The following is a 57671-nucleotide window of genomic DNA, read 5'->3' as shown; positions in this document are numbered from 1 at the left end:
TGTCTCCTAGCCTATAGTTGCATTCTGCTAGGATATAGTAAATTTCCGCCAGGCGAATAGCTGGAAGATCTGCCCCCCATCGCAATTCATTATTGGCAAGATTGGGTATTGGTACTTTCACAAGACGTATTCCTGTATTCTCTTCCCCTTCGGACATTTTAGACGGAAGCTTATCAATAGCGCTGTACTTTTTCCCTGGTCCAACATCCGAAAAGCGGGCTACCTGGTCTACAAAATTCAATGGCAGCCCCTTATATTCTTCACCCCCAACAATGGTCTTGCCATCAGGCGTCTTATGTGGACCAACGATAAACATACCCTCATACTGATCCGCACTGTGATAAATATAGGGTGCTTTGCGCAGATCATCCTTGTCAAATGTTTCATACGGAGAGCCTAATTTAAAATTGCTATATAATGAACCATCGGGTTTTCGCGATGGCGTCAGATGCGTACCGTTATTTCCGCCCATATCCTGATCAAAAAATTGCCGCGAGTTATAATGATAAAAATCGCCATAAAACCAGTTGTATTCCAATTTTTTAAATTCAGAGGGCATGGACCATATAATTTCTGGTGATAAATTGTTCTTAAAACCGTGAACTCCATTCCATTTGCTATCCAAAGAATAATCACCATATACCTTGTCTACGATATCTTGAGCAATTTTTCGGCTTTGCTCATACATTGACTTCCCGATATAAGACTCCGCATTAAAGTAAAGCTGGGCCAGCATGGCAGCTGCGGCAGCTTTTCGGATAGCGCCCTCTTCCTTATCGTCCCCCTTTTTTGCGGGGAGGTTTTCGATTGCTGCCTTCAACAGCTTTTCGATGTGGTCAAACAGTTCCTGATCCGAGTTCCGAGGTAAAGACTCCTGGTCGAGAGAATCAAATATGGGCATTCCACCAAAATAGTCAAGGCCACGCAAATAAAAATAGGCTATCAAGACATCAAGTTGCGCCAGATCTGCAGATTTACGTTCTTCTGTCAAAGCAAATTTGGTATAATCCAATTTGCTGAGATCGCTTTTTGTATCAAGTGCCAAAGCCACTCCCATTAATGTACCGCGCCAGGTTTCCCAGATCCAATTGTCGTCCGGTGTCCAGCGATGATAATGAAAACGTTCATTTTCTCCACCATTGTACCAATGTCGGCCTTTGGTCGTTATGGCAAAGTTGTCTGCGGTATATTCCTGCAGCCGCCAGCGGTCTTCGCCCAGGTACCATTTAGCATGCGTAAAAGGCCTGAATAGAGCTGCTTTAATATCTTTTTCACTTTTAAAGAAGGTATCCGGTGTGACCGAACTATAAAATTCCTGATCTAATTTGGTACAGCCTGACACCAATAGCGCCAGCGATAATGCTGCTATAGAAATGTATTTTTTCATTTTGCTAACAATTAAAAGTTTACTTGGAGTCCCATCATAAAAGTCCTTGTCTTGGGATAGACATTACGTTCTTCAAAGCCCGGTTCAAGTCCATTGATATTCACTTCCGGATCCAGTCCGCTGTAGTTTGTGAAGACGAAAAGATCGCGTGCCGTCGCATATATCCGCATCGATTTAAGCGGTTTGATCCAGTGCTGAGAGAAGCGATAGCCAATATTTAGCGCATCCACCTTGAGAAAGGTCCCTTTTTCCAGCCAATAGTCGCTCAGTTCCTTTTCTCCTTTTATATTTTTATGCTTGTCATAAGCCTCCTCTAGCACGTTCTGTCCTTTCACATTGGGAAGGCTGTAATACATATTGATCATATTAAAAACATCATGTCCGATCCAGCTACGCATATAGATACTGGCGTCCCAGTTTTTATAGGTAAACTGGTTATTCCAGGAAAGCTGAAGCGTAGGTATCGCATTACCCACAAAAGCCTTGTCTTCAATGGTTTTACTACGATCCCTCACATCAAACGCATTTCCCTCTTTGTCGTAGAGTTTCCAATAGCCATCATCAGTGAATCCAGCGAATTTCCAGATAAAAAATTGACCGATATCCTGACCGGGATACAATCTAACAGCCGAGCCCGGCGAACCCGGCGCTGGAAAATCTTTGCGGTCGGTAAATGTCTGGCTGCCCCATAAGGTATTTAGCCTACTTTTATTATGCGATCCAACGATGCTGGTGGTATAACTAAAATTGTCATTTTCGACAGCTTTGAAATTAAGTTCAAACTCATACCCTGTATTCTGCATACTCCCCACATTCATCGTCGTTTTATCATGGATAGCAGGCGGCTGCGAAACACTGATATCATAAATAAGATCATCTATCTTTCGTTTATAGACATCAAAGCGACCACTCAGACGGTTGTTCAGTACAGCAAAGTCCAATCCGATGTTATATTCTTTTTTTACTTCCCATTTGATGTCGGGATTTTGATTGTGCATCACACCATAGGTTTTGAACCATTTACCATCCTGGAGAAACCAGGTGTCAGCGCTATACATCCGCGTAGCTACTTTGGCATCAAAGCCCTCATTTCCTGTCTCGCCATAACCTGCACGTAATTTAAGGTCATTGATAAATTGGACATCCTTGAGGAAAGGCTCCTGCGATACGCGCCATCCCGCAGATAATCCGGGGAAAAATCCCCATCTATTTTTAGGAGCAAACTTACTCGAACCTTCGTAACGTGCCGTCGCTGTCAGGATATAGCGGTCGAGATAGGAATAGTTGACACGGCCAAAAAAGGCAGCAAGTTTGACCCATGGATTTTTCCATGACCCCAGCCCAGCACGTCCGTCAGAAAGGTAAGTTCCGCTATTCATATCGTGTTCATTAATACCATCGACAGGGAAGTCTGAATTCTCAGCCGAAAAACCCTGTCCATTAAAGTCCTGATAGCTATAGCCGATAACAGCATTAAGGGAATGCCTATCCCAACGGTTGGTATAGTTGGCTGTCCATTCAAAAACACGGTCATTAAATCTGCTGTAATATTGTTTGGCAAACCCATCCACATTATTCTCTCTCGAGATGCGGTGCTGTGCCGAGCGATAATAATTACCATGCTCCGTATTATTTTTTATGCCGATTGTCGCACTTGTAATCAGGTGTTCTGTCAGGTTCAATTTTAAGGTTGTATTGGCTAGCAGGTATTTAAACTGTTTTTGATCCGACCGCAAGCGTGCTTCGGCAACAGGGTTCCAGCTATCATAACCACCTTCCAGCACATTGTATCCGCTGACGTCATTGGCATCATAAGGTGTTTCGGTCGGGTTCATGACCAATGCCATATTGAAGATATCGTTGTTGTTAAAGATATCACCATTAGAACCGAAGGCTTTGACCTCATTATAACTTACATTGGTATTTAATTCGGCAAAGCCATCAAAAAATTTGAATGCACTATTGATACGGCCACCGATCTCATCTCTTTTGGATGTGATCGCCATACCCTTGGCGCCCCTTTTTGTAAATGTAGTATACACATTGGCATTCTCTGAGCCACCGCTGATATTGACCACCTGCCGATTGCTAAATGGATTATTGTTGGTCACCTCATCATACCAGTCTGTACGGTGCCCTAGGTCTTCTCCGAGACCATATTCGACAAATTTCTCTGCAGAAAGTACTTCTGGTCTTTTTCGTATGCTTTCGATAAAATATTCAGACGTAAAATTGACCTGAGCTTTACCGACCTGAGGACGTTTTGTGGTGATCAGGATGACCCCACCAGAGGCTCTTGTACCGTAGATGGCAGCAGCTGAGGCGTCGCGTAGCACGTTGATCGATTCGATATCTTCTTTGGCGACCGAATTGATATCCCCGCCCGGCACACCGTCAATAACGACCAATGGCCCTTGTGAAGCATTGACTGAATTGACCCCACGCAATTGCAGAGAAACGCCGGCATTGGGATCGGTGCCATTGGTAGAGACAACGCTCAGCCCAGGGACTTTGCCCTGAATGGCAAGCAGTGGCGAGACCGCTCCGGCTACCATGTCCTTTTGCTTGATGCTGGTGACCACACTGGTAACCTCCCTTTTCTCAAGCGAGCCATAACCGACTACGACAGCCTCGTCCAGACTCTGTGTATCAGCGTTTACCTGTATTGCCATCGTAGTACCGCCACTGTAGACAACTTCCTTGCTGGCGAATCCGATCATACGTACTACGAGGATATCGTTTTTTTTAACATTGGGCAGCGTAAATGCGCCATTGGCATCTGTGGATGTACTGACTGAAGCGCCCTTGACGGCAATCGTAGCGCCAGCAACAGGCTTCCCCTGTTCATCTTTGACAGTACCTTTTAGATTAGACTGTGCTTCCTGCGCATAAAGTGCAGTAGGCATAGCAAAAGTGGCTCCAGCAGCTAGACTACTACTGAATAACAATAATTTAGTAGCCACTTTAAAACTGTTGATTTTAAAATTCATGAACTAATGTTTATTAAAGGATATTGGTTTTATAAGAAGGCTTAGTAAAAAAGTACCTGTGGAGGTATTAGCGAATGCCCGTGGTGTCCCCAAAAACTGAAATAGTAATTCTCCCGATACTGCATATAATTGGTGTGATTGATTTTGCTAAAATTAAAATATTATGTCGCTTAAAATCAACTCTGAGACAATTTGATGCTATTTTGAGACAGATTGAAACGAACAGCCGGGTAGCCCCGATTGCAATTACATCTCACGGTCTGCCAAGCCCTGCGAAATAAAGGAAAATACCCACGGATGGTAAAGGTTTATAATTACCTTAAATTACGAATTTTTCTGCTCTATTTCAGCATTGGCAATGCTATACTGATAAAAAGAGACTGACACCATAAATACGGATGTATTATTAGACACCGTAAGGACGGCATGCTCCGGATCCAGTAACCGCAGCTGGCGCTCAATTCGCTGTAGCGTTGTATTGTGGCTGACCTTACCAGCAACCGCTATTGCTGCGATCCGGTTGGAAACCAGAACGGTCACCATATTATCTTGTGATTTGGTGGCCACTATTCGTATGGGATACTTCTTTATGGATGTCTCACCGTATTGCAATGCATTTTCGACCAGATTGAACAGGAGCATTTTGGGAATCCTATAAGCTCCGTCCGATATATCCTCCACTTGTAGCGAAATTGCATGTCCCTTTATAAATTCATACATACTTACCAATTTATTGACCATTTCCATTTCCCTCCTTAAGTCTAACCATGTATCATGATTATTCATATATACCTTTGCTATTTTACCTAGTATACCTACAGCGAGCAATGCATTTGCTGGTGATTTGCGGATCAAAGCCCGGATCGTAGCCATACTATTTGTTATAAAATGAGGATTGAGATCTTTTGTCAGGGCAATTAATTCCCAATTTATGGCTATATGTTCGATTTCATTCAGCCGCTGCTGCGCTTCTCGGTAGGCTAACCACTTATCAACACCAAACTGCCAGCTATACATAAAGAAAGCTACCAGTACGGGCGGAATGATTAAAAATATCACGGGCCAGAAATTTTCAATCTCCCATTTTCCCGGTGTCCATTTCAATGCACCCGTAGACAGGCTAATCAAGATTGGAATAGAACAAAAAAACAGAAAAAGCAGCATGACGAAAGTCATCAGCAGCCAGGCATTATACCTGGACCATATAAATAGTCTAGGGAGTATCAGATGCCTAACCACCACATATATAATACCGATAAGGCCCATGGCAGTCAATTGATCCCGCCAATCCTGAAATGCTGCCGGTATGATCAGGAAGATATAAGCCAGCGAAAAGACAATCGCAGCGCTCAGTACGATATTTTTGAGCCAAGTAAGCATGAATTGTTTTCTGGCAGGCATGACCTTACAATTTGTGGCTAATATCCATCAGCATCAATTTTCTTTTAAGTTCATCAGCACGTGATTTTGAAACAGGTTGAAATTTTGGTCCGACTTTGACTCCTTCCAGGCCCACTTTTTTAACATAGTTTAAATTAATGAATACAGACTGATCGACTCGGACAAATCTCGGATCTTGCTGGAGTAGATCATCCATGTCCATCATCCTTTTGTTGAGCACCCCCAGTAAGAGAAACTGATCATTTGGCCTAAGCGCGTAAAAATGAATGTAATTTCCCGTTTTCTCCAAATAAGCAATTTCCGCAAGTGCGACCGGGACTTTTGCATATTCCCTTTTGTTTTCCGGATGCTTCCGCATTGGGGGACCATTCTTTCGTGCAAGATGCAATTCGCTTTTTGGATCAACAAAATCCAGAAAGATCATCGGTTCGGGCTTGAGGTCGCGATCGGTGCTACTGACGGGGGCTTTACGTTGTAAATGCTTTACTAAGTCAAGCAGTTCATCCGCTTCAACAGGTTTTGACAAAAGACCATCAACATGCACTTTGTGTCCGTCTAGCGCATATTCTTTCGCAAAACCGGTGACGAAAACAAAGTGCGAACAATAATTACGGAGCCTCTTAATCGCATCCAAGCCCGAACAGTCCGGCATCTCAATATCACAAAATATAATATAAACTCTCTCGTCTGCATTTAGAAAATACACTTCAGCATCTCTTACCGAAGTAAATTTTCCTTTTATCTGAAATAAGCCAAGCTCTTCCAATACGGCGGCTGTATCCTCCAGCGCACCATATAGATCATCGATTATAACCACAGGAAATTTGCTCATAATAGGTTTATGTTGATTGATGACAAAAATAGTTATAGCCGTAAAATAAATAATTACAGCCGATATAAACAAATAGTTAACCCAAAGTTATCCCTTGATTTTACCAATTTAAAGAAATAAACAAAAAAATACTTACATCATGAAATCATTCAAGTTATCCTTTTATCTAGTTAGCGTTGGGCTGTTTTTTGCCATTGACCTTATCCCTACTTCCACCATGTCTATGCAGGACAGATCCAGCACAAATTACATACACCTGAACGCGGTGGGCAGTCCCATTCAAGATGGACTTTCTACCCGTTTATTTTTCCCCTCTTCGCCCAAAGAACAGTTTATAAAACAATTAAAATAGCAGTTACTCCCTACTTAAACCTATGTTAAGACTGATTTTTGCCCTAGGCTGTGCCATACATATCTGTATGGCATCAGCCTACAACCTACAGATCATTTTTAAACTTCCTGATCATTTGCCAGAAATATTCGGGTTCGCTTATCTATATCAGGACCTCGCAGGACTGAGTGGAGGCTATACTTTCTATGGTCCCAGTGTAGGCATGCAGATACAGCTTGAATATATCCAATATCAAAACGGCAACGCAACGCTGCTGAGCGAACCGCGCATACACAGTACCACCGGAATGCTCCGGTTCAACAGTTACCTGCAATTGGGTTCATCATTCGTTGATAGCAGTCAGTCTTATCTACAGGATCAGGCGCGTACATCAATCAGCAATCTAACAGGCGGTCTGTCCGATATTATGGCTGCCGACAGCATTTCATGTCGTTTAATAACGAAATATATACCAGCATTAGTCCAAAAAGGTGAGCCGCACCTTTCATCCCAGTACATTATTCTTTTTGAGTATATCAAAAATTAAAGTTATGAACAAGGAAGAACAGCTAAGCGCCGATACGATCCTAACTATTATGTCTAGGGGACTGGGGCTGCTGCTGTCCATAGAAATGTGGCGGTTATGGCCAGACCTCAGTATGCTATTTGGCCAGGGTACATTCCTTGACGAGGAGAGCATTTCATCGCAGCAAAGGCCAGATACACTATCCATCCACACCCTGATTGCCAATTTACCGGAATACACACTAGCCAGCCTAGAATGGATCCATTTCTTTGGCCTGCTATACATCATCTGTGGGTTAGCCTTGTTTTTTGACCACTATCGCAAAGTCGCCATGCTGGGGCTCATAATATTGCATTATCTTTTTTTTATCGCCAACTATACCTGGAGCTACGGAGCAGATTATCTCGCCCAGACAGGTTTGTTTACCGGTTTCATATGCTGTTGTTTCGGAAGTCGTGGACTACCTCATCAAAGATGGGCCAGACTTGGGGCCACAGTATTTCGGTTGCAGCTTACTGTCGTGTATTTCTTTGCCGGTTTGGGTAAAGCCATTGGCCCCACTTGGTGGAATGGCGAAGCCGTCTGGAAAGCCATACAGCAACCCCTGAGCCCAGCATTGTTTACTATTCCCCAATCCGCTCAGCAGTTTGCAACCATGTGGGCCGGACTAGGAATTGCCACATTGCTTTTAGAATTGGGATATGGATTGCTATGGATCAACCGCCGAGTCCGTTTCTATATCAGTACCGGCATTATTTTAATGCATCTGGGTATCGCACTGACCATGGGGTTGATCCATTTTTCCTGTCTGATGATCTGGTACAACCTCTGTGCCTGGGATCATCCCCTTTTACATCGCATTGCCAAGCCAATAATAAAACCTCTTGAGACCACCGAGCCAACGTTACAGGTGCGAATGGCGACAGCGGATCTCGATACAAGGGAAGGAGGTAATAACAAACACGTTAAATAACCAAAAGCCAATTATTTATGAAAAAAACTTTCCATTTTAAGCTTCCGGAGGTCGGCACATTTTCTGATCAGACGAAGGCCTTTTTGCCCAAGCTGCCAGATTCCGAGCTACAGCGTTATGAAGATACAGGTATCCAGCTTATAGAAGAATACATGGACTACCATAGTGTTATATTCTATCGGTTGCAGGCCCATGTGCAAGTACCCAACAGGCTATCCATCGAAACGTGTAAAGCAGATTACCACCTGCTGTACAATCTCCATTCGCCTACCGCGATCCTACTTGAGCAAGCATCAGGCAACAGCCAGGCAGCGCTTCCCTCCGCATGCGCCAGCTATATCTATATTCCCAATGGGGCGCTTCATACCGACCTAGTCCCCGGCGAGTATCTGGTATATGGCGTTTTGGTCGACATAGGCTACATTCGGCCCGTCCTATACCAGGAGCGCCATTTTTTATCAGAATTCAGATCCGCCCATTTACGGGATAAAGATCGGTTTTATCAGAGTGCCATCTGGCCTATCAAAGAGCGGACCCGCTATCAACTTGCCCAGATTGAAACGCGTTTTTTCAAGTATCATAAGGATAACGAAGCCCTGGCGGTCAAGCTCGTCTATGACCTATACGATATTGCCATTTACAAAAATTTTGAGGGGCATGAAAAGATCAATCCGGATGAGCTGCTGGCCGAACGCGCCCTACGGATGATCAGCGATCAGGTACTGCAGACCTTTAGTTGCTGTTCGATCCGCGACATTGCCGATGCACTGGAGACGGACATCAGTAAACTGGGCAAAGTCTACAAGTCGACGTACGGTGAAACGCCAAAGCAGACCTGGAATAAGCTCTCGATCCAAAAGGCCAAAGATTTGTTGCTCATGGGGTATTCTGTCAAAGAGGTTTCCAATTATTGTGGCTATGGACATCAGCAAAATTTCTCGACTTTTTTCCAAAAGCATACAGGAGTCGCTCCGGGGGACTACGGTACCGATAAAAATGAGGGCGACCGATAGCTATTGATCGAAAAATCATACAATGGCCTACCGAAAAGCCATACATCTATGGAAGATTGCTGCGGTAACTTTGGTATAAGATAACAGATCGGCTGGGCTCGGGTAGTATCAGTCGGTCACTAGGGAACAACTCCACGGCCGATTCAGGAGGATAATAAGGATAGGTAAATTTTTTAAAATTATAAACATAGAAACATGAACAAAGTAGTAAAAAGAATCATCGGCACCATGAGCATTGGTGTTATGACATTAGGAATTTCGTTGGGTGCAAATGCCCAAAGTATTAAAAATGAAAAAGAGGTAAAGGCTGAGAAGGAAGTTAAGACCAGTAAAGAAACGAAGGTTGTACGTGCAAATCAGACATGGTATTTTACAGGGTCTTCGAGCGATAATCCGACAACTCCAAGTCTTTATACGACAACTCCGCATTCCGATGGCTGCCCCACTCCATTACAGCGAATTTGTACTATTGAGGCTCCAGATAATGGCAGTGGACAGCCGGATATGTCAGCTCCGGTGTTGCCAGGTAAAACAGTTGCTGATCAAATCAACGATGCTAAGAACTCTCTAAACACATCAAGTCCACAAACAAATGAAACCGTTAGCAGTTTCCGAAAAAATTAAATGCCAAACAAATAGGGCTATCCACCTTGGACGGCCCTATTCTATTTTAGATGCATTTTTCAGCCCGCACATTCAGTCTACTTCAACCATTGACATTATCTTTATCTCAGGTTCTGAGGAATCTGGCTTTGTAGAATAACTTCTTGAGGTATGGGGAGACAAAACCTAGGATCATTAGCAGGTAATACAAAAAGTTTCATCTCCCCATTAACGAGCAAATCGCGCTTCAAGGCTATCCCCCTATTATCCAAGGCATTTAATCGTCTAATATCCATCCATCTCACCCCTCTCATCAGCATCTCTTTCCTCCTTTCATCCAAAATAAAAGTTAACAGTATATTTTTGTGACTTTCCAAATGAATACCATATGATTTATCCTTCCAGCGATTTGACAGCAGCTGATCCAAATAGTTTGCCGCTTCTTCCATTGCGCCTCTCCTGGCCAAGCATTCTGCTTTAGTCAGATAAAGCTCTGGCGTAGCAAAACCTCCAAAGTAAGATACCGCGGTATTGGCATAATATCCTCTGAATGATATTTGGTTTGATGAATTCACCGAAAAAAACAATGATTTCCTTAAGTCTAAGGCATCGTACATGGCATACAAGTCATTGCTTATAAAGGAATAATCAGGATAAATCAATTGATAGCTTTGTCCAGTTTCGGCATAATATATAAGCTCAGGATTCTTAGTATTAAATGGCTGCGCGCTCTCAGCGGCTACAGTTTTGTAATCCAAAAGATCGTCCGTAATTCTCAGGGCTTTATCAGTAAATGACTCTGCCGAAAGGTAATCACCCATCGCCAGATAAGTTCGCGCCAAGGCCATAAAAGCCGCAGCTTTGCTTGGTCTTGATATGAATTTGCTTCTGTTATCCAGATTATCTGCTGCTTTTTTAAGGTCATCAATAATTTGCTGATAGGTATCATTAAGATTACTACGCTGGATTTTTTCTGCCAAGTCTGCTTCAAATTTTAAGGGCAGGCCAAGTTCCTGTTTTGCCGTAAGCGAATTATAGGGTTGACAAAAAATCTGGGCAAGTAAAAACAGTTGATATCCTCTTATGAAGTGTGCTTCACCATACAGTTCTTGATAAAGTTGCGGGTTAGTATTTGGCACTCTATCTAAGGCATTCAACACTGCATTCGCCATCATAATCGCTTTATATGGCGTGATCCACGATGCCAAATCCGTTGCATTCAAATCTGCGCTCCAAATATAGATCTCCTGCAAATATGGAGGGACGACACCATATTGGTCAGCGGAGACATAATAATCATCTGTCCCTGTTTCCAATAGTCCAGGGAGGTTTCTATTGAGATCACCTTCATTGTCAAGCAGCGCTCTCAGGTCATTTAATGTTTCGGCGACCGAAACCGAATAGTCAGCTTTTTCTTCTAAATATTTACCGCATGATATTGTGCATAGCATACATACACTACAAAGAAGTAATCGAGAAATGTAAAATGATTTTTTCATATTAAAATTGCATATTTAATCCAACAGAATATGTTCTGGCAGGAGGCATAAATGAATAGTCTGGATCCAAAGGAGTATTCGCTTTTTTCCAGAGGATGCCGAGATTATAAGCATTCAGATTCAAGCGCATATTTTTGAGATAACGTATATTTTTAATTTTTAAATCATAGCTAAACTGCACATCCTGTAAGCGGATTAAATCACCTCTCAAAATATTCGGTTCAGCATTGGCATAAAAACTATCACGCGAAGAATTAGCCGGATAGATCAAGGATGGAACAGTAGTCTTCAATTCGTCACCAGGCTGCTGCCATCTCAATTCATAATCAGCATGAGTTGCCCAAGAATTAAAAAGATTAGCATACATTATCGTAGATTTCTGAAAATAATGTCCTCCTTTATACAGAATGTTAAATGAGAATCCAAAATCTTTGTATTGCAATGCGTGTCTAAATGAACCATAAAATATGGGTAATCCCGTGCCATAATAACGTAGTTCCTGATTAGGTACGTTTAATAATTTGCTATAATCTTTCGAAGTCTCATTATCCAATATTCCAAGAGGATCACCTGTCAGCACATCTAGACCTTCAAATTTATAGGCAAAAACAGGGTACAGGCTATATCCCTCCATAGGGCGATTTGTTGTTCCTGTATTCGATACGAGAGCAGGCGAAGTATACTTGCCGCCATTGTATGCATCTACGTTATTCTTATTATATGAAAAGAGGAATTGTCCGTTCCATTTAAAATCACCATGTGAAATCTGGCTACCCAACTGAAAATCGACACCTTTAGAACTCAATTTACCAACATTCCTTTCTAAATTTGTAAAACCATGCGTTGGGTCGATATTATCTGCAGCAAGTAAATCTGTTGAGACCTTCTTATAATAATCGAAGGAAAACGTCAACTTTTGTTTCCACAGCGAGAAAGAGAGCCCGTAATTTGTCTGTTGCACCTGCTCCCATTTTAGCTTCGAATTCGCCAATGAACTGACGCGAGCATAGGGCTGATTAGCAATCCAGTATGAAACTGCCTTTGCATTAGAAATTAACGGATAAAGAGCAGTATTACCTCCAACATTTCCGCCAAAACCATAGGTGAATGACACTTTCATGTTATCCAGAAAAGTTAAATCCGCCAAAAAATGCTCTTTGTTTACCAGCCATGCACCTCCAACAGACCATAACGGATTCCATCGGTTATTGGTTTGTTTACCAAAATTATTAGACGCATCCTGTCTGGCTGAAGCACTAAAGATATAGCGATCCATCAAGGTATAGGCTCCATTAAAATACAAGGAAATAAAACGATTGTTTCTTTTACTAAATTGGTCGAGATAAGGAATATTTTGTAAGCCAAAATAATTCCGATAAGTCTGCAGTGAATTCGAATAGTTAACGGAGCGTGATAACTGTGTATTCGGATCAAAACCATATACACGCGAACCTTTGGTATTGGCCAATCGATCAGAAAGCTCTCCGCCTAATAGAAACACCAGGTCATGCAGCCCCCATTTCTTGGAATAGTCGACTTGTACCCTTGCCTTATGGCTAGTCATCTGGCCAATATTAAAATCGACAATTTGTCCTTTAGGCAGATTATTTATCAACTTTCCTGCGTCTTGAACCGTAAATTTATTATACAGATCTCTAAAATAATACGCGTTTTCTTTATAGATCGTTTTATTATCGGCCGTTTCATTCTCATAATTATATAATGCCGAAAGCCTCCATCCATTTCCTATTATATAATTAAACTGCATATCAAATGCCATATATTTAGCATCTCTGTCCACCTGAATAGCATCTGCTTCCTGCAAAGGCCTGAAAGTCCAATCCAAGAGGTTTCCATTGCCTACAGTGTCGAGAAATACGGGATTATATTGATAAGCAATCGGCAGCGCTTTGCCATCATCGGTAAACAATGAAGCATAAGGATACAAATTTGATTTTCCACCGGAGATGCTAATCGGGTAGCTAGGATTATAGCCCCGATTCTTTCCTAAGGTTTTGGTATAAGTAAGACCAGGCGTGATATTGAGCTTTTCCCCTATTTTAAACTGGGTACTCCAGCGCAAATTCAATTGATCTGTCTGGTTCCCCTTAGCTGCTGGAAGAGTCCTTTTATATCCCAATGCTATTCGAGTCAATGCTTTTTCAGTTCCAAAACTATAGCCCATATTCAATTGATTATTCACTGCCATGCGATAGAAGCCATCCAGCAACTGATCTCTATAATCTGTCTTTCGATATTGATCAATGGCTTTGGAAGCCTCTTCCTGAGATATTTCGCCTTTAGCAACACGATTTAACAATAATACAACAGGAGAGAACACAATATTCCTGTTATTTACATTTTGAAGTGATGCTTTATAAAAGCCTTTTTCAAACAACATCATTTCGACATCAATAAAATCACTGCTATTCATCGTTGGTTGATAGGCAACATCTGGTTTTTGTGTAAGCGAATAATCCCATGATACATCCAACTTATTGGCAATGTTTGGCTTTTTGAGATTAATCACAATGACACCATTACCAGCTCTTGCCCCATAAATAGAGGTTGCAGCAGCATCTTTCAAAATGGAAATTGATGCTACTTCATTTGGGTTTATACTGTTAATATCACCTTCAAAAGGAAAATTATCTACGACAATCAATGGTTTGGACAATATTGAACTGAACGAACTCAATCCGCGGATATTGAGCTGTGCGTTTCCCGACCTATTGTCATACTGAAGGCCGGTCGCAAGTCCTTCCATTTGCTGCAATATATTCCAGGAAGTTCTCTTTGTCAGTAGTTCCCTATCCAACTGCACGATACTGCCGGTAGCGCGTTCTTTTGGCAACCATTGATAGCCCGTATTGACCAATACTTCTTGCAGCACATTTGTCTTATTCTTTAATTTAAACTTCGTACTAACATCAATTTTATAAATGACCGTGTCAAGAAGCTGGTATGATTGATGTTTAATCACAATTGATACAGGAAGACCATTAACAGGTATACTGAATTGACCATATTGATCCGAACTCGTTATTGAATTATTTTGTTTTGCTAAAATGGTTGCATTGGGAATCGCATTTCCCGTTTCGTCGCTAATAATTCCCTTAAGAATGTCCTGCGCACTTGCCCCCAATGGCAAGCAAAACAACAATACGAAATACCATTTCATAATCGTTCTCCTTCCTCTTTAGATGAAATAGGAAAGCGGGCATCCAATAGGTTCATTCCAGTTATTGTACGTATTGCTCCCTCCTCGTTAATCCACACATACATAGGGTATGCAAATGAATCAAACAGATCATACAGGTAGCTATCATAAATAATAGATTCAAATTCGTCCATTCCAAAATCCCTGTATCTCTCCATTCTATGGAATTTTTTGAACGCTTCGATATTGTCCCAGTTTGGAAGGTTATTGACCATTATTACGTTTAGACGATCTTTGTATCTTTTTTTCGCTTTTGCGATTTCCTTCTGATCAAGTAAGCAGCTCCTGCAGCCTAAGTACCAAAAATCCAACACTAATATTTTACCCTTATATTTTTCTAGCGTTGCTGAGACAGTATCTCCATTACGAAAGAAGAGATGTTTCCGAGACCAAAAGTCCTTAGGCACATCATTGCCTACACGCAGTACCTCTTTTTTAGGCTTAAACCCATTGGCCCCGCTGTCCTGGCGGGGCGTCTGGGCAGATAAACTAAACATAGAAACTAAAAATAGTATCAATAAAATCAATACTTTTATTGTAAATCTGAATATTTCCCCATCAAACAGGGAAATCTGTAAAATTCTATTTTTCATAATATAGTCGTTAAGGTTGTTGAGATATTCTATCGAAAAAATCATAGATGATATTTCTTATTCCCATTTCCTTTTCCTGTTCTTCAGGAATTTTAAAAAGAGAAAACTTGTGGTCATCAATCTTTATTTTATGATAATGAACTTGAAAATAAGCGATTAACAAACGTAATATATCCAGAAAAAAAGCATACTTTTTGCTTTTCTCAAATACATTGAACACCTCTGTGTTCTGTAAAAACCCCTGCATCACATCCTCTATATTATCATGGCACATATTGATATGGTAGCTTGCCCAAAACTCATTTATAACGTCGAGAGGATCATACCCTTTATCATTAAGTTCGTAGAATGCGATCTCGATCGGCAACAAAGGGATATTTACTTTTTCCATATCAATTTAGCCTTTATAATAAATAATGCGATTATGATAGCCGACAACCAAAATGCTATTCCCGTGATTAGCCCAGAATTAGGCAAGATCTCTCCTGCCCTAAAAAAATATTTCATTTTTCAAGAGTTAATGGAGTGGTTTTAGGCCGAGGTATTCCTGTCCGATCGGAATCAGCAATTTCATCCCAGGGTCTGACCTGAGCCACTCCGGTAAATAAATAGAACTATTAATAGGTTCTCAGATGCGGTGCAGGACAGTTACACTTAATTTGATAGAGACGATACCGCATCCGTCGGTAAAAGGAAAAAAACCGACCTATTGTATAGTAAATCTATATTTATTTTTTCCAAAATCTTTGCTTATGAATTGCAAAATCCGTACTTTTAGGCTGCTAAGAATAAAAGAAACAGGGATAGTGCAATTGTCGGGCATTGATCTTGAAAAAAACAGGTCGGCAAAACCAAAAGCATGTGTTGGTAAGAAAATCCTTGTGGGGCGTTCTTATTTACACTACCGACACGAATGGTATCAGCTGCTGATGGTTTTAATATTGTTTACAGCTACTCTGGCGGGCAATACTTATTCTTCATAAGCAGGATTACTGCATGTTGGCAACATTGATCCTTGATCTGTCGTCGCTGTGTTGTGATTCTGGACTCTTTTGCACTCATAATTTATGAATTGGGTTATAATTAAGAGTCTCTAGGGAAGTAAGAGGGAAGCATCTATAAATATAGAAGAGGCGAGCCCCACTATTTTCCACTAAATATCAGGCACGGCAAAGAGCCCTTGACACAGTTTCCAATAGAGAGTGCTCGCCCCTACTTGTTGTAAAGATACAAAAAGCTTGGGGGTTCGCAAACCCTACGCCTCGTGTCATTTGAAATTTGCCGTTTCGATATCCGAGACTACAATCAGCGAACCGATTGTAGTACAAATATACAAACAACAGACATAAATATCAAAAGTTTTTAATTATAAATACGCTGATTTTCAATATGGCTAAAGTAACCAACATAATCCTTTCCGAAAAAATATCGGCCCGAATTGATGATATTCTAGAAAAAACAGGGTTTACACTATTAGGTCTGGCCGTTTTCACAGATATTGGCAAAAGTGCCATCAAAAGCTATCATAGCAAAACAATACCTATTTCTGTCGAAACAGTAGACAAAATATGCGAGCGACTTTCTATAAGTCTCGTAGAATTTTTTGATTTCGAATCTGAAATTATACTTTTGAACAGCGCCATCGAAGAAATAAAATATTTTAAAGAGAGAAATAAAGAGAATGTCAATGAATACTTTTCGAGGGAAGAGACTAACGCATTTCCTGTTTTAAAAGATAATAGAGGTAAGTGGGAAATTAAGGTAATTGCATATATAGTCCTCCACACTCCATTTTTTAAAACCACCAAGACAACTGCCGAAGTTCAAGAGTATTTAGAAACTAAGTATTCAGTATCGTTAAACCCCGATAGGATTTATAAATTATTAAAAAAGCATGTAGGAGTGTCTCTTATCCAAGGGCAGACTAATCGCATAAATAAAGATGGCTCCATATCAACTCAAATGGTTGCGACCTATATAAAAAAATAGATTCAGTTCAACCTTAATAAGAAAACTCTAGATCCAAGTCCAATGATTCCCGTTTTAGACACTCGTACTGCTTCCCATTAAAACAGCATGCGGATCTTTATTTTATAACCCTAATTTTAAACCGAAATTGGCTCAAATGGCAGTCGCATAGGCAGGGTAAGAAACATTACTGATGACACCGATTTTTATCCTTATCAAGTGTATGCTTTAGCAAAAATATCACAAATTAAACCAAGTCAACTTTTCGACTACTTTTACGGGGAGGGTGAGCGTCCAATGATTGGCATTATTCCTTCCAAATAAACTCTGTCTCTGATATTGAACAGAAGCTACGTTGATTTATCTTGGTCCATTATTATAATGCTACAAAAGGACCGACGTCATATCAAGATAAGATATGAAAATTGAAAATAAAAAGCAGCTTGTAACTGAGCTAGGAGTACAGCAAATCAGTGATGTTATCAATTTTGACGATAAATTCGTACCTTTGAACTAGATATAAATGAAAAATATTAAAGATGAACTACAAAATATCATTCTCGGAGATGGACCAATTGGCAGTTCAAGCAAACTCAAACAAGTCCAGCATTTCCTTAGAAAAAATGCGCACCCAAGCGAAGGAATTGAAAAACAAGAGTATTTCAAAGGTGAAGAAGAAAAATGCTTAATTGATTTCGCGACACAACATTCTCTGTTCTATTCAGACGAGATAGATAGCGTATGTTTATTAGTGAGGGAGCTGAACAGCGTGTCTACAAATTTGATGACCTTAACGTTATAAAGCTCAATCCATCAATATTTTATGAATATTGGTTAGATTACTTCAATAGTTTACTTATTCATAATTTTTTCTTTAGTTCTACAAACTACGATTTTTTAGGCTTCAAAATTATTGATGAACAGCTGTATGCCTTAGTAAAGCAACAATTCGTCATAGCGAACGAAACAACTGATCTTCAATCAGTGCGTTCTTTCCTCGAATATAACTCTTTTCGCAATACACGTAATAATGACTATATTAGCGATGATCTAGGTCTGATTTTTGAAGATCTTCATGACGAAAATGTATTGACAAAAGATGGAATTCTCTATTTCATAGATACAGTTTTCTATATCAGTAAAAAGTTTTTCGATTAACATTCAAGTCGCTTTTATACAATATCCAAGTAAAATTGACAAGAAAGCTTTGACAGAAAAAGAATGGTAGTTTAGTATTGCGCACCTTAAAAAGCATCCCTAGCCATACCTTCGACTACTTCTACAGTGATGACCGACGTCCCATGATTGGCATTATACCTGCAAAGTATACTCTGTCGTTGATATTGAATGGTACTGAAATATCCGATGTAAAAACCGCGCATCATTGCCGTCCTCTATTTCTGTGTGCACCAAAATCCATTTTTCAGTACCATCCCGCAAATAAATCTTGACCAAAAGAGCCGCCATACAGATTCCGCTTGTCCCTGTAATCCTAGATATTAAAGAGAAGCTAAAAAATATCATTCCCAGAACACACTTGATGACTGGAGCACTAAATTTGTTAAATTTTAAAAAATTACTTACTTTTGTATCGTAAAACAATTAAAAATAGACAGTTATGGCAATAACAATAAAAAGCATTCCTGTTCTTAAAAAAGAAGCTGCTATTAAATTCGATAGTAACGCACAAGCTGCTATTGAAAAAAAATCAACAGTTAAGTTTACCGAACAGTTATCTATCGCAACCAAAATCTTAGCGAAGGCTAAAATCTAATTAACCAACTATTGGCTTTCTTATATGAAAAGTGCACTCTAAAAGTGTACGATGAGAAGATTCTAAAGAATACAATACCTTTTGATTGTGGGAATAATGATTTAAACGATTTCTTCGCCAACGATGTAATAAACTATTCCTCTCAATTATTAGGTAAAAGTTATTGCTTTACATTGGATAGCGATGAAAAGCAAATAGTTGCTGCATTTACAATATCAAATGACAGCATAAAAACAATCACACTACCAAATTCCCGAAAGAAAAAAGTAAACGCTGATATTCCCAGAGCTAAACAAATGAAGAGCTATCCGGCAGTTTTGATTGGAAGATTGGGAGTAAGCGTGCATTTTCGGAACTTAGATAATGAAGATAAATCTATTGGTGATCAATTGATGGACTTTATTAAATCGTGGTTTATTGATGGTGCAAATAAAACAGGCTGTAGATTTATTGTTGTTGACTCTTATAATAGCATTGCTCCTCTTAAATACTATAAGAGAAATGGGTTTATAGAACTCTTCAGCTCAGATGAGCAGGAAAAGGAGTTTATGGGAATTTCCAAAGATCATGTTCTAAACACCAGATTACTTTATTTTGATCTTATTCTTCTTACCGACTAGACAAAACAATCAAATTGATTCCAAAAAGAAAACAAGTAGACAATTCTTTTGCCATCAAAGGTAAAATTACGTTAAGGTTCTCTTATATCTAAAAAACACTTTTTGATGCCTTTGCCTTAAACAGGCGAATAACTTGCATCGACGGCTAAGAATTCTTCACCATCTGGCGAGACATTGTACATTTTCACCTGAAGGCTATTATCGGTAGGTAATGGAATGTCAATGCGCCAACCCCAATCGGGATTATCCTGCACTTCATAAGTGCCCCTTAAGGAAATATCTCCCACCTCATTCGTTGTACCATAGCAGTTCATGATCTTTCCACCCATGCCCCATGAATCAATCCATGATGCTGTAACTTCGGATTGTTCATTGTTGTTACCCACTAATAGCATCCCTTCTTGCGCCACTCCCTCATGATGCCAATCATAATTAAACATCAGAAATTTGTTATTAGCAACGGCTTTTATAACTAAGTTTGATATCGAATCAAAGTTTGGATCGGGCAACCAACTTAGGATCAACCGATGGTTGCCTTTCCAAAGCCCAATGTATTTATTTTTTACGTCTTTTAGCCTCATAATTATTTCCGTCAATCTCCAAATAAGCTCCGGAGCATATTAATCGCTATTTTTGCTGCCGCATCACGTTCCAAAAATTATAATCCAACATCGGTGCTTTTAAAACCCCCACATTGTGCCCAATAGTAACTATTTGTCCGCGATGATAGGTTGTGTGGATTAATAAATGCTGGAGGTACTCATACTTAGGGAAGTTTGACGAAAACCATTGGGATTCTATTAGATAGGGTTCGCTCATCGCTTCGATATTTTCTTTTACATAAGCTGCCAAAAGCTTTGCCTCATTGACCAAGTTGGCCATTTCTTTTTCAATATCCACTGTTGTAGCGATGTATTCAAAACTTGGCACTTGCGTTTCGCGGATCATCGAGGACCAGTATAATTGAGTATCACTGATATGTTTCAGTGTTTTTGCAATGCTACTAAAACTGGATAGACATTCCTTTTGTAACAATTCTTGGGGGTAGGTTTTCAGCCAAGCGACCAATTGCTCCGCAACCCAAATGTTGTATTCAACGCTGTTTGTCATTGATGTACTTAAACTCATGGCATTCTTATTTTTTTTTAAAAACTTACAAATTAGGATGAATTCTACTATGCTTTCAAGAAGAAGGACATTTCCTGAGAAAGCTTGGTTATTTCTTCTATTAAATATAGTAAATATTCCAACTTAAAGTTCTACGAATTAGATATTTCCGCCAGCCAAATTGACAAGCCTCTCTGAAATTATTCCGAACACCGAAAAGTATCCCAGAGTCCATCCAACTTTGACCATACTGAGGCAGATCTCTTTTGCTGCGGCCAGTGAATGCATACAACTAAAAATTTGGGTAGGCAAATAGTTGTAATCATATCTATAATACAAGTGAAATTTCAAAAAAGCTATAGACATAATTATAACTTTGGCAGACCGCGAACGAAGCTTGGTAAACTTTTTACCAAGATGGCATAGATGTGGTACATTTCTTACCAAATTGGCCGACAGCGAGCGAAGCTTGGTAAACTTTTTACCAAGATAGGTACAGATGTGGTACATTTCTTACCAAATTGGCCAACCGCGAGTGCAGCTGGGTAAACTTTATAAATTAGAAAAACCATTCCCTTGCGGAAATGGCTTCAACATTATTTATAAACTTTAAAATGCTTGATTACAGTTTTTCGATCTCCTCGATAGAAAGACCTGTTCCTTTAGCAATATCAACTATAGGTAAACCCATTTTCTTAAACTCCAATGCTATTGCAATGGCTTCTTCCCGTTTGCCTTCAATCTTACCTTCAATCTTACCTTTCTGAACCCCTTTTTCTCGTTCCTGTCTTTTTATTGTTTCGATAACTCCCATTTCAATTGTGCCTCCTGTCACTTGATAAATGTACTTGTCAAATTTACTATTTATTTCTTTATCCCGTATAAAAAGAAAGCTCTTTAAAAACACTAAAAAGCTCATTATACGATCTTTACTATAACGATTCGTCTGTATCAATGTACGCGCAATCAAACTGCGTTGCTCAGCCAGCTCTTCCTCAGGAACCTTATCTTCCTGTAAAGACTTTTGACAAGCCAATACAATATACGCAAAAATATTATCCATAACAAGGAGCTCATCCTCGCTATGGTCGAAGATTTGATAACTCAGATAACGGAATTCCAACGATGTTCGGAACACCGTATAACCGTAGATAGCAGGTCGCCGTTGGCTACGATCGCCCGTAAAAACAGCTATCGTCTCTACCGGAACGCGGTATCGGTCCAATAGACGATAATGGTACTGAAATATCCGATGTGAAAATCCCGGATCATTGCCGCCCTCTATTTCCGTGTGTACCAAAATCCATTTTTCAGTGCCATCCCGCAAAAAAGCCTTGACCAAAAGATCTGCCATACGTTTTCCTTTCTTGCGCTCACGGTCAGGAATGATCTCCAACAACTCTTTATCCATAAAGGTCAGCCCACGCTCCAGATCAAAGACCACCTCTGCTTCGGGATACATAAACCGCAGAAAGTCAGGAAAGTTATCTTCAAAAACAGCCTTCAGAAGTTCATCGCTCTTCTTGGAAGGCCTAGACCCTTGCTTTACGCCCATAATTTGTGTCCTAATATTTATTAACCGGTTAACAGTACAAAGATAGGAAACAGTCAAACAAAATACTAATTAAATTAGTATTTTGTTTGAGGTTTAATCCTAACGCCGATGAAAATGGGAGCTTTTAGCAAGATCTTATATGCTCTAGTAAAGATTTCTAAAACTCTTCCTAGCCATCTCTTCGAATCCCTACGGAAAAGGCGAGCGTTCAGTAATTTGATTAGAAATGAGCAGCTGGGTAAACTTTGTACCAAGATAGGTACAGACAGGGTACATTTCTTACCTAAATTGAATCACCGTGAGCGCAGCTGGGTAAACTTTGTACCCAGATAGGTACTGGTAATAAAATTGGTAAAAAAACTTTGAAAGAAAACGGCCTCGCTGAGTTAATGGCGGTAATTCAGTTCTGCTGGTATTAAAAAGTACATTTTGTAAACTTTTTACCAAGATGGCACAGATAGGGTACAGATGGGTGCATATCACCGGAATATGCAATTAGAGGATGCCAATTAAAAAACGTTAACATCTGGCGGATCAAACAAAAAGCCATTCCCTTGCGGAAATGGCTCTCAATACATTATTATAAACTTTTAAGCGTTATGCTTTTTTTATTTCACCGAAATACTTCTCGACCTCAGGCTTGGCCAGACCGAGCTTTTGGCAGATCTCAGCAATAGTAAAACCTAGCTCCCTAAGCATTTCAATTTTGCCTTCAATCTTGCCCTTCTGAATTCCCTTTTTTTCAGCCTTATCTAATAAATATTCTTGAGTGCCCATTGTATCGCTCCTTCCTATTTTTGTTTTTATTTCCTGTTCAAACTTAGATAAATTGCATATAAAAAAGCAATTTATCGATCTCTCCTCTGCCTTTGAAAATTAATTTATTGAGGAAATATACTCAAAACTTCCTCATTATCAAAACTTACGTAGTAAGTAAGAAACCGTTATGAGCTATGCTCATAACAGTATCATTCCCTATTAAAAACAAATTAAATCAATGATAATCATATAGCCCTTGTCTCGTATCCTTATCCATCTCCCGTTTTATCATCTCGTCATAAAGATCATGCTTAATTGCTTTCAGACCTTCGTCGCTTATTTTCTTGTTCTTGATAGCCAAAAGAGCAGTAAGGACAATCACAGAAAATGGATTCTCATTAGACCGCAAGACCGATTCTTCCTGATCGAGGATCTTATAACTATTAAAATCGTAGCGCAATGTCGTTCCCATAAATTCCCGGCTATACACCACAGGCCGATAGCTTGCATTTTCATCGGCCAAAATGGCAATTGCCGTAATAGGAACTTTGTAACGATCCCATATCCGGTAGTAATAACGAAACATACGCTCCGCCAAATCACCCCTGCCCTTGTTGCTCTGTATCTCTACATGGCACAGCACAAATTGTTCGCTGCCGTCCTTTAAAAAGACTTTGACAAGCTTATCGACATAACGGACTCCCTTACCCGTAAAAAGCAGCTTGTAACTGAGCTACGAGTATAGCAGATCAGTTTTGTTATCAATTTTGATGATAAATTCGTATCTTTGAACTAGATATAAATGAAAAATATTAAAGATGAACTACAAAATATCATTCTCGGAGATGGACCAATTGGCAGTTCAAGCAAACTCAAACAAGTCCAGAATTTCCTTAGAAAAAATGCGCGCCCAAGCGAAGGAATTGAAAAACAAGAGTATTTCAAAGGTGAAGAAGAAAAATGCTTAATTGATTTCGCGGCAGAACATTCTCTGTTCTATTTAAACGAAATAGATGAGCTGATGTTTATCAGTGAAGGCGCGGAACAGCGTGTCTACAAATTTGATGACCTCAACGTTATAAAGCTCAATTCATCTATATTTTATGAATATTGGTTAGATTATTTCAATAATTTACTAATCCACAATTTTTTCTTTAGTTCTACAAATTACGATTTTTTGGGGTTTAAAATTATTGATGAACAGCTTTATGCTGTAGTAAAGCAACAATTCGTCATAGCGAACGAAACAACTGATCTTCAATCGGTGCGTTCTTTCCTCGAATATAACTCTTTTCGCAATACACGTAATAATGACTATATAAGCGATGATCTAGGTCTGATTTTTGAAGATCTTCATGACGAAAATGTATTGACAAAAAATGGAATTCTCTATTTCATAGATACAGTTTTCTATATCAGCAAAAATTTTTTCGATTAACTTTCAAGTCGCTTTTGTACAATATCCAAGTAAAATTGACAAGAAAGCTTTGACAGAAAAAGAATGGTAGTTTAGTATTCCGCACGTTAAAAAGTATCCCTAGCCATACCTTCGACTACTTCTGCGGTGATGACCGACGTCCCATGCTTGGCATCATACCTGCCAAGTATACACTGTCGCTGATATTGAATATTAAGCAGAAAACCCGTTACAAAACTTTTGATATTTAAACATTTATCACTAAATTAGTGATGCCCGTTAAAGGAAAACCAACTTATAGCTAAGCCTCCGATTTACATTTGCAGGCTTTATTTTAAATCATCGTTGAAATTTCAAAAAAATACTTTTCATAAATAATAGGTTAATAAAAAAGGTAACTCCCCTTGCATCGCCCGATAATAGGGGAATTTATTATCAAACTCATCCATGATCTTGCCGCTGTAGTAATACTTTCCCCGATTTTCAGGATCCAAACAAAAGCCTAGCACCGCAACAAAATATACCGGAGGCAATTCATAATTATTACCAGCGCGCCCCTTCTTTCTCAGTTTACTGATCGTCCGCGAAGCATAACTCACCCTACGGTCAAATAAAAAATCCTGACTCTGCAGCTGCATCTCCACCAGGAACACTTCGACTATTCGTTGATATTACTTATCCAGTTATTAGCAATGCCATAATCTGTAGGTTTTTCCGTAGATTCAATACGGATTGTCCCACCTTTTCTGAGTTCATCGTGTGTTATCCATAAACGTCCCAAATCCTTACCGTTCAGTTGGATTGATTTGATATAACGCCTTTTGTCACTTGCATTCGGCACCTCAATGACAAGCGGGTTTATACCGTTTTGTAAAGTAATCTGATCGAAAAAAGGCACACTAATATAGAAAATAGGCTCACCTATCAAGGGTTGCTGCAGTCCGATGGCGGAAAGCACCCACCAGCTTGACATCGCGCCGGCATCATCGTCCATCGTCCGTATAAACGCTTTTGGTTCATTTTTATAGATACGATCGATATGTGCTCCGATGCCGCGGCTATTGTCGTTGAAATAATATTGTATGGTGGTATCCAACGCTATACGATGTACCCATTCCTGATAACGCCAAGGTGTCTTACTTGCATTATACAAGGTCAGCGATTGCATATCCGGCTCATTCGCTCTATTGAAATAATACCCATCATAAAATTCATCCAGCTGCTTTACAAACTCTTCTTCGCCACCAGCGAGCTGCTTTAATCCTGCGACATCGAAGGGCACATTCCAGCGATATTGTCTTATTGTACCCTGATACATATCACGCGCTGACATACGATCGACATCCCGTTTGGTCAGATCTTTAAAATCTTTATTCCAAATTGTCTGATATGATCTTGCCCGCTCCAGATAGATTTTGCTGTCCTTTGGAAAAAGTTTGGCCATTGCCCATAGATCATAACAGGCCTCAAGGTATTTATCCGGTTTCTTAAAATCAAAGCGCGTGGTATCACGTACCAAGGAGTCTTTGATGCCTCGAAGATCGACCTGATATCCTTTTCTGACCGCATCCAGCAGGACGACAGCAGCATGCTCCGTCCGGACTGAATTAGCCGGTTCATATGGTCCCGCAAAATCAAACTTCCCATAACGGTATAGGTCTGCAATCGATGAGACGACACCTTGGTACATTTTGGGATCTAGCAATTCCAGAAGCGGCAATTGTGTTTTATAATTGTCCCAGATGGCCCAACCGTGATAACGTGTTTCTTTGGAATGATGTATTTTTCCGTCTGTTCCCCGAAAATCGCCTTGCTCATTGCTGATAACATAGGGTGATTGCAAGCTGCGATATAGCAAGGAATAGAACAGATTTACTTTATCCGAATCGCCCTTTACTTGCAGCGCTGAAAGGGAACTTTTCCAGCGATCAGCAGCCCTTTTCTTTACGGTCTCAAAATCTAACTTAGCATATTCAGTCACTTTCTTTTTTGCGTCATATTGGCTCACAGCAGAAAAAGCGATATTAATGTCCGCTATCTTAGTCTCCTCTTTCAGGTCTACCCAGATCTTATTTCCTTCTTTTCGCCATCTACTGGCTTTAGGAATTTCCAGTGCATAATAAATGGTATATATACCAACATGACAGGTAGTTTTGGCACGCACTTTACCCAAAAAGAGGTTACCTGTCTCTGTGAATTCATTATCAACAAAAGCCCCATTGAAAGCATGCCCGAGATCGATAAAAAAACCTTTTTTTCCGACTGGAAAGGCAAATTGCTCCTTACCGAAGTCATCGTCCACAGCCACTTCGACCTGAATGCCTTCTGCTGTATTCACCGCATAATAACCCGGACTTGCCTGCTCATCAACTTTATTCAAAAGCTTCGTGTCATTTTCTAAAAAGGGCCTAATCAGGATCAGTCCTCCGCTCCCCATACAGCCCACCCCCTCGAGGCGGTTGTGGGTAAAGCCTTTAATTTCCTTGGCCAGATACTCGTATCCTGTATGCGTTGTAGGATTGGTATAGGGCACAATACTCAGTTGGTGAAAAGGCGAAGACGCCGCTGGTGAAAGCTGACCGTGGTCGCCAGAAGATCCTAAGAATACATTCACACGGTCGATTTGCGCTCCAGCAACAGCGGCATAACAGAGAAGCAAAGACAGCAGTATTTTTTTCATTTATAATCTATTATTTCCCTAAAGAAACAGTTAATAACCAGAGTTTTGAATCAGATTCGGATTATTTGCCATATGATCCCACTTCCCGGCTCAGCAGCTAGACTTGTTGTTGCTGTTTGGGCAGCATGCTTACCACACACTTTTCCAGGTTGTCAATTTCCAGCGCATGTGTCGGAGCGTGTCGATGATGCGCATTTCGATTTAGCAAATCAGTAAGCTTATTTTACTTCAATACCGTAAACTTTCAGCTCTCAAAATTAACCTAAACAAGGTTAACTTAGCATTAAGCTACTATTAATTCCATTGATTATTGCACTTACAAAGGTTAAATTGATTTTCTTCCAGTAAGAAGGCTCAAATTACTATTCTTTTATGTTAAAAGGAGATCTAATTTCTGCTTGCCATCCCGATCTGCAATATAAACTCTATTTCCAAGATCTATTACAACGACCACCTCTCTTTACACTATACATAAAATTATTTCCCGCACAAAAATCTGTAGCTTACATTCTACAAAAAAACATCTTCCAAAGAAATTTAAACGCAAGAAAGATTAATATACATAATATTGCGTCAAATTATTTACAAAATAAAGCTCCATATCGACTATAAAAATTATACTGATCTAATTTTCGTCAAGGGCTTATGGGTTATTTCGAGAAAATATACAGGAATTAAATAAGAAACAAAATAGAACTATGAAAACAAAAAAATTGAAGAATCGTTATGAAAGCCCAAAAATAGAGCTGATAACGATTGCACTCGAACAAGGCATCGCTGCAGGATCGGCAACAGCGCACCCCGAAGACAGCAATGGTCATGTCAAGGACTCTTGGTCACTGGATCAAGATGACAGTAGAACGATTGACTGGTAATTTTTAATAAAGATTAAAACCAAAAAGATGAAAAAAACAATATTTCTTTCCATAACAAAAATTTCAATACTTATCTGCGCTATTTTCTTGATTACGGCATGTAGTAAAGAAACTACCCAGGTCAGCAACACGGGGGATGCGATACTAAAAGTGGGCTCAGTTCAGGTCGCTAAAAGCGAGGATGATAACAATATCGCGAATAGATCAAGTGCAAAAAATTCTGGATCTACCAACAGGAATCAGGCAGCCGAAACCTATGTGATTGCCCTAGAAAACAAACAATTGGTAGAGGTGAATTTTTCGGAAGAAAGTACAGCCACCGATGCACAAAGCAACTTAAAAGCATCCACAGGAACTAAGGCGACATCCAAGACGGAAGAAAATGAACTAGGTAAAGATATCAGATACAAGCTGGTTGTATATGATGAAGGCGGCACTTTTGTTACGGAAAAAGACTATGCGTACGGAAATGAATCCACTACTGCGGGAATACCCTTGCAGGCCAACAAAACCTATACATTTATCGCATATTCAGTAAACAGTAAAACTGATCTTCCTAAGATCAACAATTCGGGCAACATTGATGATGCGATCTTAAAAGCTGTGAATGCAGATTTAATGTATTACACAAAAACGCTAACGGTTAAGGCCGGAGAAAATAAACTTGGTGTAGTGATGAAACATTTATTCAGCCAGATCACTACTACACTAGATATGGATAAGAGCGTCACGGGGTCTATTACAAATATTGGATCCTCGATTTTAAAACCTACACATGGCAGTGCAGACGTTAGGCTAAAAGAAGGAGATGACCAGATCAATTATAATGGAATTCATCCTGATGGAGCGGTAATTATCTTTCCATCTTTAGGAAATGGTTTGCGCACTGTTGAAAGTGAGCCTACGATCCTCATCCACGAGGGTACATCTACAGGTACTGTTAACATCGGTAGTGTAACCATTGATGGCGAAACGAAGAAAGATCTCATTATCAAGGATATCAAAGTCACACCGGGTCACAAATACAACCTGAAACTAACATTCAAGACTTGTACGCAAGATGTGACTTCGGAAGCGATGAATTGGAAATACGAGCGAACAGAGAAGATTATTAATGGGAAGAAAAAGATCGGCATTGAGCTTGAGAATGGCACTTTTATTGAAAACAATCAATATTTGAATAAGTCATTTAATGCACCACAGTCTAATTATGGTTTTGTATTTGACATTACAAATTTGGATAATGCCTTCAATATGGAAGTAAATGGCCAATTTATTTTTGGCAACAAGAAGGAGGATCAGATTCAGTTTCAAACAAATCCTTCTCTGGGTACAGTGCGCAACATTCAGTTTGTGGATGGTTCAGAGCATGGCACCTGGGCAGTCCCTGAAGTCTGGGATATTTTTGGTTCGGAATCAAATCCTTCATTATCCATTTTAATTTCCAAAACCGGTGAAGTACAAATTCTCGCCAGTAAGACGAGTCAAGGAAAATTAGTTCAGATGAAATTAAAAAATGGGCTTAAATTCAATAAAGTCATCTGGAATGAAACCGGGAACAATACTGTCAATGTCACACAGAAAGTGGATGGCAAAACGATAGTCGTTGGAAAAGGAAGGGGTACCAAAAAAGTTAACTGCACGCTGTAGATATTCGAATGGCCGTGCGCAAATAAGCGCAACTACAGCACAAGAGTCACTCTCCGGATATAATGCCACCAAATAGTGCTTAACCATTTTAGGGGCAGTGTATTCGGAGATGATTTTATCATTTATACGCTTTATTACATTAAGTTAATGGGAATGAATTGACTTTACATGCTGGCCCCAGATCCTTATGCTCCACCTCAGCGATAATTATAGCCTTTGTCGAGTCAAGTTTATCATGGTTTCAGGAAAATAGTTCAGCGTCCGTTTGATCAGTACAGTATATAAAATGCCATCACCTTGTATCTGTTTAATCTGTGTATGGACTGTAAAATTATCCCTTTTTTTAAACAGCGGGGGATTTTCGACAGCAATACAGTTGCATTAACATAAATCAATATAACAGCTTCACTTTGATTGGAAATATCTAAACATTTTTACAAAAAAAAGCGGATAACAATAATTTTATCCGCTTTTCATTATCACAAGATCAAGCGCTGTCCTTTCCCCCTTTTAACATTCTTGATCTTTAAATAAGTATATGCTATTTCGAATAGCTGATCAGTTTAACCGATATCTGTTATTATTTTTTTACGCAGCGAACCGAGAGCGCCATGTCTTCTGGAACCTGATTTATTATGCGCGGTTCTCCAGTCGCAGAAATAATACCTTCAGATTTGTATAAAGACAAAGCTAATTGAGCAAATTCATTAGCGCCATTTTTTAATAAATATCTTCCGGCATAACCTGGTGTCTCAGAAGTACTTGCTGAATTGGTATAATAATTTTGTAATGATAAAAAAAGAAATTTGTAACGATCAGCGGGATGCGATTCAGTACCAAAGAAGACACCTTCCCTTTCTTTTGAGCTGGCACTTGGTGGGAAATAACTAAAATTACTTAATATCGTCTTGTTACTAGCTAATAATATCTCCATTTCGTTTTTTGTAGGAAGTCTCCAGGTGTTTAAAGGTTGGACTAACTCACAAGGGTCTCCATTAGCACCATTCACAACTGGATCTGGTTTATTATTGGTATTTGACCCTCTAGCTTTAGGTTTAACATAATTTGGAAAAAAATGTCCCCCTCTGTACAATGTGCCTTCGTTAAAAGAATATGTATTACTATCCCAATCATAATTTAGATTTTTTTCAGCAAATTCCAGTCCAGCTATTTTAAAAGTCTTCTCCGTTTTAGATCCCAATTTAAGCTGAATATCATATTTCACACCGTCTTCGATAGTCAAATTAGATAAGTGAATATGGCCCTCAATTCCGTTTATGACAACATTATAAAGGCTGATTTCAGCTTTATTAGGCCCAGATTTTAAAACTAGCGGATCACTGGTCCAAACCGAGCTTGATGGTTTCATCCCGCTAAAAATATTTACCGAGCGCCCCGGACCTTCATATTTGACCAAGCCCGTAAGATAATTTACATTATATCCAATAGAAAAATATGTAGGCGTTACATTAAGACTTCCAATGCTTTGTATAGTCCCTATGTTCTCTGCATTTAGTGTAATATTAGCTGAAGCAAATGTATTTTGGAAAACAATATTCAGATTAAGGTTTTCACCTTCAGAGATCTTAATATCTTTTTGCCATCTGAAAAAATTTTCGTTATTATAATCCAGCAATGCCTTTCCCCTGTCGCCGCCGTACGCAACTAATGTATACTCCCCTGAAGGTAAATCGAAAGAAATATCTGAATCATCAACCCCGTGTGTGAAAAATTTTACTTGACGGAAATTGTTCAGATTACCTTTCTCAAACACTTCGACAGTATATTTTATCCCCTTTTCCAGAGGCTGTGTTACAGCTCCGTTCGATACAGACTCCGCACGCAATGCCCCCTTCGATGCCTGTTGGCTCGTTCCCACAGGAATTAAAGTCGCAATGACTTTATATTCATCATTAAATGAAACTTCCTGAGACTGAACTACAGCGGATGATGTCGACCTTATTCCATTCGACGCCTTTGAGGAAACATTATCTGCTAATCGAGTAAAACTTGTCCCCCCAACTTTAAGCTTTACGTTGCCTTTACCTGAATCTACACTATATTCCTGTTTATCTTTTTGACAAGATGACGTTAATATTGTTAGGGCACAAAAAAGTGCCACGAATTTATTTAGAGTAACTTTCATTTTTAATACTTTTAAAATAGATAGGCTGATTCGAGATTACCAATAATAGTTTTCAACTTCTTCGGTTATCGTCTGTGAATCTTTCCAGCCTTGTTGCATAGCATTTGATCCACTAGCGATGCCATATTCTAATTCTATCTTCCTTACTTCAATTTTTGGAGCTTCATACATTTGCTTGGAACTGTCTTTGGCTTTAATGTTTGTCTTTTTCATTTTTTTACTTAAAAATTGGTCGATATAATTCCTTATCGACTTAAATAAATTATATAAACGTGGAATTAGAAACCTGTTAAGAATCTTGCTCTGAATACAACAGACTAGGTTAACGTTTTCTAGGCTAAATTTTTACAATTAAATGCAAAGTTAATAATTAATGGCAAATTTCAAAGACGTAACGATACAATTGAGTCACATCAGTTTAAAAAATTACAAGAAATCAGAAAGCTATTAATATAAGTTACGACTGATAATAGTCTTTTTAAACCAATGAAAATTATCTAACTGCCAATCAACTGAATACGGATGTACCCATAAAATGCACCTATACGTTCGAAGGAATACTCCCTGCTGGAAAATGATCAAATTATTTAAATTCGGTTATTCGCATTCGGCAGGAGAGCCTTATTTTGTAGATTTTAAAGATATTTCCATAGACTGGAAATAGCCGAACTGAAAAGCCTATGGAAATTATTCCGAACAATGAAAAGTATGCCACAATCCATCCAACTTTGACCATACCGGGGCAGATCTCTCCTGTGGCGAAAACTGATGGAAAATAATGGTGTGATCTGTACCGGGACACTTTCTCACATGTACTGTTGAGTGTAAAGTTATGGGCTGTTTGCCCATATAGTCCACCATTTGAATGGTACCGGTAAAGGTAGATTCATCTTCTCCCTCTGGCTCGGCTAATTTTTTGAATTTAGTCTTAGTTTTCTTGATCAGCTCCTTTGGAAGGGCACGCTTTTCTATGTTACGGTTCACGAGACCGTCAAAATACATAGATAGATTAGCTTCAATTGTTTTTGAATTGGGCACCTGCTGCCCTTCTATATACCACAAGAAAGCATAAGACCAATACTCATCGCTCTCAGGCTTGTTCCATCCACTCGTAAAGCGAACATCTTCTACACCCTTGTAAGGAATCTTAGGCGCAAAGTCTATCGGTATCGGAAACCGCTCTATTCCCCAACCATCAAGGCTGAGATCATATGGAGCCTTCCAGGCTACAGGATCGAATTTCTCTTGCGCCCGAAGTGCTGTATGGAGAACAAAAACGACAAGTAGTGTAAAGAAGGACCTTATCATAATTAACTCATTTATTGCTGGTTAAATAAAGTTAGCGATTTTTGATTAAAACTCGCTGCAATTTATACCAATAGTCTAAGGGCACGCGCCGATACTTTATTGTTTCTATTGTTTTAACGGCTTACATATCATCGTAAATGTCATTCACACCTTCGCAAATGTCATTCACACCTTCGTAAATGTCATTCACACCTTCGTAAGTGTCATTCACACCTTCGTAAATGTCATTCACACCTTCATAAATGTCATCCGCACTTATCATATATGTCGTTCATCCCTTATATTGTGTATTCATCCCTGAGATGTCGGGGCCCTCACAAGGCGCAATCCACGATCACTATGTCGTAGAGACCTTCTGATAAATACTGTATGGCTAGAAATGAATAAAATCATACATCGATCTACCTAAAATTCATACATCCAGGGCAGATTACTGGGCTAACTTTGGTATAAGATAACAGATCGATTGGACTCAGGTAGTACCGGTCGGTCAATAGGGAACAACTCCAAGGCCGATCCAGGAGGATAATAAGGATAAGCAACAATAACAAACTTAAAAACATTAGAAATGAAAACATTAGTAAAAAGAATCATCGGTACCATGAGCATTGGTGTGATGACATTAGGAATTTCGTTAAGTGCGAATGCGCAAAGTATTAAAAGTGAAAAAGAGGTTAAAAATCAGAAAGAAGTAAAGGCGGCAAAAGATACCAAGATTGTGCGCGCCAATCAGACCTGGTATTTTACAGGCACTTCGAGTGATAACCCGACTGACCCGAGTAAATATTCTACCAGTTTACCAGCTGGAAAAAGTTGTAGTAGTCTACCTTATCAAACTGTTTGCGAATTGCAGGCTCCAGCTAATCCATCTAATTCATCACAACCAGACATGAATTATATTGCTTTTGGAAGTGAAACAGTACAGCAACGTATTGAGGATGCCCTTGAAACATTAGATCCGTCAGAAACACCTCAAGAAAATGAGACTGTTACTGCTTTTAGAAAACACTAACAGCGAAGGAAACAAGGGAGAAACCGGCGGTCTCTCCCTTGTTTCTATCTCGTATTTTGTTCAATACCCCCCAAAACAATTACACTTTCAGGAATTGGATAAACGTAACGGCTATCGTTAGGTTCCAGATAAATTGTCTGTACATGAGTACCATCATCGACTTCGCGGCTAAGTCTTGTTTCAAATTCCTTATCCAGATTCAATCTTTTTAAATCTGACCAACGGACACCTCTAAAAATCAGCTCTTTCCTTCTCTCCTGTAAAATATATTTTAGTGCTTGGGTATCAGTAGTAAAATCGGGCAACTGATACTCGCCGTTTTGATATCTTTTGGTAAGCAATTCCTTTAAAAATATTAGTCCATCCGACCTCCTTCCCCTTCTGGTATGGCATTCAGCCAATATAAGATAGATTTCATCCATCGCCATCCCTGCAAAGTAAGAAGAAAAATTGCTAGCATAATTCCCCTTAAATCCCTTTGCACCGTCGCCTTTATCCTTAAAATACACTTCCTTTCTAAGGTCATTTTCCTCATATAAATTGTATAATTCCGAGGATATATTAAGGTCATCTTCATTGAGCAACTCAGCATTTTCCACCGAATAAGCCAGGTAGATCATTTCGTCATGCAAGGCTGGAAACGGTCTATTGGATTGTATATCCAGATTATTATAATCCAGCAAGACATTGCTTTTATCATACACCTCTAACGCCATCTTTTCCGCATTTTGATAATCCTGCATATAAAGATAGACCTTTGCTAAGGCCGCACTTGCCGCGGCTTTACTTGGCCGTGTTTTGACCGCAACTTGTTCGGGTAATAATTCTCTGGCTAATTTTAGTTCCGCTATGATAAACTCAAATGTTTTCTCCAAAGATGACCTTTGCACCTTTACATTGGAATCGGATCCTAATCGTATAGGCAATCCCAATTGATTATTTTCCTTTCCATATTTATACGTTTGACAGTAAACCAAAGCGAGATAGTAGTAACATAAGCCACGGACAAAGTGAGCTTCTCCGCTTAGCTCCGTTTTCAAGCTAATATCAGAAGATGTTATTTTCTCCAAGCTTTCCAATACGACATTGGCGACCAATATAGTCCCAAAACTGGCTTGCCAGCTCGATGTACCCGAATTGATTAATTCCCTCTTCCAGAAGTAAAAGTCTTGGTAAAGCTGATATTGGGAGGTAATTTGATCAAAATTCAAATAATAATCATCCGTCCCCACTTCGAGCAGCCCCGGATAAGTCTGATTGATCCGGCTTTCATTGTCAAGCATAGCCCTGAGATCTTTTAATGTCTGCGGAGTCGAAATTGTGGAATCAGGTTTTACATCCAGATATTTATCACAGGACGTGACTGCAAACAAACCCATTATAGACACGAAAATTAAAATGTTAAATTTTTTACATTTCATAAGATTATGATTTTGTTAATAATAACTAGCTGAAATTTAGTTTAATACGACACATTCAGACCAATAGTGAAATTCCTTGCATTTGGTATTCCCAGAAAATCAGCGTCTAGTCCAGATTTCGTTGCTCTCCATAATACACAGACATTATTGGCATTAAAAAATAAACGCACATTTAATTTCTTCGACGAAAGAAATCGAGAACAATCTGGAGCGTAGCTAAACTGAACATCTTGCAGTTTAACAATATCACCTTTTTCTATATTGGCTTCCGAATTTGCATAGAAGGTATCCCGATTTGTATCAGCAGGATAATTCATTGAAGGTACAGTCGTGGTCAGTTCATCTCCAGGTTTTACCCACCTCTTTTCGTAATCTTTATGTGATATCCAGCTGTTATAAAGCGAGGCATAACGAATAGTCTCTTTTTGGAAGTAATGACCAAATTTGTAGCTAATATTAAATGAGACCGACATATTTTTCCAATTGAATTCATTCCGGAAAGCGCCATAATAAGGAGGTAAGGCTGTACCATGATAACTTAGGTTTTGAATAGAATCACGCAACATATTGCGATAATCTTTTGAAACCTGTCCTTTGTAAAATCCTTGAGGGTCACCATTCAGAGGATCTAACCCAGCGAAAACGTAAGAAAATACAGGGTAAAGACTTTTATCTTTCAATGGGCGCATCGATGTTCCTGTATTTGTTGTATAGGTTGTACCTGTACTTAAATTTCCATAGAATTCAAGTACTTTATTCTTGCTGCTTGACAAAAATAACGTCGGGATCCAAGAAAATCTACCATGACCAATACGTCCGGACAATTTGAAGTCAAATCCTCTATTTAGCAGCTTACCGACATTTTTCGTCATGCTTGAAAACCCAGACGTCGGGTCTATCAGATCGGTCGCCAATAAGTCAGATGACAATTTGTTAAAATACTCTATAGAACCTGATATTTTATTATTGAACAATCCAAAATCAAGTCCATAATTTATCATACGGATATCTTCCCATTTTAGCGAAGGATTTGGCAAGGCACTTATTAATGCTCTTGGCAAAGTGGTCTGAGCCCCTGAAGGAGCTTTCGTATATGTGATGATCGGTTCACTTCCGGTTATCCCGCCAATATTTCCACTATGGCCAATTGTCCATCTCAGCTTTAAATGGTTGATCTCCGGAATTTGCTGCATCCATTTTTCCTTGCTCAGATACCAGGCTGTTCCGACCGACCACAATGGATTCCATCGGTCGTTTGTTTTTACGCCAAATATGTTAGACGCATCTCTTCTAGCAGAAGCGCTAACGGTATACTTATTAAAAAAAGTATAGCCTACATTAGCAAAAAAAGATACAAATCTATTTTCACGCATTTGATCTGACATGAGATAAGGTATACTTTGTTTACCTGCCAATCCTCTATAGGTCTGAAATAGCGTCACATAATCCACGGGCTGGCTAGTTTTCAAGTTGACATCATAACCGTATACTCGGCTTGACGAGCTCTCACTTGTTCTTTTCGAATATTCGGCTCCCGCAAGTACTGTCAAAAGGTGTAAATTATTGTTCACTTCATAATTTAACTGAGCACGACCACGATGGCTCAACATTCGATTACCGGATAAGGTATTTATTGCACCTTTAGGTATGCCATAAGTAAGCAGGCCGTTAGTTGATGTTGTAAATTGATTAATCAGATTTCGAGTAAAGTAAGCATCTTCTGTAAATAAAGTTTGCTGTTGCTGTATCTGCTTTTCAATATTATATTGTCCAGTAAACTTAAAATTCTTTGAAAATGAATACATCAGGTTGAGTCCGCCATTAAAATAGTCCATCTTATCATCCGTTCGCGAATCAAAGATATCTTTGTACGGTTTCATTGTCCAGTCAAGCAAAGGATCTGAAATACCAATCAAGTAATCTGGGTCATAAGCGTATGCAATAGCTGCTGCGTTTTGGTTTTCTTCGACCAATTGGGCATAAGGATACAGAGCTTGTCTATTACCGCCCGGGTTTATGGGGAAGCTGAATGCCGAAGGCGACTGGTTAGCGGTTGTATTGACATATTGAAATGCAGTACTCAGTTCCAGATTTTTTCCTAGCTGATATATCAAATCGGATTTTAATGTAAAGCGGTTATTTTTATCTGTAACTGCGTTCGCAAGATTTCTATCGTAGCCCACACTAAAACGCGAAGTAAGCAAATCGGAATGCGTGGCGTAGCTTGCGTTATACTGTTGTAACACGGCATTCCGAAAGAAGTAATGCTCCATATCATCTTTATAATTTATATTTCGATATCTTTCCAACTGTCTATCAGCTTCCGGCTTTGATATCTTACCCACATCTATATCTCGAAGCAACTTGACCACCGGCGAAAACAAATATGACGCACTACTATTGCTTAAAGCCGATTTATAAAATCCTTTTTCATATAATTGCTGTTCTACTGCTATAAAGTCCGCCGAGGACATTAGCTGCAAATAATCGAGATCAGCTTTTTTCGTGATCATAAAACTAACTCCAGCGTCCCATTTCCCCTTAGACCTTTCAGCATTGCGCTTTGATTTTAGGACAATCACTCCATTGCCAGCCCTCGCCCCCCATATTGAGCTTGCCGCAGCATCTTTTAAAACCGTTACAGATTCAATATCATTGGGGTTTATATTACTTAGCTCTCCTTCATATGGAAAATTGTCCAATATGATTAAGGGCTTAAGCAATGCGTCAGAAAAAGACCCAAGCCCTCTAACATTCATAACAGTAGCGGATTTACGTCGATCAAATTGAAGGCCCGGCACTGTCGATTCCAATTTATCTATGATATTTAAGGAAGAGCGCTGACTGAGGACCTTGTCAGCTATCATTTCGAAACTACCTGTGGCCAGCTCCTTGGGAAGCGACTGGTATCCGTCACTGTAAACAACCACTTCGTCTAGGGCAAGTTCATTCCGTTCAAGAGTGACGATCAGTGAATCTGGAAATGTATACAAGACATTCTTTGGACGATAATTAATGTGCGATATATCTATATGCCCATGTTTATTTTGCAAAACAAGTTCAAACTTTCCATCCCCGTCTGTTGATGCTGCTACAGTTCCAGCCCTTACAATAGCATCACCAATAGCCTGATGTTTCGCGTCCAGTATTTTGCCAGTTATCTTAAATTGTGCTTTTGCCGCTATCGATACCCAGAAAGACAGCAAGAAAAGAAAAATATGCTTTTTCATTTTACTTTGTTCTAGGTGTTGGGTCCACAAAAGGGGCATTATAACCTCTATCCAATAAGTTGCGCATCGTATAAGTCTGTATATTACCATTCTGATTTATCCAGACATAAAAGGGGAATCCATTAAACGGGAATAGGCGATGGAGGTAATCATCGTCTATAATGGAGTGTATGGATTTGAGACCGAAATCACTATTTTTCAACAGATTATTAAGCTTTTCAATTTTTTGTATGTTATCCCTTGTACGCACGGAGTTAACCATAACAACATTGATTTCATTGCCGTACTTATTTTTAAAGAATGCAATTTCCTTTTGGTGAATTAAGCAAGGAGAGCAGGTTGTTGACCAAAAATCTAATACCAAAAGTTTCCCTCTGAAAGGAGCAAGAGTTGATTTAGATAAATGTCCATCGTTATAAATAGTAAATTCTTGTTTCCAAAAATCATCAGGCACGGCATCACCTATGTTAATAGGGCGTTCAGTTAGCCCATCGGCCCCGCTTTCCTTGCGGGGCGTCTGAGCCGATAAACTAAACATAGAAACTAAGCATAGGATAGATAGTAGGGTACTATACCGTTTTATTGTCTTTTGATTGGGCAAGACCTCTCCTGCCCTAAAAAAATGTCTCATTTTTCAAGTTTTAATGGAGTGATCTAAGACAGAGACTACCTGTCCGATCGGGATCAGCAATTTCATCCCAGGGGTCTGGCCTGAGCCACTCCGGTAAATAAATAGAACTATTAATAGGTCTTCAGATGCGGTGCTAGACAATTACGGGTGAATAGATATGGACGATACCGCATCCATATAGAAAATGAAAAACCGACCTTTTTTATAGAAAAACTATATTTATTTTTTAGAATCTTTGCTTATGAATCGCAAAATCCGTACTTTTAAGCTGCTAAGAATAAAAGAAACGAGGATAGTGCAATTGTCGGGCATTGGTCTTGAAAAAATTAGGTCGGCAAAATCAACCACATTGTACCAATAAGGACGGCTTTTTGGGCCTTTCTTAATGGGCATTTTAATACTATAAGTATTGCGTGTTGTTGATTTTAAGCTCTTTGATACTACTCCGGTGGGCAGCGTTTGTTCTTAATAAGCAGGATTGCTGCATGTTGCCGACACTGATCCTTGATCCGTCGTTGTGATAATGATGTACTTGACTCTAGCTCTTTCATAATTTAAATACCTGGGTTATTACTAAGAGTCTCGCGGGGGAAGTCAGAACTAAAAAAGGAAAAGCTCCTACCTTCCACCGCCAACGAGGTACCAGCAAGGACCTGACGCAGTTTCCAGTAGGAGCTTTTCCCAAATATTGCACAAATATACAAAATTGGGAGAATATGCTCCTAAAGGTCTCGCGTCGATAAAATTGCTGGTTTTAGTTGACGAGACTGTAATCAGCGAACTGATTATGATACAAATATAAGTAAACACAATTTAACAACCAAAAATATATTGTCAAAATCCAAAATATTTTTGGTAATTATTGAGATAATTTTATGAAAATTCATATTGGTGATATAATAAAAAGAGAAGCAAAGAATCAAGGTGTCAGCAATGCCCGTTTGACGGAAGAAATCAAAGTAAAAAATTCCCAAAACATTGAATATGATTTAAAGCAAGAAACACTATCAATACAAAAACTAGCACTCTACACCACAGCATTAAACCACAATTTTCTTAAATATTATACTGATCTTGAACCTTTCAGATCGTTCTACGAAAATGATAATAATGCTTCTTTGGAAAAAATCAATTCTCTGAAAGAGCAATTGGATCAGGCCAATCGAACGATCTCCATGCAAGAAGAAACTATACAGACTCAAAAGGAATTAATTGCTACACAGAAGTTATTAGCTAAAGCACTATCTGATAAAAAATAGAAGGACGCCAATTAATATTGAATGTGTAGACTTCATCTATGATTACGAGTATAGATGAATTAAAAAACCAACGGAGAGTTGAGTAACTTTGCTAAGTTTATCTTTGGGCGTCACCCTTACCGAGGGAAAAATAGCATCCGAGATTAGCTCAAATGGAAGTCGAATAACCAGAGCTAAAAACACAGCTGATGATACCGACTTTTACTCGTACCAAGTATATGCCTTGGCAAAAACTTCGGAAATCAATTAAGCCAACTTTTCGACTACTTCTACGGCGATGGTGAACGCCCAATGATCGGGATTACACCTCCCAAGCGAAGTCAGTCACTGATATTGAACATTAAGTAGAAAACAAATCCAAAACTTTTTGATATAAAAATATTTATTGCGTAACTTAGTTATGCCGGTTAAAGCAAACCAACTTTTAGCTAAGCCTCCTTACTTACGTTTGGAGGCTTTATTTTAAAATCATCATTGAATTTCACTAAAAATACTTTTCATAAAAATAGGTTAATATAAAAAGGCTGCTCCCCTGTCATCGGGCGATGACAGGGGAGTTTTTTTATTCCTGAATCCGTAAAAATATAAAAAGCCATTCCCTACCGAGAATGGCTTACAACAATTATTTTTAAACGGCTAGAATTACGTTATTACAGTTTTTCGATTTCTTCTATAGAAAGCCCAGTACCCTTAGCAATATCGGCAATCGGTAATCCCATTTTCTTGAACTCTAATGCAATTGCAATAGCTTTTTCTCGCTTGCCTTTTTCAACACCTTGTTCGATACCTTTCTCAATTCCGGTCTTGATACCTTTTTCTCGCTCCTGTCTTTTTATTGTTTCGATTACTCCCATTTCAATTGTGCCTCCAGTCACTTGATAAATGTATTGGTCAAACTTAGATAAATTGCAAATAAAAAGCAATTTATCGATCTCTCCTCAGCCATTGACCAACAATTTATAGAGGAAATTTACTATTTATTTCTTTATCCCGTATAAAAAGAAAACTCTTTAAAAAAACCAAAAAGCTCATTATACGATCTTTACTGTATTTATTCGTCTCTATCAATGTACGTGCTATCGTACTACGCTGCTCCGCTAGCTCTTCCTCAGGAAGCTTATCTTCCTGTAAAGACTTCTGACAGGCCAACACAATATACGCAAAAATATTGTCCATAACAAGCTGCTCCTGCTCGCTATGATCGAATATCTGATAACTCAGATAACGGAATTCTAACGAAGTACGGAAAACAGAATAGCTGTATGTAGCGGGCGGCCGTTGGCCTCGGTCGCCTATAAAAACAGCTATGGTCTCCACTGGAACACGATAACGGTCCAATAGACGGTAATAGTACTGAAAGATCCGATGTGAAAATCCATGGTCATTCCCGACTTCTATTTCCGTATGTACCAAGATCCATTTTTCAGTACCGTCACGCAAAAATACCTTGACCAGAAGATCCGCCATACGCTTGCCTTTTTTACGCTCACGGTCAGGAATGATCTCTAACAGCTCCTTGTCCATAAAGGTCAGGCCACGCTGTAGATCAAAGATCGCATCGGCATCGGGATACATAAACCGCAGAAAGTCCGGAAAATTTTCTTCAAAGATAGCCTTCAGAAGCTCATCGCTCTTCTTGGCAGGCTTAAATCGCTGCATTGCATCCATAATTATATAGTTTGGCCTATGACAGCAGATCATACTCGATAGGATCATCTATCCGTCTTGATCTTTGGCCAATCATTATTTATTAAACCGGCTAATAGCACAAAGATAGGAAACACTAATTTAATTAGCAAAATTATTCAAAATACAAGATTTACGAACGTACTAAAGCTAACAGCAGATGATTTTTATGCTTATGAGATTTTTTCCATTGCAAAATCCCAAGGTATAACGTCCAAAACCGCATTTGAACAACTATATAATATAAAGAAAAACTTAATAATAGCTAAGCTCAGATGTAAATCAGGGGGCTTTATTTTAAATCATCACTGAATATCTCGATTAAAAATACTTTCATAAAATTAAGTTAATAACAGGCACTCCCTTCCCATCGCCCGATGACAGGGGTGTTTTCTTATTTATAAATCCGTAAAAAAATAGAAAGCCATTCCGGAATACAAGAATTATTGCGAACATTATCGAACCAGGGCATACCTGATTGTCTTGCCATCTCACTTAATTTTTAATCTCACCTCCGCAGCAACTATTAGTGACTAATTAAGACTTATACTCATGTTGACTATATTCAAAATTTTAACAACTTGGCTATGTCATTAGCGTAACAACTAGGTGAATAAAGCGTACATAAAGTACTTTTATTGTTTCGGATAAAAAAACTTCTTATTTTACGTAATCACATTTTTTCCATTTTACCAATGGATGAATTGAAAGCTATGCAAATTGAGGAAATTAATAAAAAAAAGACGCCAAAATATTATAACCTATTACCAGCCCTAATTTAAGGACTTACCGCACTAGAAGTACAAGTAAAAAACCTTATCTTAGGACAAATTGTTTTTGCTAAGCCTCTAGATTGACAACTAAAGGACGTATTTCTCCTAAAGTATTAGTTGGCATATTTTTTGACATAATTGACAGCCAATTTATTGAATGATGATAATAATTTATATATAAACTTTATAAACACTAATTTATAAAATTATGAAAAAGAATATAGTTATTAGTTTAGTACTATTTTTACTAATCGGCTGTAAGAAGGATAATGAACATACTTCAAATAGTGATAGGTTATTCGATGTAACCTTTACAGCTAAAGAATTTCAGCAAGATTTAACCGTCATCTCTGAAAAGAAAGCTACTAACTTGGTAAGCAATCAGTCTCCAGAGGATGACTTCCGCAGCAGATATAGTAGAATAAGATTTTTGATATTTAATTCAAATGGGGACATCGCGATTAATTTAGATAGGTCAATGATACCCTATCTTAACGAAGAGACAACTGAGGATTTTTGGAAGTTTAATATTCAACTGGCCAAAGGTACTTACAAAGTAGGGGCCGTTTTTTATAATGCAGAAGAAGGGGCGCCACTATTTATTAAAGATAAAATAAATGGCAATCATTATCTAGATATTTTCAATTTATCAGAAGAAGTTTTTGTAAAAAAATTTACGGAATTTGTGGTCTCTAGCGATTCAACTTATTCCCAAATAGAATTAAACCGGCTCAACGGGCTCTTGATGGTACAACTTTCAGATGCTGTTAAATCAGAAGCAGCCTCGTTTAGGATTTCTTACTCTCAATATTCGATTATAAATCCATTTTTAAATGAATTGTATATAGGTGACGAAGAGAACTATTTCACTCAAAGTCTATCATTCTCTCTTAAAGATTCTGTTGGAAAAGAAAATACGATTTTTCAGACACCCATTTTGCCAAAATCCTCTACAAATGGTTCAAACTTTGATATAACACTTTCACTATTTGACAACAAAGGAAAATTAATTGGTTCAAAAAAAGTCAATAATGTCTTAATTAAATCAAATTATCGAACCAAGCTTACAGGGCCAATATTTGATTTAATAACAGAAACTCCAACAAACCCTGATTCAAAAAATAAAAGCAATTTTAAAATTGAAATGAATACGATCTATAACAATAACATAATAAACAAAGAATTCGAATAAAATCTAATTTCTTTCATAATTTACATGGTAAATTATGAAATCATGCAAAATCTAACGAAACGACCAACCTTTTGCTCTTTTAGCTACAATCTCTAATTGATCTTTCTGTAGGATAATCAAATATTTTACATTATGTTTAAATTATACTGTATATTTGACTTTATTTAAAGTATATTTTGAAAATGCAAGAGGTTGGGAATTAGGTTTCCTAACCTTTTTTATTACGATATGATAATCAGAAGAACTTTTCCCTGACAGCGAAGTCCCCCCCCCTCACGATTAGGGATATTGGTACTGGAAAAGTATTTGAAATTGCCTGATTAGCAAGCAGTATAAGATTATACTTAAAAACAGAAAATACAAAGGAAAAGCAGAAAAAAAGATAGCGTAGCCTCTTAAATCATTATCTTTGTGTAATTTTTTTTATGCGAATAATCTAAATGGACAATCAGCTAAGGGATATATTTTTTCAATTATTGCGTATAGGCCTTTGGGGAGAAGGAAAACTAATCCTATCGCAGCCAATGGATATGGACGATTGGAATACAATACGTAGGTACGCGGCCAACCATACTGTTGAAGGCATTATTTATGATAGCTTTCCTTTTTTAGAAGAACATCAGCTCCCGCCACAGTATCTACGTTTAAAGTGGGCGGTTAGGGTTGATCAGATCGAACGTCATAACGAAAAAATGAACCTGGTGATTGCAGAGCAATTCAGCGTTTTTAATAAATCTGGACTCCACCCATTACTACTAAAAGGTCAGGGAGTTGCCGCTTGTTATCGTATTCCTTCTCATCGCAGTTGCGGCGATATTGATTGGTATTTTGATGACAACGGTTATGCGTCTGCGCGAGATTATCTAAAAAAAAATCGAATTCAATTTAGAGATACAGCAGGATTTAGCCTTGATTATGAATACAATGGCATCTGGATAGAGCATCACAAAAAGCTTTTCGATATCAGAAGCCCATTTAAAATTAATTATCTAGATAAATTAAAAAATAAATTCACAGATCAAAAGCAAATCCTATCTTTTCAAGAAACTCCTGTTCATTTACTCGCTCCAGAATTGCAAATACTGCAAGTAAATGGCCATATTCTAAAACATATGATCTCTTTTGGGATAGGGTTACGCCAACTTTGCGATTCAGCCCGCCTATACTACACGGCTCATTCTCAAACCAATAATGAAATTTTACAACAGATCTACATGGATTGTGGCATCATAAACTGGATCCATCTATTACATAAGATCTTAGTTGAATACTTGGGATTACCTATTACGGCCGTCCCTTTTCCTTATCCTGAAAAGACGAGTATTGAATGGATGATTGATGAGATATGGTATTCGGGTAATTTTGGTTTCCACGACAAAAGATTTGAACATGGGAAAACTATTACTGCGATTTCCTCGCTCCCCGAAGGACCAAAACGTTTGTGGAAGAACTTCCAACGTTACTTAAAATATGCACCACAAGAAGTCTTTTTCTTTACGCTGGTCCATACATACTCTCGATTTATAGGTAAAGACAGTGATTAATCTGAGTCATTACCAAAAAAACTTTCGTTTGTTCTTTAGCGACAAACGAAAGCCTTTTTGAAAATACCGTTGATTATCTTTATAATTTCTGTTGAGTTTCCGTGTTATTCTGCAACTGTTCTTGTTCTTCCGTTTTAGTCTGACTACCCTCAAGCTCTTCCGCTTTTACTCCTTTCGGATTACTCCATAATTTCTTCTTATAAGCATCTAATTTTTCCTCAACTTTTTTTCCATCAAGCTGCTGCGTACCATTTTCATCAGCCTTCACATTCTGCAACATGCCTGGAGAGGATTCACGAATGATAGTACTTGCAAACTTGTTCTGTACAAAGAAATCATCCATACTCATATCGTATAGGCCCTTATCTGGATCCGAGATATCAACCTGTACTAGACTATAACGCAATTGCGGAAAGTAGAGCCAAAAGGCTGGAGTGGATCCAACAGATTCAGCTAATTCCGCTGAAGTTGTAATATTCATCAAAGGGGCAACTCCAATAATACGCGTCTCAAGCCTACTACGTTGCTTATCAAAAAAGATATCCTCCTTAACACGGAATTTAGTCACCCGTGAAGGGTCAAATTCATTCAGCGTCATTTTTGAATCGATCTGGTTGCCTTCATCATCAAAGATAGGTACAAGTACACTATCTGCAAAACGAGCCATACCTTCTTGCGCGCTTAACCTGCCTTTGAAAGAATCGTCATCAGGGCTATAAAGCGATAATTTACCTTTCTCAATCGCTTTCATTACTACTTCGATCAACGAATTACCAGGAATGGCCAAAATCGCATTCTTATCATCTTTCAGATCAATATCCCGCCATACGCGCTTATAAAAACGAATATTTTTTTTGTTTACCTCTGGATATGCAAAAGGAACAGCATCTTCCATGTTGTTTGCTTGATAGAATCCGTCAGTTAACGGAATTGTATCCTGATTGACTTCTCCAGAAGCTCCTGGCATCGCCGAGGTATTATTATTTAAAGTATCTTGATTTCTGGACACCGTATCAATTGTTGTTTCCTGTTGAGCAAACAAAGAGCCAACGATAAAAGTCATCGCGGTTGCCACTATTATTTTCGTTATCATCACTTTCAATTTTATATTGTGATCAAATAATTAATACTTACGTGTTTTACTTTGTACGGTAGGCATTTCGAATGCCGACATCACACAACGAAAACCAATGTAAGAATGTGGTTCGTAATCCACTGAATAATTCCTCGTCTCACTGTTTAACTGCTCGCCATTATCTTTCCAAGATCCGCCCCGCACTACTTTTCGTTTCAAGGCATCCCCGTCTTTGGCATCAGCATCATAAAGAAGTGCTGGATTTAAATCATTTACAAAAACCACAGCAGAGGGGCTATAGGCATCCAATGTCCATTCTGAGACATTCCCAGCCATATTGTAAACACCAAAAGCATTAGGCATATACGATTTAACCGGAAGGGTAAATGTCGCGCCATCGCGAGCGTATGTACCTTCACCCTGTTTAAAGTTTACAGCTAATTTCTTTTTACCTTCTGTTCCATCAATGGTCATACGAGAACCTGCTACAGTATCCTGGGAGTCTAATTTACCCGAGGCAGCATATTGCCACTGTGCTTCGGTCGGTAAGCTCAAGCTCAACTGATAACCATTGAGATAAGAATTTTTTAGTACTGTAGCCGCCATTTGACTCGCCCGCCAATCGGTGAATGCCCTTGCTTGTCTCCAGGTAACACCAACCACAGGATAATAATCAAAGGAAGGATGGGAAAAGTAATTGGCATCCAAGGAAGCTAACTGAGCATTCGGAAAGTCTTTTGTCCAAATATCCTCCACTGGCATAACGGCTACAGAGTCTGTCACATAAGATTTTTTGACGTTACCTTTTGATTGCAAATAGGAAAAACGATATTTAATCACTTCAGGATTTAATGCGCGTCGATTGCCTCGCATTTCTAACATTGGGGCAAGACGTTCCTGAATACTGGGATCATTACTTTTCCACAATGGGGACACTTTCTTGACTTTCGTCCAATTAATCCGTTTCTGTCCCACCTGTTCCCCTGCGATATCTAAAAAATACTGGTCATCTTGTAGGTAATCCGTTACGGCCACAGAATCAGCTACCCAATTGACAAACTCTCGATATTGTTTATTGGTTACTTCGGCCTCATCTATGAAAAAAGCACTCACACTTACATTCTTTCCTACATTCCCACTATCGAGAGATCCCTTGAAAAGTATGGTACCAGAAGGAATATAAACCATCCCCGGAGGCGCAGGTAATTTACCACCGCTAAAAGCATTTACTTTCGGGGCCTTATACATAGCAGAATTTGATTTACAGGCAGAGAAACCAATGATAATAGCGAAAGTAAATACCCCAAACAGCTGATTATTAAGGTTTATTTTAAATATATTTTTCATTCCTATTTGTTTTTGGATTAGCTTAATTTCGATTGAATAGCGCATATTTGACCCCTACCGAAACGACACCATATTGGTCATTACTCCTATTTTTGATCCCATCAAGGTTATCATTTGTTGTCAATGTATGTTGGTAATTGACGTTAATAGCCCATTGGGGACCATAGAGCGTACGGCCAAAAGGAATATCTAGACCAACGTTTAAAGGAACAACAAAATGAACTTCCCCCATATCATCCGCGAATTCGGCACCCTGATTAGTTATAGCATCGACATAGTTTGGATCCAATTGATTTTTGATTCTATTTTTCAGCAAGCCCGCTCCAGCACCAACATAAATATTGGAAATTATTTTTGAGAGCGTATTAGCCTCCAAAGTATAATAGCTATAATTATTTTCTTTGTGCAAAAATTGCCCTACACGAACCTTGCCGTTTACATTCCCTGCAAAATAACGGTTTTCGAAGTCACTATTATAACCATTTCCGATTAAGGTTCCTTTTTCACCGCGTAATCCTACAGAGATAAATGGGGTAATCAAGTAGTCAGCTTCACCATAAAAAGCAAATTTAGGATCCACATTTGCCAAATCTGCAAGGCTGATAGTGGCGCCAGCACCAGCACCCACGCTGATAGGACGAGAAAACTGCGCCGAAACACTCCCTACTGAAAGGCAAAGGACTCCGATAAATACACTTATTATTTTTTTTGTCATAGTAAGTTGATTAGTATAAGAAATTTTTTAAAGATAACGAAGGGTCACAAAAATTATTGTAAAATAAAACCCCAAGTCCATTCTCGACTTGGGGTTAAACAACAATAAGGCCAAAATCTATAAAATTATAGAACTATTTTATATTTAGACGACCTTTTATGTCTTGCCAAACTTTTGCGAATCCTGATTTCTTTTTACCTTTGTCTCCGTAGCCGTAGCCATAACCGTAGCCATAACCGTAGCCACGTGCAAAATCAACATCGTTAACTACTGCAGCAAGATTTTTTAATTTACCATCCACGTATAATTCACGGGGTACCTGAAGTAAACGCTTGTCTAAGTAATTGACACGCGATACATATAACGTTAAATCTGCATTATGGGCAATCAACAAAGTATCCGTTACTAGACTCACAGGTGCTGTATCCACTAAGATATAATCATAATGCTTACGAGCATATTTAATTACATCATCAAAGTGCCCGTTCATTAAAAGCTCAGCGGGGTTAGGTGCAATATACCCGGAGTATACCACATCAAAGTCATAGTTACCAGGTTTTTTAATAATGATATTGTCTACATCCATATCTGGATTGATCAAAAATTGAGTAATCCCAACATTAGTATGTTGCAAGTGTGACAGACCAAGATAATCCAATACCTTAGGACTACGAATATCCGCACCAATCAATAAGACCCTTTTACCTGACATGGATAAAATCTGCGCGAGATTAGTTGTTACAAAAGACTTTCCTTCACCAGAAATCGTAGATGTTATAAAAACAACTTTCGAAGCTTCCTTTTGATCCGGCCCAAACATAAAGTTCATATTAGTCCGCAAAATACGGAAGGCTTCAGCTAAAGACGATCTGTCGTTTAAGTGAACAATTGTATCCTCAGCTGTAGGAATTTCGCCCAATACAGGTATTTTAACTAAATCTTCAATATCCTTACGTGAATGGATTTTGTTATCTAATAAGAATCTAGTATAAATAGTGCCAAATGGAATTAGAAACCCCATAACAAAAGCACTAAATAAAACTATCATTTTCCTAGGAGCAACAGGATATCCATTAGTATAAGCTGCATCTATTATTTTTAAATTATCTGGAGTAGCTGCCGCTTTGACTTCGCTTTCTTCTCTCTTTTGCAATAACAATAAATAAAGAGACTCCACTATTTGTTGTTGACGCGATATTTTCTTAAAGCCTTGTTCCTGGTTAGGAATTGAGCTAATCTTACTTCTTATTTCGTTTGATCTACTTTGAATACTCCTCAGAGCCAGTTGTGTTACTTTTTGATAATTCTGTAGCGATTGGCGAATGTTTTTGTCTGATTCAGTGATATTTTCATTTAACGAAATAACAGCAGGGTTTTGGTCTGAAGCAGATTTCAATAAATCATCCCGCTCCAAAACCAGCTTATTATATTCTAAAATTGCTGCAGTGATCGAAGCATCTTGTAAACCAATGTTGGAGGGTAAAAGTTTACCAACTTCTTGATTCTTCAGATATTCGTTCATGTGATCCACTAAACGTAATTGGGTACGGTATTCCAAAACTTTTTTTTCACTTTCCGAGGCGCTATTCAGAAAAACATTCGCTTCTGCCTCCATATCCACCATGGAATTTGAAGTTTTAAAATCTGCAGCCTGTGCATCCGCTCCAGACAAATCCTTTGATATAATCATCAAACGCTTATTGATAAAATCAGAGGTTGCTCGTGTAGTCCTTAATTTATCTTCCGTCAGATCTTTGTTGTAAATATTTATCAAGGAATTTAAAATAAGCTCTGCTTTTTTACCTAAACTAGAGACGATTCCCATATTAACCATATAAGATTGCATTTCTTTCCCAGGAGAAATGTTAAGGCTACCCAAAATTTCATCTACCGCCCAATCATTAGGAATTACAGAGACAAAATACTCATAAATATCCTTGTCTAAGACTCCTTTTGATCCTTTCCTAAAAATGACATTATTAAAACCAATGAGCTCAATTTTATTAAAAGGGACCGTTTTCTTTTTATTTGTTAATAGATCTGTGACTTCTAAATTATTCCCGCCACTGTAATTTACTTTCATATTCATCCGAACAGTATCCAAGTCGCCTTGAAGTTCAATAGTAAAAGGCATATCTGCTCCCAACATTTCAGATGAGCGGATTTTCCCCTTCACTGCATAATAGATATTTAAATGATTTTCATCTACTACTTTACGAATTAAACGGCGCGATGTCAAAACTTCAATCTGATCCGTAACAAAAGAAGCTCGACTTCCACCAAACCCCATACTACTAGTCAATTCGGTTATGCCGGCCAACTCACCAGCAGAAGCGCTACGCTCATCCTTTAAAAGAATTTTTGCTGTCGTATTATAACTTTTTTGCGTATAACGTAAATACACTACGGCAATTCCTACACAAACTATTACAGAGATTAGAAACCATTTCCAATAAAAAGCATACTGTTCAAAAAGTTGCCTTAAGTTAATTTCTTCTTCTTTCTGATCTTGTTTCTTTAGTTGTTGATATTCCATAAGCATATTTAACGGGTCAATACTGAAATTACTGTAATTAATAAACTGGCAATTGAAATGATTATATTTGTATTTGCCCCTAGCTTCGAGTTATTTATCTGTGCCTTATTTGGCTCAACATAAATTACATCGTTTTGTGCTAAATAATAATAGGGCGAATTTAAAGTGCTCTGTTGGGTAAGATCCAAACGATGCGTAGATTTTTTTCCGTCTACCTCACGGATCAACATTACATTTTCACGAACGCCTCGAATCGTTAAATCGCCAGCCATCCCAATCGCCTCCAACACGGTAACACGTTCTGTTGGCATTATAAATGATCCCGGCCTTGCCACTTCACCTAAAACCGACACCCTGAAATTATTAAAGTTTATATTCACCCCAGGATCTTTAATGTACTGCCCTAGTTCAATTCTTATTTTTTCAATGGCTTCAATACGGGCTAAACCTGCGACATGTACCTTCCCTAACATCGGCAGTGTAATATGTCCAGTATTATCAACAGTATAGGTTGGTCTTAAAGCCAAATCAACTGTTTGAGTCAAATTACTATTAGGCACAGAACTAACCGCATTGAAGGGGGCCGTTACTTTTGGATCGGCCGCTGTAACCACAATAGTCAAGATATCATTCACCTGAATCTTTGGAACGTACTGTTCATACAAAGTGTTAATTTGCGTAGAATCATTCTGTAAATAGACCATATTCTTGCGTGAACCACAAGAACTAAATAGCATCAACACTAACGTATATAACAGTCCAAGTGTTAAACCATACTTTGAAATTAATCGCATGTTTTATTTAAATTATAAAATTGATTTTAGTATTTCAACGACAAAAATATACTTTTTTCCTCAAAAACCCCTTAAATATGGTAACTTAATAAGAATTTAACGAACGCCCCCTCTGCCATGCAAGTTTTGTGCCTAAAAAACTTTATTCGCCCATCTAGATACAAAATCTGCTAAAGATCCTTATCTACATTCTCAAAATAATCGAATTCCCAGGTGTAATCATCCATTGGTGCATGTGTAATTGGATAGTCGGCATAGACCAACAATTCACTTTCCGCTTCCAACGCCCGAAAGGCTGTCCCATAGCCCACTGGCACATGAAGAACCTTCATATCCACAGCATTCAATATTACATTTTCTATGGGCAGCGATTGATCTGGTGCTCCCCAATTATCAATCTTTACCAAATCGACTTTAAAACCACCTGATAGTACATAAAACCACCGTTGCTCAATACGATGCGCCCGCCACCCTCTGATCAATTCAGTATCAGCATTTTTAATAATATAGAATCGCTTGACCAAACTCATATCAAATTCATTGACGAAGCGAATTTGTCCACGTTGATCTTTGACGACTCCGCCTTGAATAACACTTAATTCACTCATAATAAAATTAGATTTTAACGAATCTTTTAATTATATAAGTCTTTAATATCAGATAAATAACACTCAATATACTAATCAACGCACCTGAGAAAATCAATTGTTCCTGTAAAGGTTGCCTTGAGAACTCAATCACGATATAACCTATTCCAAATTGAATCAATCCATAAAGAAAAGAAATCAATAATTTATTTACTCCCGCCTCGTTACCTAAAAATTGATACAAATGAGAACGATGCGCCTCAAAAATATTTTCTTTGCGGGATATCCGTCTAATGATTGTCCAGACAGCGTCAATTCCATATACAACTAAAAATAGGATATAAATAAGATTACCTGTCTTTAATATAAGCAGACCTAAAGCAAAAAGTAGAATATAAGCGATCGCTACAGAGCCAACGTCACCTGCAAAGCATTTGGCCCTGGTCCGAAAATTAAAAAAAGTAAATACCAATACTCCCGACAAAGAAAAAATAAGTAAGTCTTGAGCAATAAAGTTCAGCTGTTGATTAACGATCATTAATAAGGCTCCGACTGCAAGGCTATAACAGGCCGTAATCCCATTGATACCATCCATAAAGTTATAGGCATTGATAACGCCGACCACTACAATAAAGCCGATCAAAAGATAATACCAGGGCATGTCGAATAAATCGAGTTGATATGCCATTAGCAAAACTGAAGAGAAATGAATTAATAACCTAATTTTATTGGAAAGGGTAAAGATATCATCCAAAAAGGAGACTATTGTCATTAGGGTCAGTCCAATAAAAAACCACGGATATTGAAAACCGGAATATATAAAATATATAAAGGCCCCAAAATAGAAAACAGTCCCACCACCACGCAATGTGATCGACGAATGCGAGGAGCGCTCATTAGGTTTATCAATGATATTAAAACGATCAGCGACTTTAAAATACACTAATTCTAAGATAAATAAAGCAATCAGCACAAGTATGTATATCATTCCTAAGTAATGTATAGTAATTTATTTTATTTTTTATATAAATGTTCTTTCAAATGATCCAACGATTCGAAAATAGAATTCTGCGATCTAAATTCTGGCACAATTGCTTTCAGCAGGGCGACAATCTGCATTTTGTCTTTTTCAGGATTTCCTCGCTGCACCAATTGACAAAGCTCATCAATTTTTTTACGCTTTTCTCCCACATCTAAGGTATTTACTTTGGCAATCATAATTTTTTCATGATGCGTCCTTTCAGTATTTTCATCATTTGCCAATAGCTCCTCGAATATCTTTTCTCCCGGCCGTAAACCGACAATTTTAATATCTACATCTTCTGGATATCGAAGACCTTTGAGGCGAATCATCTGCTTCGCCAAATCCATAATTTTCACAGAATCTCCCATATCAAACACATATATCTCACCACCGTTTCCCATAATTCCAGCTTCTTGTACTAACTGGCAGGCTTCGGGAATTGTCATAAAAAAACGGGTAATATCTGGATGTGTAATTGTAATCGGCCCCCCTTTGTCTATTTGCTTTTCAAATAATGGAATAACCGAGCCATTTGATCCCAATACATTCCCAAATCTAGTGACGATAAAAGCAGTGCTTGATATTTGATTGACAGCACTCACTGCGATCTCTGCAACACGTTTCGTAGCTCCCATGACATTAGTCGGATTAACGGCCTTGTCTGTGGAAACCATTACAAACTTTTCTACCCCATATTTATCTGCCAGTAAAGCCATATTGTATGAACCGAAAACATTTGTCCAAACAGCTTCATAAGGATTAGCTTCCATTAAGGGGACGTGCTTATACGCTGCGGCATGAAAAATTAGTTGTGGGCGGTGCTGTTGGAATATGTCTTCCATAAAGTCTTTGTCCCGGACATCACCAACAATAAAAGTAAAATCATTAAAATAAGTAGAACTCCGTAGCTCCTGCTGAATGTCGTATAACGCTGATTCAGCTTGGTCTATTACAAATAGCTTACAGGCCACCAGTCCGATTTGACGCACCAGCTCAGCACCAATAGATCCTGCGCCACCTGTTACTAATACAACTTTGCCAGTTAATGCTTCCTTTATAATCGGATTATCCAACTCAATGGGCTTTCGTCCCAATAAATCTGATACTTTCAATGCCCGAATCTGTTGTGTAGCTACTCTACCTTCTAAAAGCGCTGCAGAATTTGGTATGATCTTAATTTTTATGGGCAATAATTCAGCCCTTGCCGTAATATTCTTTAATCTTTCAGGGGTAAAATTATCAATCGCTATCACCAGCTCCTGTGCCCCTCCAATTTGCTCCAATAAACTCATATCCAATTCTGCTAGTGAACGAATACGGATACCCTGAATATATCGGCCAATACGCACCGGATTATCATCTAAGATCGCAACAACCTTATATCTATTACGTGAGCCTAGTTGCAAAAGATTATAGGTATTATGCCCCATGTTCCCTGCTCCAAACAAAATAACCGGAACAGCATTTTGCCTGTTATTCCAAAAGAAAGAATGATAAACTGTTTTATAGAATAATCTTACAGATGCCATCGCTATCCCAGTCATTAAAGCGTGAAATAACAATTGCGTCTGTGAAAAATAATATTTCCTTTCTACTTCATCAGAAACAATAAACTCCCATAAATAGGAAGCCATTATTGTAATTACAAATGCTACTGCGATACAATTTCCGATCAATTTTAAATCACGCAATCCCGTACGTCTGACAATACTCTGATAAGGCTTAAATACTAAAAATACGAATAGGTAAATAAATGATACAACGATCGATTCGAACAACAATATTGAAATTGAAATGAGTCCCCGATGCTTCATCAGCAAAATGTAGCAGAAAACAAAACTAAACCACACCAAAAATAAATCTATTGATAGTACGAGCCAACGCGGTCCATCCTTACGTAAAATATTTCTCAAACCAGTAATATTCTCACTTTCCATAACAACAGTTCATTAACCAACAATATCTTTCATCATACGGTCTACTTTTTCTGCCAATAGGTGTTGAAGACTTGGATAGTCTTTTTTTGCCTGGAGTATCCCCTTAACGGAGCAATAAAATTTGATTTTGGGTTCCGTACCTGAAGGTCTTGCCGAAATCACGTCACCATCCGTCGTAATGAATTGCAGGACGTCCGACTTTGGAAGTGTAATCGCTTTCTTATTTCCTGTCTTCATGTCAGTAACCTGGGAAAGTTGATAGTCCCGAATTTCCCTGACTTCGATTCCGCCGAGTTTCGTTGGTAAATTTTGACGTAACCCGGCCATCATGGCCTGAATTTCCTCGGCTCCGGCTTTTCCTTTTTTCGTTAAGGAAATCAGTTTTTCCTGATAGCAGCCAAATTCCTGATAGATCTCCAATAATACGTCATAGATAGTCTTGCCTTTTGATTTAAAATATGCGGTCATTTCAGCCAGGAAAGCACAGGAATTAGGCGCATCTTTATCTCTGACCAGGTCACCGACGAGGTAGCCATAACTTTCCTCTCCACCGGCTAGATATTGGGCCGAATCCCCTAATTTTGTGATCAGTTCGCCAATATATTTAAAGCCAGTAAGGGTTTCATAATGCGCTACATGATAATGATCGGCAATATCTGCCTGAAGGTTGCTGGTTACAATTGTTTTAACGATATATGGGTTTTGTCCCAATTGTTTTAGGTCACTCTTTGCACTCAATACATAGTAGATTAGCAAACTGCCGATCTGATTACCATTGAGTAACTGAAATTGTCCCCGATTGTTTTTAACGGCGATTCCGACACGGTCAGCATCGGGGTCAGTGGCCAAAACGAGATCCGCGTCAATCTCTTCGCCTTTTTTCTTCGCCAAGGCCATGGCGTCCTCCTCCTCCGGATTTGGATAGATCACCGTTGGGAAATTTCCATCCGGTGTTGCCTGCTCGGTGACTACCGTAACGTTTTCAAAACCCCATGATGCGAGCATTTTGGGTACAATTGTAATTCCTGTACCATGGATCGGAGAATAAACTATTTTTAAGTCTTTCTGTGCCCGCACCGCCTCGGGGTGTATGCTCAATGCCTTATTGGCATCAATATAAATCTGGTCAATTTCTTCACCGACAGGGATAATATTTTGGCTATTTCCTTCAAACTGAATATCCTTTACGGAGGCGATTGCATTGACTTCATTGATCACATTTTCATCATGTGGGGCAGTCAATTGCGAACCGTCGTTCCAATAGGCTTTATAACCATTGTATTCCTTCGGGTTATGTGAAGCCGTTAACATGACGCCGCTCTGGCAACCAAAATGGCGGATGGCAAAAGATAACATTGGTGTAGGACGTAATTCGTCAAAGAGATAAACCTTGATTCCATTTGCAGCAAATACCTGGGCTACAAGGTGACCAAAAGATTGCGAGTTGTTACGGCTATCGTATGCTACGGCTACCTTGATTTCCTGATCAGGAAATTGCTTTTTAAGATAGTTCGATAAGCCCTGTGTCGCTTTTCCAATCGTATATTTATTCATGCGGTTGGAGCCAACGCCCATAATTCCTCTTAATCCTCCAGTTCCAAACTCGAGATCCTTGTAGAATGAATCGATCAGTTCCGTTTCTGCCTGATCATCTATTAACTTCTGAACCGCACCTCTTGTT

At 38.7% G+C, this 57671-nt stretch carries 51 protein-coding genes (1 of these 51 running past the window's edge); 18 read left to right on the top strand and 33 right to left on the bottom strand.

Annotated features, from left to right (window positions below):
• The 4 genes from B4G94_RS25540 to B4G94_RS25525 form a co-directional block, all read right to left on the bottom strand.
• Nucleotides 1–1387: the 5' portion of a RagB/SusD family nutrient uptake outer membrane protein gene (locus tag B4G94_RS25540; protein WP_286862950.1), read on the bottom strand. It extends 293 nt beyond the left edge of the window; the window shows 1387 of its 1680 coding nt (coding positions 1–1387); the start codon lies at nt 1385–1387; its stop codon lies off the left edge, out of view.
• A gap of 11 nt (nt 1388–1398) precedes the next feature.
• Complete coding sequence (locus B4G94_RS25535; RefSeq protein WP_286862949.1) at nt 1399–4377, bottom strand: SusC/RagA family TonB-linked outer membrane protein; 2979 nt, start codon at nt 4375–4377, stop codon at nt 1399–1401.
• Nucleotides 4378–4701: 324 nt separating this feature from the next.
• Nucleotides 4702–5778 (bottom strand): histidine kinase, encoded by a 1077-nt coding sequence (locus tag B4G94_RS25530; RefSeq protein WP_286862948.1) that lies wholly within the window; start codon nt 5776–5778, stop codon nt 4702–4704.
• Nucleotides 5779–5782: 4 nt separating this feature from the next.
• Entirely contained in the window at nt 5783–6610 is an 828-nt protein-coding gene (locus B4G94_RS25525; RefSeq protein ID WP_286862947.1) for a LytR/AlgR family response regulator transcription factor, read from the bottom strand.
• 139 nt (nt 6611–6749) lie between these two features.
• Here B4G94_RS25525 and B4G94_RS25520 point away from each other — a divergent pair, with 139 nt between their 5' ends.
• The 5 genes from B4G94_RS25520 to B4G94_RS25500 all read left to right on the top strand — a co-directional run bounded on the left by B4G94_RS25520 (nt 6750) and on the right by B4G94_RS25500 (nt 10077).
• On the top strand, nt 6750–6962 hold the full coding sequence (locus B4G94_RS25520; protein ID WP_286862946.1) for a hypothetical protein: 213 nt from the start codon (nt 6750–6752) through the stop codon (nt 6960–6962).
• A gap of 22 nt (nt 6963–6984) precedes the next feature.
• Nucleotides 6985–7488, top strand: coding sequence for a hypothetical protein (locus B4G94_RS25515; protein ID WP_286862945.1), 504 nt, complete (start codon nt 6985–6987; stop codon nt 7486–7488).
• 4 nt (nt 7489–7492) lie between these two features.
• Entirely contained in the window at nt 7493–8440 is a 948-nt protein-coding gene (locus B4G94_RS25510; protein ID WP_286862944.1) for a hypothetical protein, read from the top strand.
• Nucleotides 8441–8457: 17 nt separating this feature from the next.
• Nucleotides 8458–9453 carry a helix-turn-helix transcriptional regulator gene (locus tag B4G94_RS25505; RefSeq protein WP_286862943.1) on the top strand — a complete coding sequence of 332 codons (996 nt, stop codon included), beginning with the start codon at nt 8458–8460 and terminating at the stop codon, nt 9451–9453.
• Nucleotides 9454–9648: 195 nt separating this feature from the next.
• Nucleotides 9649–10077 (top strand): hypothetical protein, encoded by a 429-nt coding sequence (locus tag B4G94_RS25500; protein ID WP_286862942.1) that lies wholly within the window; start codon nt 9649–9651, stop codon nt 10075–10077.
• Between the two features lie 101 nt (nt 10078–10178).
• Here the strand turns inward: B4G94_RS25500 and B4G94_RS25495 are convergent, their stop codons facing one another.
• From B4G94_RS25495 to B4G94_RS25480, 4 genes are read right to left on the bottom strand one after another with little or no spacing between them, the layout of a single operon-like run.
• Nucleotides 10179–11507, bottom strand: a complete 1329-nt coding sequence (locus B4G94_RS25495; protein WP_286862941.1) for a RagB/SusD family nutrient uptake outer membrane protein — start codon at nt 11505–11507, stop codon at nt 10179–10181.
• 49 nt (nt 11508–11556) lie between these two features.
• A complete protein-coding gene (locus tag B4G94_RS25490; protein ID WP_286862940.1) occupies nt 11557–14736 on the bottom strand; it encodes a SusC/RagA family TonB-linked outer membrane protein in 3180 nt (1059 codons plus the stop codon).
• Nucleotides 14733–15368 carry a TlpA family protein disulfide reductase gene (locus tag B4G94_RS25485; RefSeq protein ID WP_286862939.1) on the bottom strand — a complete coding sequence of 212 codons (636 nt, stop codon included), beginning with the start codon at nt 15366–15368 and terminating at the stop codon, nt 14733–14735. The genes B4G94_RS25490 and B4G94_RS25485 overlap by 4 nt, the downstream gene beginning before the upstream one ends.
• Nucleotides 15369–15378: 10 nt before the next feature.
• The gene (locus tag B4G94_RS25480; RefSeq protein WP_286862938.1) at nt 15379–15759 is read right to left on the bottom strand and encodes a hypothetical protein; all 381 of its coding nucleotides are present in this window, start codon (nt 15757–15759) and stop codon (nt 15379–15381) included.
• A gap of 361 nt (nt 15760–16120) precedes the next feature.
• Here B4G94_RS25480 and B4G94_RS25475 point away from each other — a divergent pair, with 361 nt between their 5' ends.
• The 6 genes from B4G94_RS25475 to B4G94_RS25450 all read left to right on the top strand — a co-directional run bounded on the left by B4G94_RS25475 (nt 16121) and on the right by B4G94_RS25450 (nt 19730).
• On the top strand, nt 16121–16351 hold the full coding sequence (locus B4G94_RS25475) for a hypothetical protein (RefSeq protein WP_286862937.1): 231 nt from the start codon (nt 16121–16123) through the stop codon (nt 16349–16351).
• 406 nt (nt 16352–16757) lie between these two features.
• Nucleotides 16758–17357 carry a hypothetical protein gene (locus B4G94_RS25470; protein WP_286862936.1) on the top strand — a complete coding sequence of 200 codons (600 nt, stop codon included), beginning with the start codon at nt 16758–16760 and terminating at the stop codon, nt 17355–17357.
• A gap of 502 nt (nt 17358–17859) precedes the next feature.
• A complete protein-coding gene (locus B4G94_RS25465; RefSeq protein ID WP_286862935.1) occupies nt 17860–18138 on the top strand; it encodes a hypothetical protein in 279 nt (92 codons plus the stop codon).
• Nucleotides 18078–18494, top strand: coding sequence for a hypothetical protein (locus tag B4G94_RS25460; RefSeq protein WP_286862934.1), 417 nt, complete (start codon nt 18078–18080; stop codon nt 18492–18494). Before B4G94_RS25465 ends, B4G94_RS25460 begins: the two co-directional genes overlap by 61 nt.
• 460 nt (nt 18495–18954) lie before the next feature.
• Nucleotides 18955–19110 carry a hypothetical protein gene (locus B4G94_RS25455; protein WP_286862933.1) on the top strand — a complete coding sequence of 52 codons (156 nt, stop codon included), beginning with the start codon at nt 18955–18957 and terminating at the stop codon, nt 19108–19110.
• Between the two features lie 44 nt (nt 19111–19154).
• Nucleotides 19155–19730, top strand: a complete 576-nt coding sequence (locus tag B4G94_RS25450; protein ID WP_286862932.1) for a GNAT family N-acetyltransferase — start codon at nt 19155–19157, stop codon at nt 19728–19730.
• 116 nt (nt 19731–19846) lie between these two features.
• Here the strand turns inward: B4G94_RS25450 and B4G94_RS25445 are convergent, their stop codons facing one another.
• The 5 genes from B4G94_RS25445 to B4G94_RS25425 all read right to left on the bottom strand — a co-directional run bounded on the left by B4G94_RS25445 (nt 19847) and on the right by B4G94_RS25425 (nt 23794).
• Nucleotides 19847–20311 (bottom strand): DUF1579 family protein, encoded by a 465-nt coding sequence (locus B4G94_RS25445; protein ID WP_286862931.1) that lies wholly within the window; start codon nt 20309–20311, stop codon nt 19847–19849.
• Nucleotides 20312–20357: 46 nt separating this feature from the next.
• Nucleotides 20358–20858, bottom strand: coding sequence for a DinB family protein (locus B4G94_RS25440; protein ID WP_286862930.1), 501 nt, complete (start codon nt 20856–20858; stop codon nt 20358–20360).
• Nucleotides 20859–21459: 601 nt separating this feature from the next.
• The gene (locus B4G94_RS25435) at nt 21460–22392 is read right to left on the bottom strand and encodes a hypothetical protein (protein WP_286862929.1); all 933 of its coding nucleotides are present in this window, start codon (nt 22390–22392) and stop codon (nt 21460–21462) included.
• Between the two features lie 597 nt (nt 22393–22989).
• Nucleotides 22990–23169, bottom strand: a complete 180-nt coding sequence (locus B4G94_RS25430; protein WP_286862928.1) for a hypothetical protein — start codon at nt 23167–23169, stop codon at nt 22990–22992.
• Nucleotides 23170–23386: 217 nt separating this feature from the next.
• Nucleotides 23387–23794, bottom strand: coding sequence for a hypothetical protein (locus B4G94_RS25425; protein ID WP_286862927.1), 408 nt, complete (start codon nt 23792–23794; stop codon nt 23387–23389).
• Nucleotides 23795–23953: 159 nt separating this feature from the next.
• Here B4G94_RS25425 and B4G94_RS25420 point away from each other — a divergent pair, with 159 nt between their 5' ends.
• On the top strand, nt 23954–24589 hold the full coding sequence (locus B4G94_RS25420) for a hypothetical protein (RefSeq protein ID WP_286862926.1): 636 nt from the start codon (nt 23954–23956) through the stop codon (nt 24587–24589).
• A gap of 347 nt (nt 24590–24936) precedes the next feature.
• Here the strand turns inward: B4G94_RS25420 and B4G94_RS25415 are convergent, their stop codons facing one another.
• Both B4G94_RS25415 and B4G94_RS25410 read right to left on the bottom strand, forming a co-directional pair.
• Nucleotides 24937–25212 (bottom strand): PD-(D/E)XK nuclease family transposase, encoded by a 276-nt coding sequence (locus B4G94_RS25415; RefSeq protein WP_286862925.1) that lies wholly within the window; start codon nt 25210–25212, stop codon nt 24937–24939.
• A 14-nt stretch (nt 25213–25226) separates the two neighbouring features.
• A complete protein-coding gene (locus B4G94_RS25410) occupies nt 25227–27248 on the bottom strand; it encodes a glycoside hydrolase domain-containing protein (protein ID WP_286862924.1) in 2022 nt (673 codons plus the stop codon).
• Between the two features lie 698 nt (nt 27249–27946).
• Here B4G94_RS25410 and B4G94_RS25405 point away from each other — a divergent pair.
• Both B4G94_RS25405 and B4G94_RS25400 read left to right on the top strand, forming a co-directional pair.
• Nucleotides 27947–28123 carry a hypothetical protein gene (locus B4G94_RS25405; RefSeq protein WP_181390606.1) on the top strand — a complete coding sequence of 59 codons (177 nt, stop codon included), beginning with the start codon at nt 27947–27949 and terminating at the stop codon, nt 28121–28123.
• A 27-nt stretch (nt 28124–28150) separates the two neighbouring features.
• Nucleotides 28151–29773 carry a hypothetical protein gene (locus B4G94_RS25400; protein WP_286862923.1) on the top strand — a complete coding sequence of 541 codons (1623 nt, stop codon included), beginning with the start codon at nt 28151–28153 and terminating at the stop codon, nt 29771–29773.
• Between the two features lie 580 nt (nt 29774–30353).
• On the opposite strand, the gene B4G94_RS25395 is transcribed toward B4G94_RS25400, so the two are convergent.
• From B4G94_RS25395 to B4G94_RS25380, 4 genes are all read right to left on the bottom strand, one after another.
• Entirely contained in the window at nt 30354–31919 is a 1566-nt protein-coding gene (locus B4G94_RS25395; protein ID WP_286862922.1) for a hypothetical protein, read from the bottom strand.
• 36 nt (nt 31920–31955) lie between these two features.
• Nucleotides 31956–32132 carry a hypothetical protein gene (locus B4G94_RS25390; protein WP_286862921.1) on the bottom strand — a complete coding sequence of 59 codons (177 nt, stop codon included), beginning with the start codon at nt 32130–32132 and terminating at the stop codon, nt 31956–31958.
• A gap of 474 nt (nt 32133–32606) precedes the next feature.
• Entirely contained in the window at nt 32607–33227 is a 621-nt protein-coding gene (locus tag B4G94_RS25385) for a hypothetical protein (protein WP_165305288.1), read from the bottom strand.
• Between the two features lie 121 nt (nt 33228–33348).
• The gene (locus B4G94_RS25380; protein WP_286862920.1) at nt 33349–33489 is read right to left on the bottom strand and encodes a hypothetical protein; all 141 of its coding nucleotides are present in this window, start codon (nt 33487–33489) and stop codon (nt 33349–33351) included.
• A gap of 306 nt (nt 33490–33795) precedes the next feature.
• Here B4G94_RS25380 and B4G94_RS25375 point away from each other — a divergent pair, with 306 nt between their 5' ends.
• A complete protein-coding gene (locus tag B4G94_RS25375) occupies nt 33796–34239 on the top strand; it encodes a hypothetical protein (protein ID WP_108635262.1) in 444 nt (147 codons plus the stop codon).
• Between the two features lie 44 nt (nt 34240–34283).
• On the opposite strand, the gene B4G94_RS25370 is transcribed toward B4G94_RS25375, so the two are convergent.
• From B4G94_RS25370 to B4G94_RS25360, 3 genes are read right to left on the bottom strand one after another with little or no spacing between them, the layout of a single operon-like run.
• Nucleotides 34284–35660: a RagB/SusD family nutrient uptake outer membrane protein gene (locus B4G94_RS25370; RefSeq protein WP_286862919.1), complete on the bottom strand. Its 1377-nt coding sequence runs from the start codon at nt 35658–35660 to the stop codon at nt 34284–34286.
• Nucleotides 35661–35701: 41 nt separating this feature from the next.
• Entirely contained in the window at nt 35702–38890 is a 3189-nt protein-coding gene (locus tag B4G94_RS25365; protein ID WP_286862917.1) for a SusC/RagA family TonB-linked outer membrane protein, read from the bottom strand.
• A gap of 1 nt (nt 38891) precedes the next feature.
• On the bottom strand, nt 38892–39521 hold the full coding sequence (locus B4G94_RS25360) for a TlpA family protein disulfide reductase (protein WP_286862916.1): 630 nt from the start codon (nt 39519–39521) through the stop codon (nt 38892–38894).
• Between the two features lie 875 nt (nt 39522–40396).
• On the opposite strand from B4G94_RS25360, the gene B4G94_RS25355 reads away from it, so the two are divergent.
• Complete coding sequence (locus tag B4G94_RS25355) at nt 40397–40780, top strand: hypothetical protein (protein ID WP_286862915.1); 384 nt, start codon at nt 40397–40399, stop codon at nt 40778–40780.
• A gap of 650 nt (nt 40781–41430) precedes the next feature.
• Here B4G94_RS25355 and B4G94_RS25350 read toward each other — a convergent pair.
• Nucleotides 41431–41634: a hypothetical protein gene (locus tag B4G94_RS25350; protein ID WP_286862914.1), complete on the bottom strand. Its 204-nt coding sequence runs from the start codon at nt 41632–41634 to the stop codon at nt 41431–41433.
• 103 nt (nt 41635–41737) lie between these two features.
• The gene (locus B4G94_RS25345; protein WP_286862912.1) at nt 41738–42448 is read right to left on the bottom strand and encodes a hypothetical protein; all 711 of its coding nucleotides are present in this window, start codon (nt 42446–42448) and stop codon (nt 41738–41740) included.
• Between the two features lie 999 nt (nt 42449–43447).
• Between B4G94_RS25345 and B4G94_RS25340 the strand changes: the two genes are divergently transcribed.
• On the top strand, nt 43448–44431 hold the full coding sequence (locus tag B4G94_RS25340; RefSeq protein WP_286862911.1) for a hypothetical protein: 984 nt from the start codon (nt 43448–43450) through the stop codon (nt 44429–44431).
• A 524-nt stretch (nt 44432–44955) separates the two neighbouring features.
• The gene (locus B4G94_RS25335) at nt 44956–45975 is read left to right on the top strand and encodes a nucleotidyltransferase family protein (RefSeq protein ID WP_286862910.1); all 1020 of its coding nucleotides are present in this window, start codon (nt 44956–44958) and stop codon (nt 45973–45975) included.
• A gap of 79 nt (nt 45976–46054) precedes the next feature.
• Here B4G94_RS25335 and gldN read toward each other — a convergent pair whose 3' ends face one another.
• The 9 genes from gldN to B4G94_RS25290 all read right to left on the bottom strand — a co-directional run.
• Nucleotides 46055–47068, bottom strand: coding sequence for a gliding motility protein GldN (gene gldN / locus B4G94_RS25330; protein WP_286862909.1), 1014 nt, complete (start codon nt 47066–47068; stop codon nt 46055–46057).
• 30 nt (nt 47069–47098) lie between these two features.
• Complete coding sequence (locus B4G94_RS25325) at nt 47099–48397, bottom strand: SUMF1/EgtB/PvdO family nonheme iron enzyme (RefSeq protein ID WP_286862908.1); 1299 nt, start codon at nt 48395–48397, stop codon at nt 47099–47101.
• 22 nt (nt 48398–48419) lie between these two features.
• Nucleotides 48420–49112, bottom strand: a complete 693-nt coding sequence (locus B4G94_RS25320) for an outer membrane beta-barrel protein (RefSeq protein WP_286862907.1) — start codon at nt 49110–49112, stop codon at nt 48420–48422.
• A 133-nt stretch (nt 49113–49245) separates the two neighbouring features.
• A complete protein-coding gene (locus B4G94_RS25315; protein ID WP_286862906.1) occupies nt 49246–51648 on the bottom strand; it encodes a GumC family protein in 2403 nt (800 codons plus the stop codon).
• Between the two features lie 8 nt (nt 51649–51656).
• Nucleotides 51657–52442, bottom strand: a complete 786-nt coding sequence (locus tag B4G94_RS25310) for a polysaccharide biosynthesis/export family protein (protein ID WP_286862905.1) — start codon at nt 52440–52442, stop codon at nt 51657–51659.
• 170 nt (nt 52443–52612) lie between these two features.
• Complete coding sequence (locus B4G94_RS25305; protein WP_286862904.1) at nt 52613–53050, bottom strand: WxcM-like domain-containing protein; 438 nt, start codon at nt 53048–53050, stop codon at nt 52613–52615.
• A gap of 7 nt (nt 53051–53057) precedes the next feature.
• Nucleotides 53058–54017: an MraY family glycosyltransferase gene (locus B4G94_RS25300; RefSeq protein WP_286862903.1), complete on the bottom strand. Its 960-nt coding sequence runs from the start codon at nt 54015–54017 to the stop codon at nt 53058–53060.
• 26 nt (nt 54018–54043) lie between these two features.
• Nucleotides 54044–55990 carry a polysaccharide biosynthesis protein gene (locus B4G94_RS25295; RefSeq protein ID WP_286862902.1) on the bottom strand — a complete coding sequence of 649 codons (1947 nt, stop codon included), beginning with the start codon at nt 55988–55990 and terminating at the stop codon, nt 54044–54046.
• Between the two features lie 12 nt (nt 55991–56002).
• Nucleotides 56003–57671: phospho-sugar mutase (locus B4G94_RS25290; RefSeq protein WP_286862901.1), on the bottom strand; the 1669-nt coding region annotated here is incomplete at its 5' end.

The sequence above is a fragment of the Sphingobacterium sp. UBA7625 genome, from assembly GCF_002484085.1.
In the GTDB taxonomy this organism is placed as follows: domain Bacteria; phylum Bacteroidota; class Bacteroidia; order Sphingobacteriales; family Sphingobacteriaceae; genus Sphingobacterium; species Sphingobacterium athyrii.
Note: the sequence above shows the minus strand (reverse complement) of the source record. Positions and strands in the feature narration are given on the sequence as shown.

Coding starts and splice junctions, on each gene's coding strand:
- B4G94_RS25380 (WP_286862920.1), bottom strand. CDS start 33,489: ATGATAAGTGCGGATGACATTTATGAAGGTGTGAATGACATTTACGAA.
- B4G94_RS25370 (WP_286862919.1), bottom strand. CDS start 35,660: ATGAAATGTAAAAAATTTAACATTTTAATTTTCGTGTCTATAATGGGT.
- B4G94_RS25535 (WP_286862949.1), bottom strand. CDS start 4,377: ATGAATTTTAAAATCAACAGTTTTAAAGTGGCTACTAAATTATTGTTA.
- B4G94_RS25315 (WP_286862906.1), bottom strand. CDS start 51,648: ATGGAATATCAACAACTAAAGAAACAAGATCAGAAAGAAGAAGAAATT.
- B4G94_RS25335 (WP_286862910.1), top strand. CDS start 44,956: ATGGATATGGACGATTGGAATACAATACGTAGGTACGCGGCCAACCAT.
- B4G94_RS25320 (WP_286862907.1), bottom strand. CDS start 49,112: ATGACAAAAAAAATAATAAGTGTATTTATCGGAGTCCTTTGCCTTTCA.
- B4G94_RS25310 (WP_286862905.1), bottom strand. CDS start 52,442: ATGCGATTAATTTCAAAGTATGGTTTAACACTTGGACTGTTATATACG.
- B4G94_RS25530 (WP_286862948.1), bottom strand. CDS start 5,778: ATGCCTGCCAGAAAACAATTCATGCTTACTTGGCTCAAAAATATCGTA.
- B4G94_RS25490 (WP_286862940.1), bottom strand. CDS start 14,736: ATGAAATGGTATTTCGTATTGTTGTTTTGCTTGCCATTGGGGGCAAGT.
- B4G94_RS25400 (WP_286862923.1), top strand. CDS start 28,151: ATGAAAAAAACAATATTTCTTTCCATAACAAAAATTTCAATACTTATC.
- B4G94_RS25390 (WP_286862921.1), bottom strand. CDS start 32,132: ATGAAAAAGACAAACATTAAAGCCAAAGACAGTTCCAAGCAAATGTAT.
- B4G94_RS25405 (WP_181390606.1), top strand. CDS start 27,947: ATGAAAACAAAAAAATTGAAGAATCGTTATGAAAGCCCAAAAATAGAG.
- B4G94_RS25345 (WP_286862912.1), bottom strand. CDS start 42,448: ATGGATGCAATGCAGCGATTTAAGCCTGCCAAGAAGAGCGATGAGCTT.
- B4G94_RS25455 (WP_286862933.1), top strand. CDS start 18,955: ATGGCAATAACAATAAAAAGCATTCCTGTTCTTAAAAAAGAAGCTGCT.
- B4G94_RS25520 (WP_286862946.1), top strand. CDS start 6,750: ATGAAATCATTCAAGTTATCCTTTTATCTAGTTAGCGTTGGGCTGTTT.
- B4G94_RS25385 (WP_165305288.1), bottom strand. CDS start 33,227: ATGATAAGGTCCTTCTTTACACTACTTGTCGTTTTTGTTCTCCATACA.
- B4G94_RS25325 (WP_286862908.1), bottom strand. CDS start 48,397: ATGAAAAATATATTTAAAATAAACCTTAATAATCAGCTGTTTGGGGTA.
- B4G94_RS25375 (WP_108635262.1), top strand. CDS start 33,796: ATGAAAACATTAGTAAAAAGAATCATCGGTACCATGAGCATTGGTGTG.
- B4G94_RS25440 (WP_286862930.1), bottom strand. CDS start 20,858: ATGAGTTTAAGTACATCAATGACAAACAGCGTTGAATACAACATTTGG.
- B4G94_RS25485 (WP_286862939.1), bottom strand. CDS start 15,368: ATGAAAAATAGAATTTTACAGATTTCCCTGTTTGATGGGGAAATATTC.
- B4G94_RS25295 (WP_286862902.1), bottom strand. CDS start 55,990: ATGGAAAGTGAGAATATTACTGGTTTGAGAAATATTTTACGTAAGGAT.
- B4G94_RS25445 (WP_286862931.1), bottom strand. CDS start 20,311: ATGAGGCTAAAAGACGTAAAAAATAAATACATTGGGCTTTGGAAAGGC.
- B4G94_RS25350 (WP_286862914.1), bottom strand. CDS start 41,634: ATGGGAGTAATCGAAACAATAAAAAGACAGGAGCGAGAAAAAGGTATC.
- B4G94_RS25305 (WP_286862904.1), bottom strand. CDS start 53,050: ATGAGTGAATTAAGTGTTATTCAAGGCGGAGTCGTCAAAGATCAACGT.
- B4G94_RS25420 (WP_286862926.1), top strand. CDS start 23,954: ATGAAAAATATTAAAGATGAACTACAAAATATCATTCTCGGAGATGGA.
- B4G94_RS25470 (WP_286862936.1), top strand. CDS start 16,758: ATGGCTAAAGTAACCAACATAATCCTTTCCGAAAAAATATCGGCCCGA.
- B4G94_RS25525 (WP_286862947.1), bottom strand. CDS start 6,610: ATGAGCAAATTTCCTGTGGTTATAATCGATGATCTATATGGTGCGCTG.
- B4G94_RS25505 (WP_286862943.1), top strand. CDS start 8,458: ATGAAAAAAACTTTCCATTTTAAGCTTCCGGAGGTCGGCACATTTTCT.
- B4G94_RS25395 (WP_286862922.1), bottom strand. CDS start 31,919: ATGAAAGTTACTCTAAATAAATTCGTGGCACTTTTTTGTGCCCTAACA.
- B4G94_RS25430 (WP_286862928.1), bottom strand. CDS start 23,169: ATGGGCACTCAAGAATATTTATTAGATAAGGCTGAAAAAAAGGGAATT.
- B4G94_RS25410 (WP_286862924.1), bottom strand. CDS start 27,248: ATGAAAAAAATACTGCTGTCTTTGCTTCTCTGTTATGCCGCTGTTGCT.
- B4G94_RS25465 (WP_286862935.1), top strand. CDS start 17,860: ATGAAAAATATTAAAGATGAACTACAAAATATCATTCTCGGAGATGGA.
- B4G94_RS25480 (WP_286862938.1), bottom strand. CDS start 15,759: ATGGAAAAAGTAAATATCCCTTTGTTGCCGATCGAGATCGCATTCTAC.
- B4G94_RS25300 (WP_286862903.1), bottom strand. CDS start 54,017: ATGATATACATACTTGTGCTGATTGCTTTATTTATCTTAGAATTAGTG.
- B4G94_RS25515 (WP_286862945.1), top strand. CDS start 6,985: ATGTTAAGACTGATTTTTGCCCTAGGCTGTGCCATACATATCTGTATG.
- B4G94_RS25510 (WP_286862944.1), top strand. CDS start 7,493: ATGAACAAGGAAGAACAGCTAAGCGCCGATACGATCCTAACTATTATG.
- B4G94_RS25460 (WP_286862934.1), top strand. CDS start 18,078: ATGTTTATTAGTGAGGGAGCTGAACAGCGTGTCTACAAATTTGATGAC.
- B4G94_RS25475 (WP_286862937.1), top strand. CDS start 16,121: ATGAATTGCAAAATCCGTACTTTTAGGCTGCTAAGAATAAAAGAAACA.
- B4G94_RS25355 (WP_286862915.1), top strand. CDS start 40,397: ATGAAAATTCATATTGGTGATATAATAAAAAGAGAAGCAAAGAATCAA.
- B4G94_RS25360 (WP_286862916.1), bottom strand. CDS start 39,521: ATGAGACATTTTTTTAGGGCAGGAGAGGTCTTGCCCAATCAAAAGACA.
- B4G94_RS25500 (WP_286862942.1), top strand. CDS start 9,649: ATGAACAAAGTAGTAAAAAGAATCATCGGCACCATGAGCATTGGTGTT.
- B4G94_RS25435 (WP_286862929.1), bottom strand. CDS start 22,392: ATGGGCGTAAAGCAAGGGTCTAGGCCTTCCAAGAAGAGCGATGAACTT.
- B4G94_RS25365 (WP_286862917.1), bottom strand. CDS start 38,890: ATGAAAAAGCATATTTTTCTTTTCTTGCTGTCTTTCTGGGTATCGATA.
- B4G94_RS25340 (WP_286862911.1), top strand. CDS start 43,448: ATGAAAAAGAATATAGTTATTAGTTTAGTACTATTTTTACTAATCGGC.
- gldN (WP_286862909.1), bottom strand. CDS start 47,068: ATGATAACGAAAATAATAGTGGCAACCGCGATGACTTTTATCGTTGGC.
- B4G94_RS25495 (WP_286862941.1), bottom strand. CDS start 11,507: ATGCTATGCACAATATCATGCGGTAAATATTTAGAAGAAAAAGCTGAC.